53 protein-coding genes and 1 pseudogene (1 of these 54 running past the window's edge) are annotated in these 55,976 nt (G+C 71.4%); 29 read left to right on the top strand and 25 right to left on the bottom strand.

Annotated elements, in window-relative coordinates; genetic code table 11:
• The 3 genes from AB0C26_RS40020 to AB0C26_RS40010 form a co-directional block, all read right to left on the bottom strand.
• Window positions 1-890, bottom strand: partial view of an AAA family ATPase gene (locus tag AB0C26_RS40020; protein WP_360258715.1) — the 5' portion only. The gene continues 226 nt to the left of window position 1, outside the view; 890 of the gene's 1,116 nt are visible here — the first part of the coding sequence; it begins with the start codon at window positions 888-890; the stop codon falls past the left edge of the window.
• Entirely contained in the window at window positions 887-4,222 is a 3,336-nt protein-coding gene (locus AB0C26_RS40015) for a DUF4132 domain-containing protein (RefSeq protein ID WP_360258712.1), read from the bottom strand. Before AB0C26_RS40015 ends, AB0C26_RS40020 begins: the two co-directional genes overlap by 4 nt.
• 71 nt (window positions 4,223-4,293) lie before the next feature.
• On the bottom strand, window positions 4,294-4,701 hold the full coding sequence (locus tag AB0C26_RS40010; RefSeq protein WP_360258709.1) for a PLD nuclease N-terminal domain-containing protein: 408 nt from the start codon (window positions 4,699-4,701) through the stop codon (window positions 4,294-4,296).
• 135 nt (window positions 4,702-4,836) lie between these two features.
• Between AB0C26_RS40010 and AB0C26_RS40005 the strand changes: the two genes are divergently transcribed.
• The 3 genes from AB0C26_RS40005 to AB0C26_RS39995 all read left to right on the top strand — a co-directional run bounded on the left by AB0C26_RS40005 (window position 4,837) and on the right by AB0C26_RS39995 (window position 6,801).
• Window positions 4,837-5,184, top strand: coding sequence for a hypothetical protein (locus AB0C26_RS40005; RefSeq protein WP_360258706.1), 348 nt, complete (start codon window positions 4,837-4,839; stop codon window positions 5,182-5,184).
• A gap of 91 nt (window positions 5,185-5,275) precedes the next feature.
• A complete protein-coding gene (locus AB0C26_RS40000; RefSeq protein ID WP_360258703.1) occupies window positions 5,276-5,569 on the top strand; it encodes a glycosyltransferase in 294 nt (97 codons plus the stop codon).
• A 35-nt stretch (window positions 5,570-5,604) separates the two neighbouring features.
• Window positions 5,605-6,801, top strand: coding sequence for an esterase-like activity of phytase family protein (locus tag AB0C26_RS39995; protein WP_360258700.1), 1,197 nt, complete (start codon window positions 5,605-5,607; stop codon window positions 6,799-6,801).
• On the opposite strand, the gene AB0C26_RS39990 is transcribed toward AB0C26_RS39995, so the two are convergent.
• Both AB0C26_RS39990 and AB0C26_RS39985 read right to left on the bottom strand, forming a co-directional pair.
• The gene (locus AB0C26_RS39990) at window positions 6,794-7,198 is read right to left on the bottom strand and encodes a VOC family protein (protein ID WP_360258697.1); all 405 of its coding nucleotides are present in this window, start codon (window positions 7,196-7,198) and stop codon (window positions 6,794-6,796) included. The genes AB0C26_RS39995 and AB0C26_RS39990 overlap by 8 nt on opposite strands.
• A 5-nt stretch (window positions 7,199-7,203) precedes the next feature.
• Window positions 7,204-7,626 (bottom strand): helix-turn-helix transcriptional regulator, encoded by a 423-nt coding sequence (locus AB0C26_RS39985; RefSeq protein ID WP_360258694.1) that lies wholly within the window; start codon window positions 7,624-7,626, stop codon window positions 7,204-7,206.
• 86 nt (window positions 7,627-7,712) lie between these two features.
• Here AB0C26_RS39985 and AB0C26_RS39980 point away from each other — a divergent pair.
• From AB0C26_RS39980 to AB0C26_RS39930, 11 genes and pseudogenes are all read left to right on the top strand, one after another.
• A pseudogene (locus AB0C26_RS39980) lies at window positions 7,713-7,850 on the top strand (NUDIX domain-containing protein); the annotation flags it as partial.
• A 176-nt stretch (window positions 7,851-8,026) separates the two neighbouring features.
• Window positions 8,027-8,581: a hypothetical protein gene (locus AB0C26_RS39975; RefSeq protein ID WP_360258953.1), complete on the top strand. Its 555-nt coding sequence runs from the start codon at window positions 8,027-8,029 to the stop codon at window positions 8,579-8,581.
• Window position 8,582: 1 nt separating this feature from the next.
• On the top strand, window positions 8,583-9,932 hold the full coding sequence (locus tag AB0C26_RS39970; RefSeq protein ID WP_360258691.1) for an AMP-binding protein: 1,350 nt from the start codon (window positions 8,583-8,585) through the stop codon (window positions 9,930-9,932).
• A gap of 80 nt (window positions 9,933-10,012) precedes the next feature.
• Window positions 10,013-10,888 (top strand): xanthine dehydrogenase family protein subunit M, encoded by an 876-nt coding sequence (locus AB0C26_RS39965; RefSeq protein ID WP_360258688.1) that lies wholly within the window; start codon window positions 10,013-10,015, stop codon window positions 10,886-10,888.
• A 1-nt stretch (window position 10,889) separates the two neighbouring features.
• Window positions 10,890-11,375: a (2Fe-2S)-binding protein gene (locus AB0C26_RS39960; RefSeq protein ID WP_360258685.1), complete on the top strand. Its 486-nt coding sequence runs from the start codon at window positions 10,890-10,892 to the stop codon at window positions 11,373-11,375.
• Window positions 11,372-13,765 carry an aerobic carbon-monoxide dehydrogenase large subunit gene (locus tag AB0C26_RS39955; protein ID WP_360258682.1) on the top strand — a complete coding sequence of 798 codons (2,394 nt, stop codon included), beginning with the start codon at window positions 11,372-11,374 and terminating at the stop codon, window positions 13,763-13,765. The genes AB0C26_RS39960 and AB0C26_RS39955 overlap by 4 nt, the downstream gene beginning before the upstream one ends.
• 10 nt (window positions 13,766-13,775) lie before the next feature.
• Entirely contained in the window at window positions 13,776-14,630 is an 855-nt protein-coding gene (locus AB0C26_RS39950) for an XdhC family protein (RefSeq protein ID WP_360258679.1), read from the top strand.
• Window positions 14,627-15,193, top strand: coding sequence for a nucleotidyltransferase family protein (locus AB0C26_RS39945; protein ID WP_360258676.1), 567 nt, complete (start codon window positions 14,627-14,629; stop codon window positions 15,191-15,193). Before AB0C26_RS39950 ends, AB0C26_RS39945 begins: the two co-directional genes overlap by 4 nt.
• Window positions 15,190-16,050 (top strand): MoxR family ATPase, encoded by an 861-nt coding sequence (locus AB0C26_RS39940; protein ID WP_360258673.1) that lies wholly within the window; start codon window positions 15,190-15,192, stop codon window positions 16,048-16,050. The genes AB0C26_RS39945 and AB0C26_RS39940 overlap by 4 nt, the downstream gene beginning before the upstream one ends.
• Window positions 16,047-16,922: an SRPBCC family protein gene (locus AB0C26_RS39935; RefSeq protein ID WP_360258670.1), complete on the top strand. Its 876-nt coding sequence runs from the start codon at window positions 16,047-16,049 to the stop codon at window positions 16,920-16,922. Before AB0C26_RS39940 ends, AB0C26_RS39935 begins: the two co-directional genes overlap by 4 nt.
• Window positions 16,909-18,129 carry a VWA domain-containing protein gene (locus AB0C26_RS39930; protein WP_360258667.1) on the top strand — a complete coding sequence of 407 codons (1,221 nt, stop codon included), beginning with the start codon at window positions 16,909-16,911 and terminating at the stop codon, window positions 18,127-18,129. The genes AB0C26_RS39935 and AB0C26_RS39930 overlap by 14 nt, the downstream gene beginning before the upstream one ends.
• A gap of 302 nt (window positions 18,130-18,431) precedes the next feature.
• On the opposite strand, the gene AB0C26_RS39925 is transcribed toward AB0C26_RS39930, so the two are convergent.
• On the bottom strand, window positions 18,432-19,388 hold the full coding sequence (locus AB0C26_RS39925) for a LysR family transcriptional regulator (protein WP_360258664.1): 957 nt from the start codon (window positions 19,386-19,388) through the stop codon (window positions 18,432-18,434).
• A gap of 343 nt (window positions 19,389-19,731) precedes the next feature.
• Between AB0C26_RS39925 and AB0C26_RS39920 the strand changes: the two genes are divergently transcribed.
• Both AB0C26_RS39920 and AB0C26_RS39915 read left to right on the top strand, forming a co-directional pair.
• A complete protein-coding gene (locus tag AB0C26_RS39920) occupies window positions 19,732-21,450 on the top strand; it encodes a hypothetical protein (protein WP_360258661.1) in 1,719 nt (572 codons plus the stop codon).
• 282 nt (window positions 21,451-21,732) lie between these two features.
• Window positions 21,733-24,909, top strand: a complete 3,177-nt coding sequence (locus tag AB0C26_RS39915; RefSeq protein WP_360258658.1) for a penicillin acylase family protein — start codon at window positions 21,733-21,735, stop codon at window positions 24,907-24,909.
• Here AB0C26_RS39915 and AB0C26_RS39910 read toward each other — a convergent pair.
• On the bottom strand, window positions 24,882-26,171 hold the full coding sequence (locus tag AB0C26_RS39910) for a GH1 family beta-glucosidase (RefSeq protein WP_360258655.1): 1,290 nt from the start codon (window positions 26,169-26,171) through the stop codon (window positions 24,882-24,884). The two genes, AB0C26_RS39915 and AB0C26_RS39910, sit on opposite strands and share 28 nt — an antisense overlap.
• Before the next feature lie 24 nt (window positions 26,172-26,195).
• On the opposite strand from AB0C26_RS39910, the gene AB0C26_RS39905 reads away from it, so the two are divergent.
• Both AB0C26_RS39905 and AB0C26_RS39900 read left to right on the top strand, forming a co-directional pair.
• The gene (locus AB0C26_RS39905; protein WP_360258652.1) at window positions 26,196-26,489 is read left to right on the top strand and encodes a GNAT family protein; all 294 of its coding nucleotides are present in this window, start codon (window positions 26,196-26,198) and stop codon (window positions 26,487-26,489) included.
• 241 nt (window positions 26,490-26,730) lie between these two features.
• Entirely contained in the window at window positions 26,731-27,342 is a 612-nt protein-coding gene (locus AB0C26_RS39900) for a DUF998 domain-containing protein (protein ID WP_360258649.1), read from the top strand.
• Window positions 27,343-27,397: 55 nt separating this feature from the next.
• On the opposite strand, the gene AB0C26_RS39895 is transcribed toward AB0C26_RS39900, so the two are convergent.
• On the bottom strand, window positions 27,398-28,243 hold the full coding sequence (locus tag AB0C26_RS39895) for a hypothetical protein (protein ID WP_360258646.1): 846 nt from the start codon (window positions 28,241-28,243) through the stop codon (window positions 27,398-27,400).
• 215 nt (window positions 28,244-28,458) lie between these two features.
• Between AB0C26_RS39895 and AB0C26_RS39890 the strand changes: the two genes are divergently transcribed.
• Both AB0C26_RS39890 and AB0C26_RS39885 read left to right on the top strand, forming a co-directional pair.
• A complete protein-coding gene (locus AB0C26_RS39890) occupies window positions 28,459-28,992 on the top strand; it encodes a sigma-70 family RNA polymerase sigma factor (RefSeq protein ID WP_360258643.1) in 534 nt (177 codons plus the stop codon).
• Window positions 28,989-29,705, top strand: a complete 717-nt coding sequence (locus tag AB0C26_RS39885; RefSeq protein WP_360258640.1) for a zf-HC2 domain-containing protein — start codon at window positions 28,989-28,991, stop codon at window positions 29,703-29,705. Before AB0C26_RS39890 ends, AB0C26_RS39885 begins: the two co-directional genes overlap by 4 nt.
• Here AB0C26_RS39885 and AB0C26_RS39880 read toward each other — a convergent pair.
• The 8 genes from AB0C26_RS39880 to AB0C26_RS39845 all read right to left on the bottom strand — a co-directional run bounded on the left by AB0C26_RS39880 (window position 29,702) and on the right by AB0C26_RS39845 (window position 37,442).
• Window positions 29,702-30,319: an NAD(P)-binding domain-containing protein gene (locus AB0C26_RS39880; protein ID WP_360258637.1), complete on the bottom strand. Its 618-nt coding sequence runs from the start codon at window positions 30,317-30,319 to the stop codon at window positions 29,702-29,704. The two genes, AB0C26_RS39885 and AB0C26_RS39880, sit on opposite strands and share 4 nt — an antisense overlap.
• Before the next feature lie 50 nt (window positions 30,320-30,369).
• Window positions 30,370-31,698, bottom strand: a complete 1,329-nt coding sequence (locus tag AB0C26_RS39875; protein WP_360258634.1) for a polysaccharide lyase family 1 protein — start codon at window positions 31,696-31,698, stop codon at window positions 30,370-30,372.
• 101 nt (window positions 31,699-31,799) lie between these two features.
• On the bottom strand, window positions 31,800-32,918 hold the full coding sequence (locus tag AB0C26_RS39870) for a pectinesterase family protein (RefSeq protein WP_360258631.1): 1,119 nt from the start codon (window positions 32,916-32,918) through the stop codon (window positions 31,800-31,802).
• Window positions 32,919-33,202: 284 nt separating this feature from the next.
• Complete coding sequence (locus tag AB0C26_RS39865) at window positions 33,203-33,736, bottom strand: histidine phosphatase family protein (protein WP_360258628.1); 534 nt, start codon at window positions 33,734-33,736, stop codon at window positions 33,203-33,205.
• On the bottom strand, window positions 33,726-34,415 hold the full coding sequence (locus tag AB0C26_RS39860) for a DUF6807 family protein (RefSeq protein WP_360258625.1): 690 nt from the start codon (window positions 34,413-34,415) through the stop codon (window positions 33,726-33,728). The genes AB0C26_RS39865 and AB0C26_RS39860 overlap by 11 nt, the downstream gene beginning before the upstream one ends.
• On the bottom strand, window positions 34,412-35,209 hold the full coding sequence (locus AB0C26_RS39855; RefSeq protein WP_360258622.1) for a sugar phosphate isomerase/epimerase family protein: 798 nt from the start codon (window positions 35,207-35,209) through the stop codon (window positions 34,412-34,414). The genes AB0C26_RS39860 and AB0C26_RS39855 overlap by 4 nt, the downstream gene beginning before the upstream one ends.
• Window positions 35,206-36,294, bottom strand: coding sequence for a DUF993 family protein (locus tag AB0C26_RS39850; protein ID WP_360258619.1), 1,089 nt, complete (start codon window positions 36,292-36,294; stop codon window positions 35,206-35,208). The genes AB0C26_RS39855 and AB0C26_RS39850 overlap by 4 nt, the downstream gene beginning before the upstream one ends.
• A complete protein-coding gene (locus tag AB0C26_RS39845; RefSeq protein WP_360258616.1) occupies window positions 36,291-37,442 on the bottom strand; it encodes a Gfo/Idh/MocA family oxidoreductase in 1,152 nt (383 codons plus the stop codon). Before AB0C26_RS39845 ends, AB0C26_RS39850 begins: the two co-directional genes overlap by 4 nt.
• A gap of 149 nt (window positions 37,443-37,591) precedes the next feature.
• On the opposite strand from AB0C26_RS39845, the gene AB0C26_RS39840 reads away from it, so the two are divergent.
• On the top strand, window positions 37,592-38,599 hold the full coding sequence (locus tag AB0C26_RS39840) for a LacI family DNA-binding transcriptional regulator (RefSeq protein WP_360258613.1): 1,008 nt from the start codon (window positions 37,592-37,594) through the stop codon (window positions 38,597-38,599).
• On the opposite strand, the gene AB0C26_RS39835 is transcribed toward AB0C26_RS39840, so the two are convergent.
• Genes AB0C26_RS39835 through AB0C26_RS39825 form a run of 3 tightly spaced genes read right to left on the bottom strand, consistent with a single transcriptional unit; the run spans window position 38,588 to window position 40,555 of the window.
• Entirely contained in the window at window positions 38,588-39,088 is a 501-nt protein-coding gene (locus AB0C26_RS39835; protein ID WP_360258610.1) for a hypothetical protein, read from the bottom strand. The genes AB0C26_RS39840 and AB0C26_RS39835 overlap by 12 nt on opposite strands.
• A gap of 5 nt (window positions 39,089-39,093) precedes the next feature.
• The gene (locus AB0C26_RS39830; protein WP_360258607.1) at window positions 39,094-40,002 is read right to left on the bottom strand and encodes an endonuclease/exonuclease/phosphatase family protein; all 909 of its coding nucleotides are present in this window, start codon (window positions 40,000-40,002) and stop codon (window positions 39,094-39,096) included.
• Window positions 40,003-40,015: 13 nt separating this feature from the next.
• Window positions 40,016-40,555 carry a hypothetical protein gene (locus AB0C26_RS39825; protein ID WP_360258604.1) on the bottom strand — a complete coding sequence of 180 codons (540 nt, stop codon included), beginning with the start codon at window positions 40,553-40,555 and terminating at the stop codon, window positions 40,016-40,018.
• Between the two features lie 65 nt (window positions 40,556-40,620).
• Here AB0C26_RS39825 and AB0C26_RS39820 point away from each other — a divergent pair, with 65 nt between their 5' ends.
• Both AB0C26_RS39820 and AB0C26_RS39815 read left to right on the top strand, forming a co-directional pair.
• Window positions 40,621-42,501, top strand: coding sequence for a S41 family peptidase (locus tag AB0C26_RS39820; protein WP_360258601.1), 1,881 nt, complete (start codon window positions 40,621-40,623; stop codon window positions 42,499-42,501).
• Between the two features lie 9 nt (window positions 42,502-42,510).
• Window positions 42,511-42,771 (top strand): hypothetical protein, encoded by a 261-nt coding sequence (locus AB0C26_RS39815; protein ID WP_360258598.1) that lies wholly within the window; start codon window positions 42,511-42,513, stop codon window positions 42,769-42,771.
• Here the strand turns inward: AB0C26_RS39815 and AB0C26_RS39810 are convergent.
• The 5 genes from AB0C26_RS39810 to AB0C26_RS39790 are packed head-to-tail and all read right to left on the bottom strand — an operon-like array spanning window position 42,706 to window position 49,142.
• Entirely contained in the window at window positions 42,706-43,788 is a 1,083-nt protein-coding gene (locus AB0C26_RS39810; RefSeq protein WP_360258595.1) for a Gfo/Idh/MocA family oxidoreductase, read from the bottom strand. The genes AB0C26_RS39815 and AB0C26_RS39810 overlap by 66 nt on opposite strands.
• The gene (locus AB0C26_RS39805; RefSeq protein ID WP_360258592.1) at window positions 43,785-45,197 is read right to left on the bottom strand and encodes a mannitol dehydrogenase family protein; all 1,413 of its coding nucleotides are present in this window, start codon (window positions 45,195-45,197) and stop codon (window positions 43,785-43,787) included. The genes AB0C26_RS39810 and AB0C26_RS39805 overlap by 4 nt, the downstream gene beginning before the upstream one ends.
• The gene (locus tag AB0C26_RS39800) at window positions 45,188-46,453 is read right to left on the bottom strand and encodes an enolase C-terminal domain-like protein (RefSeq protein ID WP_360258589.1); all 1,266 of its coding nucleotides are present in this window, start codon (window positions 46,451-46,453) and stop codon (window positions 45,188-45,190) included. Before AB0C26_RS39800 ends, AB0C26_RS39805 begins: the two co-directional genes overlap by 10 nt.
• A complete protein-coding gene (gene uxaC, locus AB0C26_RS39795) occupies window positions 46,450-47,865 on the bottom strand; it encodes a glucuronate isomerase (RefSeq protein WP_360258586.1) in 1,416 nt (471 codons plus the stop codon). The genes AB0C26_RS39800 and uxaC overlap by 4 nt, the downstream gene beginning before the upstream one ends.
• On the bottom strand, window positions 47,862-49,142 hold the full coding sequence (locus AB0C26_RS39790; RefSeq protein ID WP_360258583.1) for a Gfo/Idh/MocA family oxidoreductase: 1,281 nt from the start codon (window positions 49,140-49,142) through the stop codon (window positions 47,862-47,864). The genes uxaC and AB0C26_RS39790 overlap by 4 nt, the downstream gene beginning before the upstream one ends.
• A 207-nt stretch (window positions 49,143-49,349) precedes the next feature.
• Here AB0C26_RS39790 and AB0C26_RS39785 point away from each other — a divergent pair, with 207 nt between their 5' ends.
• From AB0C26_RS39785 to AB0C26_RS39765, 5 genes are read left to right on the top strand one after another with little or no spacing between them, the layout of a single operon-like run.
• Window positions 49,350-50,384 (top strand): LacI family DNA-binding transcriptional regulator, encoded by a 1,035-nt coding sequence (locus AB0C26_RS39785; RefSeq protein WP_360258580.1) that lies wholly within the window; start codon window positions 49,350-49,352, stop codon window positions 50,382-50,384.
• 15 nt (window positions 50,385-50,399) lie between these two features.
• Window positions 50,400-51,722, top strand: coding sequence for an extracellular solute-binding protein (locus tag AB0C26_RS39780; protein WP_360258577.1), 1,323 nt, complete (start codon window positions 50,400-50,402; stop codon window positions 51,720-51,722).
• 46 nt (window positions 51,723-51,768) lie between these two features.
• Window positions 51,769-52,710, top strand: a complete 942-nt coding sequence (locus AB0C26_RS39775; protein WP_360258574.1) for a sugar ABC transporter permease — start codon at window positions 51,769-51,771, stop codon at window positions 52,708-52,710.
• Entirely contained in the window at window positions 52,710-53,540 is an 831-nt protein-coding gene (locus AB0C26_RS39770) for a carbohydrate ABC transporter permease (protein ID WP_360258571.1), read from the top strand. The genes AB0C26_RS39775 and AB0C26_RS39770 overlap by 1 nt, the downstream gene beginning before the upstream one ends.
• A 17-nt stretch (window positions 53,541-53,557) precedes the next feature.
• Complete coding sequence (locus tag AB0C26_RS39765; protein ID WP_360258568.1) at window positions 53,558-54,109, top strand: hypothetical protein; 552 nt, start codon at window positions 53,558-53,560, stop codon at window positions 54,107-54,109.
• Here AB0C26_RS39765 and AB0C26_RS39760 read toward each other — a convergent pair.
• Window positions 54,043-54,834: an alpha/beta hydrolase gene (locus AB0C26_RS39760; RefSeq protein ID WP_360258941.1), complete on the bottom strand. Its 792-nt coding sequence runs from the start codon at window positions 54,832-54,834 to the stop codon at window positions 54,043-54,045. The genes AB0C26_RS39765 and AB0C26_RS39760 overlap by 67 nt on opposite strands.
• Window positions 54,835-54,928: 94 nt before the next feature.
• Here AB0C26_RS39760 and AB0C26_RS39755 point away from each other — a divergent pair, with 94 nt between their 5' ends.
• Complete coding sequence (locus AB0C26_RS39755; RefSeq protein WP_360258565.1) at window positions 54,929-55,885, top strand: sigma-70 family RNA polymerase sigma factor; 957 nt, start codon at window positions 54,929-54,931, stop codon at window positions 55,883-55,885.
• The last annotated feature ends 91 nt before the right edge of the window (window positions 55,886-55,976 follow it).

Below are 55,976 nucleotides of genomic sequence, written 5' to 3'. Positions count from 1 at the left end.
GTGCTCATCACCGCCGACAGCCGGTCCATCGAGTCACCCCGGGCCGTCTCGCCCGTACGCAGCTCGCGGAACGTCGTCACCAGCACCTCGAGCACGTCCCGGCGGGGCTCCGCCGTCACTCCGGAGCGGGCCAGCAGCCGGGCCGCCTCGTCGGCCACCAGGGTCAGCTCGGTCGCGAAGTCGGCGATCGGGAAGACCGTCTCGAAGTTGAAGCGCCGCTTCAGGGCCGAGCTCATGTCGTTGACGCCCCGGTCGCGGGTGTTGGCGGTCGCGATGATGTTGAAGCCGTCGCGGGCGAACACCATCGATTCCGGCCCGGTCAGCTCGGGAATGGCCAGCACCCGGTCCGACAGCGGCGAGAGCAGGCAGTCCTGCACCTCCAGCGGGCAGCGGGTGATCTCCTCGAACCGGACCGTACGCCCCTCGGCCATGCCGCGCAGCAGCGGCGCCGGCACCAGCGAGCGGGTGGACGGCCCCTCGGCGACCAGCAGCGCGTAGTTCCACGAGTAGCGGATCTGGTCTTCCGTCGTGGCCGCGCCACCCTGGATGGTCAGCGTCGAGTCGCCGCTGACCGCCGCCGCGATCAGCTCGGACAGCAGCGACTTGGCCGTGCCCGGCTCGCCCACCAGCATCAGCCCGCGGCTGGTGGCCAGCGTGATCAGCGCCCGGTCGATCAGCGACGGGTCGCCGACGAACTTGCGGCTCACCTTCAGCGCCGGGTCGCCCACGACGAACCGGCGGGCCGCCTGCACGCTCAGCACCCAGCCCGGCGGCCGGGCCGCGCTGTCGGCCGCGCGCAGCCGGGCCAGCTCGGCGGCGAAGCGCACCTCGGCCGGCGGCCGCTGCACGCTGTCGGCGGGGTCGGTCACCTCGATCTCGGTGAGGCTCACGCGGTCACCTCCGTGAGGTCGCGGATGATCTCGGACGCGACCACCGGGTCGAGTTCGCCCAGGGCCAGCTGGCCGCGCGGGTCGCTGTGCCAGCGACTGCCGGTGCCGTTGTGCAGCATCACCATCGTGATCTTCTGATCGCCGAACTCGCCCACGTACCCGACCGCGATGCCGGGCTCGATCTCGACGGCCACCTCGACGCCGGCCGCGACGGCCAGCTCGAAGCGGCTCTGCATGCCCGCGTCCTGCGGCGTCTCCCGCCGCCAGCCGCGCCGTTCGAGCCCGAGCAGCTTGGTGGTGGGCACGGTGACCTGCTCGAAGCGGGTGAGCCGGCTGGTCTTGGCCTCCTCGCTGCTGAGCGCGAACGTCGAGCGGCTCAGCTGCGGGAACGGCTGCAGGATCTCGTAGTCGGCGAAGAGCTCCGACCATGCCGCCAGGTCGCCGCCGAGATGCAACGGGTGGGCCACGCCCACGGTGGCGTCCTCGGGCAGGGTCGTCTCCTCATCCGCCACGGTGGAGAACGTCCGGTCCTCGGCCACCCGGATCGCGCCGGCCGGCGTGCCGTCGGAATGCCACACCGCCCACACGAGCCGCCGCACGATGTGCCACAGCAGCGGATGGCCGACGAACAGCTGCTGGAACTCCCCGGCGCTCCACCGGCGGCCGGAAACCATCGCCTGCTCCAGGCGCCGGACCTGGTCGGTGGCGACGGTCCGCACGTCCTTTTTCAAAGCGGAGAATTGCTTGTACGCCTGTGGCGCCAGCTCCGCGTCGTCGCGCACCCCCGGCTTGGGCAGCGCCTTGAGCCGCTTGCCGGCCGCGTCGGCCACGTACGGCCGCAACTGCTCGTCGAAGCCGACCGTGAACTCCCGGCCGCCGTAGTCGAGCCGCAGGCTGCCCGCCGCGTCGAGCCCGAAGTCGGGCACCAGCCGGTCGGCGAGCTGCTCGGCGCTCAGCCCCAGCACGGCCGCGACCTCGGCCATCTTCTCGTTCGCGGTGTTCTTCAGCCCTTTGAACTTGGCCCGCTGGGCGATGCCGTGCAGCCGCATGAGTGCCACGTCGCTGCCGATCGCGGCCAGGATGTTCACCCCGGTGACCGCCTTGGCGTGCCCGCCGTCGCCCGGCCAGGCCAGGATCAGCGGGCTCAGCCGCCGGACCGTCTCGTCGTCGCCGATCAGCCCGAGCGCCGACAGCGCCCAGTTCTCCTTCGCGTTGGCGCCGGCCGCCTGCCAGCGCTGGAACAGCCCCCACCCGAACTCGGCCAGGCTCGACGGCTCGCAGGCCTCGAGGACCGGGGCCAGGCCGGCGTACGGGTCGTCGAGCCGCGAGATGGCGAGGATGCTCACCAGGTTCGTCACGGCGCCGGGCGGCAGCGCGCCCGAGCCGTCACGCAGCCGCACCGGCGGCAGCAGGCCCGGCACGGCCCACGACGGCACCGGCGGCATCTTGGCCGGCAGCACGCTCAGCGGGTCGGTGGCGAGGAGCGTGCCGATCGCGGCGGCGGCCTCCGTCCCGTACGACCCCGCGGCCGCCCGCACAGCGTCGCCGTGACCGTTGAGGTGCAGCGCGAGCAGAGCCTGCTCGGCCTCGCGCCGGGCCGGCCCGGGTTTCTGCAGGGCGGCCGGCACGAGGGCGCGCGCGGCGGCGGAAGGATGACGCAGGAGCCACTGCACCGCCTGCTGCCGGGTGGCCTTGAGCCGGGCCAGCCAGCCCGCCATCAGCACGGCGACCTCGGGCGAGGTGAAGGGCGCCAGCAGCGGCGCGTACTCACCGGGGGACTGCCGGGCCAGCGAGACGATCACCGGCAGCAGGGCGGCCTCGAACCGGTCGGCGGCCACCCGCAGCCACGAGCCGGCGTCGTACGCGTACGTGGGCCGCCAACGGTGCAGCACCCGGCGGGCTACCTCGTCGGGACCGTCGGTGAGAAGCCGGACCGGATCGTTCCACTGGGCCGTACCCGAGGCCATCCGGTGGGCGAGCTCCTCCCAGCCCTCCGCCGGCTTGTCGTAGTGGCGGATCGGGGTGGCCCGCCACGCGTCGCGCTCGCCCGGCAGCCACTCCGTCGCGGGCGTGTCGTCGCAGTTGAGCCCGGCGATGACTACGGGCTTGGCCGCCTTGACCCGGTGGTTCCACGGCGGATCGGCCAGAACCGGCGGCACCGCCTCGATCGGCGCCGTGACCAGCGACGCGGCCTCGGCCGTGATCGCCTCGACCCGGGCCGCGGCCGCCGCGCTCAGCTCCGGCCGCACCTCCGCGACCAGATCGGGGTGGTTGAGCAGGTGGGCCCGGAGCAGGTCGTCGTGCCGGCCCGACTCGGCGAGCAGGCGCAGCCCGCGGCGCGGGTAACGCCCGGCCGCCTCGAGCAGGTAGGGAGTCACGTGCTTGCGGCCGGCCCGCTCGATCAGGCCGCGCATCACGTCGTCGCCGGGCAACACGGCCAGCACACTCAAGATGCGGCGGATCGATTCGGCGTCACCGGCGTCCTGGTCGAACCACCCGAACAACGTCGGCGCGACGGCCGCGCCCACCCCGTCGGCGATGGTGGCCAGCATCGCGATCGAGCCCCAGAGCGTCCAGCCGCCGGCCAGCGGGGCCAGCTCGCCGAACTGCCGCCCGTCGCCGGCCGCGGCGGCCAGCAGATTCGCCAGATACATGTCCTGGGTGGCGACCGTGCCGGCGATGGCCTGATCGACCCACGCGGTCTCGGTGGGCACGAGCGTGGCGGCGGCGGCCCGGGCGTAAAGGTGGCCGTGCTGGTGGCCGGCCAGGGCGGCGACAGCTTCCTGGTACACCTCGTCGGTCGTCGTGGCCAGCGCCGACCGTACCCGCAAGAGGGTCTGCATCGGAATGTCGGCCCGCCAGCTGTGCCGCTGATTTCCCGGGAGCATGTGCCGCACACCGTAACGCTGGGCGACGCCGGGCAGGGCCGGTCCCGGACTGTGCATCGTCTCGAGCGACATGAACTCGACGGCCGCGAGGGCGGCGAAGACCGGCCCCCGCTCGGCCAGCCAGACGTCGGCGAACGCGGTCAGCTTGTCACCGGCCTGCCAGTTGCCGAGCACGACGGCCAGCGCCACCGCGGCGGCACCGGCCGGCGACACGTCGGGCTTGCCGTCGAGCCAGGCCAGCCCGTTCGCCCGCAGATCACCCGGCGTCGCCGGAGCCTCGAGGACCGGCAGCACCACCTCGGACCGCCGGGCGAGCTCCGCGTCGACGAACGCGCGCGCCTTCTTGTCGGGCGTGAACGTCGCCGGCCCGGAGCCGCCCCGGCGGGCGAAGCGGTGCCTGAGCCAACCGGCGGGGAAGTCGAAGGTGTCCTCGGAAGTCTGCATGCGCCAACCTTTTGTTCCGGCCCATCACGAACTTGGTGCCGGGAAGGCTAGCGGTGGGGTCCGACAAAAACTCAGGCGGCGCTCTTGGCCAGGGCGGACGCCTTCAAACGGTCGTACTCGTCGGCCGTGATCGCGCCCGAGTCGAGCAGCCCCTTGGCCGAGGAGATCTCGTCGGCCACGCTGCGCGCCCCGCCGTTGGAGCCGGCGACCGACCTGATGTACGCGTCCTGCTGCTGCCGCAGAGCCTGCTGGCTGGCGGCGGTCCGCTCGGCCATGCCGCCACCTCGGGCGATGAGGTAGACCAGCGTCCCGACCAGCGGAAGGATGATGATGAACAGGGTCCAGAGAGTCTTGGCCCATCCGCCCAGGTCCTTGCTGCGGAACAGGTCGCCGAAGATCCAGAACAGGCACATGAACCAGGCGATGAACAGAAAGAACTCGAATGTCGCCAGGAGGAAGGAACCGTTGTCGTCGAACATCGGGGCGCCCTTCGCCAGGGGTGAGGAGATGTGGCCCTCAGTGCACGCCCTCCACGGCCCCCGGTCCTCCTCCGCCAGGGATTAAATCCGCCCCGGGTGTGGCTGGTGGGGTGGGGTTTGGCAAGCTCATAGCCCGTGGAAGCACTTCGGCTCATCCTGCTGTTCATTCACCTGGTCGGGTTCGCGCTGCTGCTCGGTGGGGCGGTCGCGCAATTCGTGTCGGGGAAGTTCCGGATCAACCCGGCGATCCTGTGGGGGTCGATCATCCAGCTGGTCAGCGGGATCGGGCTGGCGGCGCCGCTGCGTGGGGGTGGTGACGACGAGCCGAGCCCGGTGAAGCTGGGTGTGAAGCTGGTCATCGCGATCCTGATCTTCATCATGGTCTTCATCCCGCGTAAGCGTGAGGCCGTCAACAAGGGGCACTTCATCGGCATCATCACGCTGACCCTGGCCAACGCCGCGGTGGCGGTTTTCTGGCGCTGACTTCACTCGCGAAACATTCGGCGCACGTTCGAAAGGGAACGTGCGCCGAATTCTCATGGGATTCATCGGATCGCGTTCTACGTTCGGCCTCATGACCGCGAGCATCGTCATCCCGACCCATACCGAACGGCGCTGGGATTCGCTCCGGCGTACGGTCGACTCCGCCCTGGCCCAGGCGATGCGGCCGGCCGAGGTCATCGTGGTGGTCGATCACCACGCGGCGCGCCGGACCCTGCCGCGCGCCGTCGCCCGTGATCTGGTCGCCGCCACCATCGGCCACGGCGGCTATCACGCGCTGCGCGCCGCCACCGTCGTCGCCGCGGTCGTCGCGGCCGGTTTCGGCGGGGGAGTGGAGACATTGGCGCAGACGCCATCAAGAGGTTGATCACGCTTAACCCCGGCTCCTTAGCGTCCAGCCTCATGAGAAAGACGGTCGCTAACGTTCTCGCCGCCTCGGGCGCGCTTGCTCTGACTTTCACCCTCGCCGGCACCGCCAACGCCGGCGGCCAGCACGTCGCCAAGCCCACCCTGACCGGTTTCGCCTCGCTGCCGGCCGCCACCTTCGTCCCCGGTAGCGAGCCGTCCGGCGCGCAGGCCTCCGGCAACACCAACGGCTTCACGCTGCCCTTCGCCGACCAGCCCGTCCAGGGTTTCTCCGGCATCGCCGACAACGGCGACGGCACCTTCGACGTGCTGTCCGACAACGGGTACGGCACCCAGGCGAGCTCGGCCGACTTCCTGCTCCGCGTCCAGCGCCTGGCCCCGGTCTTCAAGACCAACAAGGTCGACGTGCTCGGCGGGGTCACCCTGTCCGATCCCAGCGGGTTCGTCTCGTGGAAGCTGACCCGTGCGGACCGTGTCCTCACCGGCGCCGACTTCGACCCCGAGTCGATCGTGAAGGGCGCCGACGGCTCGTACTGGATCGGCGACGAGTTCGGCCCGTTCATGCTGAACTTCGACCGGGCCGGCCGCCTGCTGCGCGCCCCGATCCCGCTCGAGGGCGTCGTCGCCCCCGAGACCGCCGCCCGCACCGGGGTCACCGCGACCGCCCGCAGCAGCAAGGGCTTCGAGGGCATGGCCGCCTCCCCGGACGGCCGCTACCTCTACCCGCTGCTCGAGGGCACGGTCACCGGTGACGTGGCGGGCCGGCTGCGCCTCAACGAGTTCGACCGCCGCGCCGCCAAGTACACCGGCAAGCGCTTCATCTACCAGCTCGACAACCCGGACAACGCGATCGGTGACGCCATCGCCGTCGACAAGGACCGCTTCCTGGTCATCGAGCGCGACGGCGGCCAGGGCGCCACGGCCCTCTTCAAGAAGATCTTCATCGCCGACAAGCGGGACCGCAACCGCGACGGCGTGATGGACAAGACCCTGCTGGTCGACCTGATGAACGTCGCGAACCCGCGCCAGCTCGCCGGTTTCGGCCCCACGTTCACCTTCCCGTTCCAGACCATCGAGGACGTCGTCATCCTCGACGACAAGACCATCGCCGTGCTGAACGACAACAACTTCCCGTTCTCCAGCGGCCGTACGGCGGGTGTCGCCGACAACAACGAGTGGATCACCATCGCCCTGCCGAAGTCCCTGAACGTCGACAAGCGCGTACTCAGGTAGCGATCCGCAGCAGGTTTCCGGCCGGGTCGCGGAAGGCGCAGTCCCGCACTCCGTACGGCTGATCTATCGGCTCCTGGAGGACGTCGCCTCCCGCGGCCCGGACCCGCTCGAAGGCCGCGTCGATGTCGTCGGTGCTCAGGACGATCCCCTTGAGCAGCCCTTTGGCCAACAGCTCGGCCATGGCCCGCCGGTCCTCGCCCGACGCGTTGGGGTCGGCGACGAGCGGCTCGAGCACGATGCTCACGCCGGGCTGCGACGGCGATCCCAGACGGATCCAGCGCATTCCCTCGTACGTGACGTCGCTGCGCACTCGCAGCCCCAGCGCGTCCCGGTAGAACGTCAGCGCCGCGTCATGGTCGTCCACGGCGACGAAGCAGGTCGAAACCCAGATGTCCATGCCCGTCACGCTAGGCGGCCGCGCCCGGCCCGGGCTTCTCCGTTCCTGACCGGCCTGGTGTAGATCTTCGCGATGCACGCCGGGATACCCTGTTCCTGGTGGTCGCGGGCGCGGTAGGCGCTGGGGCTTTCCCCGACCAGCTCGGTGAAGCGCGAACTGAACGACCCCAACGACGTACAGCCGACCGCGAAGCACACCTCGGTCACCGACAGGTCCCCGCGGCGCAGCAGCGCTTTGGCCCGCTCGATCCGCCGGGTCATGAGATAGCTGTACGGCGTCTCGCCGAACGCACTGCGAAAGCTCCGCGAGAAGTGCCCCGGCGACATCAGAGCCACCCGAGCCAGAGCCGGCACATCAAGCGGTTCCGCGTAGTCCCGATCCATCACATCCCGGGCCCGCCGCAGCCGCCGCAGATCCTCCAGCTCCACCCCTTCACCCTCCCACACTGAGTCCACCAAAAGTACTAGCCTCCTAGGACGCGCAAGCCGGAGTGTGAGCGTTGGAGGCACCATCCATGACCATTCGCCACTTCACGGCCTCCGCCGTCGTTCTCGACGGCGACGATCGAGTGCTGCTCGTGCACCACAACAAGAGCGGCCTGTGGCTGTACCCCGGCGGCCACGTCGACCCGAACGAAACCACGGCCGAAGCCGCCGTCCGCGAAGTCCTGGAGGAGACCGGAGGTCGCCGACGCTCGGTGGATCCCGGTCGCCGATGTCACGGCGTTACGGACGCCGGCCGAGCTTCCGGAGTTGGTGGCCACCGCCGCGCGCTGGGCGAAGACACCGGGGCAGACCCCGCGAGGGCGAACAGGGATAGGGTGATCCGATGCCTTCCGTTGCTTGGATCGATCGGCAGTACGACCGGGAGAGCGGTGGGCGGTTCGCCGCGCATGTGGTGGCCGCGGGTAAGGAATTCGCGCACTGCTGGGGTGATGTCTCGCCCGTGGGGTTCGCGTGTGTGGCCTGGCGGCTGGCTACCGCTCCGCATCTTGATCCGGGGTATGTGCGGCTGCATCGGCGGGTGTTGTCGGCCGAGTGCGTGCGTAACGAGTGGGACGGGTCGCTGACCGTCCAGGCTCGACTTGTGGCGCCGTGGCCGGAGGCTCTGGCCGGGGATCGGGTCTGGCAGCAGGATCGTGGGTGGCGTGGGTGGCCCGAGACGTTCGGGCAGTTCCTTCAGCCGTCCCAGGAAGAGCTGAGCCGGGTTCCGCATGTGCGGTCGACGCTGAGCGTCGACGCGCCCGTTCCGCTCGGGGCGCTGCCGCCCGTGCCGGACGGGCCGGGGCCGGCCATGGTCGATCTCGCCGAGCGGGCCGTCACCGTGCTGGTTCGTGAGGTCAACGAGGTGCTCGGCCCGATGCTCACCCGACTGGAGGCCTGACGTGCCACGGCTGCTGGACGCTCTGCACGACTCCGCCGATTCCGCCGACCTCGTCCGCGACCCCCGGCAGGGTCTGTCGCGGCATGAACTTCTCGGGCGGGCGGCGGCGCTCGCCGCTGAACTGCGCGGTGCGGAAACCGTTGCTGTGCATGCCACTCCGGGTGTCGAGACCGTCGTGGCGATCACGGCGGCGTTGCTGGCGGGCGTGAAGGCCGTTCCCGTGCCGCCGGACGCGGGCGAGCTCGAGCGCGCGCACATCCTGCGGGACTCGGGAGCCGAACTCATGCTCTCCGACGATCCCCGTGCCGGCGGGACCATCCTCCCCGTCACGCTCGACCGGCCGCCCGGTGACGTGCCGGAGGAACCCGGGCCGGAGGCCGCCGCTCTCGTCCTCTACACCAGCGGGACCACCGGGCCCCCCAAGGGTGTCGTGCTCTCCCGGGCCGCCCTCGCCGCCGATCTCGACGCGCTGGCCGACGTGTGGCAGTGGACCGCCGGCGACACGCTCGTTCACGGGCTTCCGCTCTTCCACGTCCACGGGCTCGTTCTCGGCGTGCTCGGACCGCTTCGGATCGGCTCGCGGCTCGTACACACCGGGAAACCCACACCGCTGGCGTACGCCGCCACGCCCGGCACGATGTACTTCGGCGTGCCCACCGTGTGGTCGCGGATCTGTGCCTCGCCGGCGGAGGCGCGCGAGCTGAGAAGCGCCCGGCTGCTCGTCTCCGGCAGCGCCCCGCTTCCCGTGCCGGTCTTCGACGACCTCCGGGCGCTCACCGGCCAGGCCCCGGTCGAGCGCTACGGCATGACCGAAACCCTCATCACCGTCAGCACCCGCGCCGACGGTGAACGCCGGCCCGGCCACGTCGGCCTGCCCGTCCCTGGTGTCGAGACCCGCCTGATCGACGAGGCCGACGGCGTCGGGCACCTTCAGGTGCGCGGGGCGACCCTCTTCGACGGTTATCTCCACCAGCCGCCGCGCGTGGACGACTGGTACACCACCGGCGACGTCGCCTCGATCGGGCCGGACGGCTGGCACCGCATCGTCGGCCGGGCGTCCACCGACCTCATCAAGACCGGCGGCTACCGGGTGGGCGCCGGCGAGGTCGAGGACGCCCTGCTGCTGCATCCGGCCGTCCGCGAGGCCGCCGTCGTCGGCACCCCGCATCCCGACCTGGGGGAGCAGATCACCGCGTACGTCGTCGCCGACTCCGTCCAGGGCGAGGAGCTCACGGCCTTCGTGGCCGAGCGCCTGGCCGCGCACAAGCGTCCCCGCGTCGTTCACCTGGTCGCCGAGCTGCCCCGTAACGCCATGGGCAAGGTGCGGAAGGCGGCCCTCAAGGGCACCTGAGAGTTAAGAGATCGCTTAGGTAGCTGTTGACATTGGACAGGAGGCGAGGAAGTCTCACCCGCGATCGCGGGAGGTGCATCGTGCAGGTGCCGGCTCCGTTCGAATACGAACGCGCCACCACTGTGGACCATGCCATCGGGCTGTTGGAACGTTTGGGCAGCTCAGCGCGGCTCGTGGCGGGTGGGCACAGCCTCCTGCCGATGATGAAGCTGCGGTTGGCCAACTTCGAGTATCTGATCGACATCAATCCGCTCCACGCGGAGCTGGGCTACGTGACGACAACGCCCGATGAGGTACGCATCGGCGCGCTCACCAGGCATCGGGAGCTGCTCGAGTCGGACGAGCTGGCCGCCGCGTTCCCGATCTTCCGAGACGCCGAGCGGGTGATCGCCGATCCGATCGTGCGCAACCGGGGCACGCTCGGTGGTTCGCTCTGCCAGGCCGACCCGTCCGAGGACCTGTCGGCTGTGTGCACCACGCTCGACGCCAGCTGCGTCATCCGCGGCCCGGGCGGCGCCGAGCGGGTCGTGAGCATGGAGGACTTCCACGTCGGGCCGTACGAGACGGCGGTCGGCGACGACGAGATGCTGACCGAGATCCGGATCCCGCTGCGCCCGGGTGGTGGCAGCGCGTACGAGAAGGTCGAGCGCCGCGCCGGCGACTGGGCCGTGGTCTCGGCCGGCGCCGCGGTCTGGCTGGCCGCCGACGGCACCATCGCCGACGCCCGGGTGGGCCTGGCCGCGGTGGGGCCGAACACGACCGGCATCCCGGAGATCTCGGCCGCCCTGGCCGGTCACGCGCCCGCCGAGGAACTGTACGAGCGGGCCGGGGCGATCGCCGCGCGCAGCTGCGATCCGGCCACCGACCAGCGGGGCAGCGCCGAGTACAAGCGGCACCTCGCCAACGAGCTGACCAGGCGGACGCTGAGGCGGGCCGTCGAGCGGGCGAGGAGCTGACATGCAGGTCACGATGACCGTCAACGACGTCGAGGTCACCCGGGAGATCGAGGGGCGCCTGCTGCTCGTGCACTTCCTGCGCGACCACCTCGGCCTGACCGGCACCCACTGGGGCTGCGACACCAGCAATTGCGGTACGTGCGTGGTCTGGCTGGACGGCGAGCCCGTCAAGTCGTGCACCGTGCTCGCGGCGATGGCCGGGGGCCACGAGGTGCGTACCGTCGAAGGCCTGGCCAAGGGCGCCGAGCTCGACCCCGTCCAGGAGGGGTTCCGGCAGTGCCACGGCCTGCAGTGCGGCTTCTGCACGCCGGGCATGATGATGACCTGCCGGGCCCTGCTCGACCGGAATCCCGACCCGACCGACGCCGAGATCCGCGAGGCCATCTCCGGTCAGATCTGCCGGTGTACGGGGTATTCGACGATCATCCGCTCGGTCCGCTGGGCTTCCGTTCACGAGGCCGCCGCCAAGCAGGAGGTCGAGGCATGACGGCCGTACAGGAACCGAAGCTCACGACCTTCGACGACAACGACCAGAAGCCGGTCGGCTACGGCCGGATGCTGCGCAAGGAGGACCCGCGGCTGCTGCGCGGCCGGGGCCGCTTCACCGACGACGTGCAACTGCCGGGCATGCTGCACCTGGCGATCCTGCGCTCGCCGTTCGCGCACGCGAGGATCGTCACCATCGACACCAGCGCCGCCGAGGCCGCGCCGGGCGTGCGGGCCGTCGTCACCGGCGCCGCGCTGGCCGAGCAGGGCCTGGCCTGGATGCCGACCCTCTCCAACGACGTGCAGGCCGTGCTGGCCACCGACAAGGTGCGCTTCCAGGGCCAGGAGGTCGCGTTCGTCGTGGCCGACGACCGCTACCAGGCCCGGGACGCGCTCGAGCTCATCGACGTCGAGTACGACGTCCTCGACCCGGTCGTCGACGTCCGCCGGGCGCTCGCGCCGGGCGCGCCGCTGATCCGCGACGACCTCGAGGGCAAGGCGGACAACCACTGCTTCGACTGGGAGACCGGTGACGAGGACGCCACCGCGGCCGTCTTCGCCAAGGCCGACGTGGTGGTCGAGACCGACGTGGTCTACCCGCGCGTGCACCCGGCGCCGATGGAGACGTGCGGCGCGGTCGCCGACTTCGACCCCATCGAGGGCAAGCTGCGCCTGTGGTCGACCACGCAGGCCCCGCACGCCCATCGCACCCTCTACGCGATCGTGGCCGGCCTGCCCGAGCACAAGATCCAGGTGATCGCGCCGGACATCGGCGGCGGCTTCGGCAACAAGGTGCCGATCTACCCCGGCTACGTGTGCGCGATCGTCGCCTCCATCGTCACCGGCAAGCCGGTGAAGTGGATGGAGGACCGGTCGGAAAACCTCATCAGTACGGGGTTCGCGCGCGACTACATCATGCGCGGCGAGATCGCGGCGACCCGCGACGGCAAGATCCTCGCTATCCGTACGAACGTGCTGGCCGACCACGGCGCCTTCAACGGCACCGCGGCGCCGGTCAAGTACCCGGCCGGCTTCTTCGGCGTCTTCACCGGCAGCTACGACCTGGAGGCCGCGTACTGCAAGATGACAGCGGTCTACACGAACAAGGCGCCGGGCGGCGTCGCGTACGCCTGCAGCTTCCGCATCACCGAGGCGGTGTACCTGGTCGAGCGCATCGTCGACACCCTCGCCTACGAGCTGGGGATGGACCCGGCCGAGCTGCGGCTGAAGAACTTCATCCGGCCCGAGCAGTTCCCGTACGAGACCAAGACCGGCTGGGTGTACGACTCGGGCAACTACGAGCCGACGATGCGCCTGGCCATGGACATCGCGGGCTACGCCGACCTGCGCCGGGAACAGGAGGAGAAGCGGGCCCGCGGCGAGCTGATGGGCATCGGCATCTCCTTCTTCACCGAGGCGGTCGGCGCCGGCCCGCGCAAGAACATGGACATCCTCGGCCTCGGCATGGCCGACGGCTGCGAGCTGCGCGTGCACCCGACCGGCAAGGCCGTCGTGCGGCTGTCGGTCAAGACGCAGGGCCAGGGCCACGAGACCACGTTCGCGCAGATCGTGGCCGAGGAGATCGGCATCCCGCCGGCCGACATCGAGGTCGTGCACGGCGACACCGACCAGACCCCGTTCGGCCTCGGCACGTACGGCAGCCGCTCGACGCCGGTCTCCGGGGCCGCGGCGGCGCTGGTGGCCCGCAAGGTCCGCGACAAGGCTCAGATCATCGCGTCGGCGATGCTCGAGGTCACCGTGGCCGACCTGGAATGGGAGAAGGGGAAGTTCCAGGTCAAGGGCGACCCCGGCCAGTCGGTCACGATCCAGCAGATCGCCATGCGCGCCCACGGGGCCGGCGACCTGCCGGACGGCATCGAGGGCGGCCTGGAAGCGCAGATCTGCTACAACCCGTCGAACCTGACGTACCCGCACGGGGCGTACATCTGCGTGGTCGACATCGACCCGGGAACGGCGCAGGTGAAGGTGCGGCGCTTCATCGCCGTCGACGACTGCGGCACCCGGATCAACCCGATGATCATCGAGGGGCAGATCCACGGCGGGCTCACCGACGGCGTCGGCATGGCCCTGATGGAGATGATCGCGTTCGACGAGGACGGCAACTGCCTCGGCGCCTCGCTGATGGACTACCTCATCCCGACGTCGCTCGAGGTGCCCGACTGGGAGACCGGATACACGGTCACCCCGTCGCCGCACCACCCGATCGGCGCCAAGGGCGTGGGGGAGTCGGCCACCGTCGGCTCGCCGCCGGCCATCGTCAACGCGGTCGTGGACGCGCTCAAGCCGTTCGGCGTGCGCCACGCGGACATGCCGCTGACCCCCTCGCGCGTCTGGGACGCCATGCGGGGCCAGGCCACGCCTCCCATTTAAGGAAACCGCTGTGCTGATCGCGGAACGCGCGAAAGAACTGACGAACGAGCGCCGCCCGTTCGTGCACGCCACCGTCGTCCGCGCCCAGGAACCTACCTCGGCGCGGCCCGGCGACGACGCGGTCATCCTCGCCGACGGCTCCATCGAGGGGTTCGTCGGCGGGGTGTGCGCCGAGGGCTCGGTGCGGCAGGCCGCGCTCGACTCGCTGCGCGACGGCAACACGGTCCTGCTGCGGGTGCTGCCCGAGGAGTCGGCGCCGTTCCCGGAGACGCCGGGGGCGCTCGTGGTGGTCAACCCGTGCCACTCGGGCGGGGCGCTGGAGATCTTCCTGCGGCCGATGCTGCCCAAGCCGCTGGTCGGGATCTCCGGCAACACCCCCATCGGTACGGCGATCCGCGAGCTGGCCGCCTTCCTCGACTTCGAGGTGACGCCCTCGGGGTCGTACGCGGGCGCGTCGGCCGTGGTGGTCGCGGGTCTCGGCCGCGACGAGGAGCAGCAGATCCACGCGGCGCTGGAGGCCGGGGTCCCGTACATCGGCCTGGTCTCCAGCCACAAACGCGGCGCGGCCGTCCTCGACGCCATGCGGCTGACCCCGGCCGAGCGGGAAAGGGTCCACGCGCACGCCGGGATCGACATCGGCGCCCGTACCCCCAAGGAGATCGCCCTCTCGATCCTGGCCGAGATCGTCGGTGAGGTGCGGCGCGGAAGCGTCGCCCCCGCGGTGACCGGGGAAGCACCGCGCCAGGCCGTCGACCCGGTGTGCGGGATGACGGTCCTGATCGGTGAGAACACCCCACACGCCGTCGTCGACGGGCAGGACTTCTGGTTCTGCTGCACGGGATGCCGGGACAGGTACGCGGCTTGAGCACGACGGGCCTCGTGCTCGCGGCCGGTGGCTCGCTGCGGCTCGGAGAGGCCAAGCAGCTGCTGCCGTACCGCGGCCGGACCCTGCTCGACGCCACCCTGGACCTGGCCCGCGCCTGCGGCTTCGACGAACTGCTGGTCACCCTCGGCGGATCCGCCGCCGAGGTGCGCGAGCGCGTTGACCTCACCGGATGCACGGTGATCGACAACGCCGCGTTCTCGTCCGGCTGCGGCTCCTCCATCCGCTCCGGAGCCGCAGCCGCGACGACCGGCGCCCTCGTCCTCCTCCTGGGCGACCAGCCCGGTGTGCGACCGTCGTCGGTCGCCGCGCTGCTCGCCGCGCCGGCCCCGCTCGCGGTCTGCCGCTACGACGACGGCCTCGGGCACCCGTTCCTGTTCCGCCGTCCCGTATTCGCCGACCTGCTCGCCCTGCACGGCGACAAGGCGGTGTGGAAACTCCTGCACTCGGGCCGCCATCCCGTCGCCGAGATCCGGGTCGACGGGCCGGTCCCGATCGACGTGGACACCGCCGACGACTACCGACGCCTCCTGGAGCACCAGTGAACTCGCCCGAGGACGTGCGGCAGCGGCTCGACGCGGTCGACTACCTGGTCGACGACGGCCTGGCCATGGCCGTGTTCCTGGCCCTGCACCTGGGCAAGCCGCTGCTGCTCGAAGGTGAACCGGGCGTGGGCAAGACGGCGGCCGCCAAGGCACTCGCGGCCGCGCTGGCCACCGACTTCATCCGGTTGCAGTGCTACGAGGGGCTGACCGCCGGCGAAGCCCTCTACGAGTGGAACTATCAGCGCCAGCTCCTGGCCATCCGGCTCGCCGAGGCCCGCCAGGAGAAGATCGGCGACGCCGACCTGTTCACCGCCGAATTCCTGCAGGAAAGACCGATCCTGCGGGCCGTACGGCATGAGGGCAGCACCCCGCCGGTGCTGCTGATCGACGAGATCGACCGGGCCGACGACGAGTTCGAGGCGCTGCTCTTCGAATTCCTGGGCGAGGCCGCCATCACCGTTCCCGAATTGGGGACCTTCACCGCCGTACGGCCACCGATCGTCGTCCTCACCTCCAACCGCAGCCGCGATCTGCACGACGCGCTGCGCCGCCGCTGCCTCTACCACTGGATCGAGTTCCCGTCACCGTCCTTCGCGGCGGAGATCGTCCGGCGCTCGGTTCCCGGCGCGTCCGCCCCGCTGATCCGCGGCGCCACCGAGTTCATCGGCCGCGCCCGCGGCCTCGAGCTCGACAAAGCACCAGGCCTGGCCGAGACGATCGACTGGGTGTCGGCCCTGACCGCCCTGGGCGTCACCGATCTGGTCGCCGCCGACGTCGTCAGCACGATCGGCACGATCGCCAAGACGCCCGACGACCGGATCGCCGTGTCCCGCCTTGCCACTGAGGAGCCCTCATGAAAATCACCAACGAGTTCACGGTGCACACCCCGATCGACCGCGCCTGGCGGGTGCTGACCGACCTGGAGGGCATCGCCGGATGCATGCCCGGCGCCCAGCTGACCGGCGTCGAGGGCGACGTGTACCAGGGCAAGGTGAAGGTGAAAGTGGGCCCGGTCGTCTCCGAGTTCGCGGGCACGGCCCGGTTCACCGAGAAGGACGAGTCGGCGTACCGGGCCGTCATCGACGCCAAGGGCCGCGACGCCCGCTCCGCCGGCAACGCGGCCGCCCTGGTCACCGCGGTCCTCTCCCCGTCCGGCGACGACAGCACCCTGGTCAGCGTCGACACCGACCTGAAGATCAGCGGCAAACTGGCCCAGTTCGGCAGCGGCATGATCAAGGAAGTCTCGAGCAAACTCCTCACCCAGTTCGTCGCCAACCTCGAAGCCAAACTGGCCACCGACGCCACCACGCCGACCGCCGGTCCCGCTTCCTCTGCGCCGCCCGCCTCTGCGCCGCCCGCCTCTGCGCCGCCCGCCTCTGCGCCGCCCGCCTCTGCGGCTGCCGACTCGTCGGCCGAGGCCGCCGATCACACTGCCGCTACCACCGCCTCCGCCGCGGCGGTGGAAACGGCGGCGGAGACCAGTATTTCCCCGGCCGCCGTCGAACTCGCCGCGAGTCCGGCGGGGCACGCCCTCAACGGAAGGGCGCCGACCTCGGCCGCGGCCGCCGTCGCCACCCCGGCGGCCATCGACGCCGCCGCCACCGCCGAGACCGAGCCGCTCGACCTCCTCGATCTGGCCGGCGGCTCCCTCTACAAGCGCCTCATCCCGGTGGCGGTCGGTGTGGTCGTCGTCGGTGCCGTCATCGTGTGGGCCGTTGGCCGACGCTGAGCCGCGCTCCGTCAGCGACGAGCGGCGGGGCGGGATCGTGCTGTTGCGGGGGACGGACCGGGCCGGGTTCGCGGTGGCGTTCGCGGACCGGCTGCGCGGGGCGGGACTGGCGGCCGGGCTCAGCGAGACCGGGGACTTCGTGCACGCGCTCGAGGTCAGCCCGCCCGTGTCCGTGGACGTTCTCTATTGGACGGCGCGGATCGCTTTCGTACGGCGCCGTGGCGACCTTGATGCCTTCGACCGGGTTTTCCACGCGGTTTTCGACGAGGCGCCGCCGTTGCCGTTGACGCGGTCCGCCGTACCCCCCAGCAAGCGCGACGATGTGCACCTGGCCGTGCCCCACGGGGTTGACGAGCCGGCGGCCGGTGGTGGGCTGCCGTGGGCGACGCTGCCGCCGCCGGTCGCCGCCGCCGAGCCCGGCGATTCCCCGCTGCGCACGCCCGAACGGCGGCCCAGCGCCCTCGCGGCCCTGGCCGAGCTGCCCTTCGAGGAACTGGACCCTCGTGAGCTCGCGCTCCTGGGCGACGCGGTGCGCGACAGCCTGGCCCGCTGGCCGGCCCGGCGGACCCGCCGCCACGCCATCGACCCCGCCGGCCGCCGGATCGCGTTGCGGCCCACCATCGCCCGGGCCCGGAGGACGGCCTGGGAACCGGTGACGGTCGTGCGGCAACGCCCCGTACGGCGCCCGCGCCGCGCGGTGCTGATCTGCGACCTGAGCGAGTCGATGCGCGCCCAGGCCGCCGCCTACCTGCACATGATGCGGGCCTTCACCCTCGTGGCCGACGCCGAGGTCTTCGCCTTCGCCACCACGCTGACCCGGCTGACCCCGGCGCTGCGCCGCACGTCGGCGGAGGAGGCCATGGCCCGCGCGACCGAGGCGGTGGGCGACCGTTTCGGCGGAACCCGGATCGCCACCAACCTGACCGCGCTGCTCGACTCGCACCACGGCAACAGCTTGCGCGGCGCGCTGGTCCTCGTCGCCTCCGACGGCTGGGACAGCGACCCACCGGCCCGGATGAGCGCCGCGATGGCCCGCCTGCGCCGCCGCGCCCACCGAATCCTCTGGCTCAACCCGCGCGCGGGCGCGCCCGGCTACGCCCCCAAGGTGGCCGGAATGGCGGCCGCCCTCCCGTTCTGCGACCACCTCCTGCCGGCCGCGACGTTCGCCGACCTCGCAGCGGCCGTCCGGCTCCTGGCCCGCCCCTGACAGTGCCCTTCCGGCCTCTCCAGCGCGGGCCGGCCATTCTCACCCGTCCTCGACAGCGGCCTTTCCCGCGCGGGCCAGCCACTCCGACCCGCCCTCGACAGCGGCCTCTCCGGCGCGGGCCGGCCACTCCCACCCCCACCCTCGACAGCGGCCTTTCCCGCGCGGGCCAGCCATCCCACCCGCCCTCGACAGTGCGTTTCCTCAGCGCGGGGCCGGCCGATCCGGGCCGTCGGCTCACACCGGCGCCGGCCACCCCACAGCCGCGCGCGCCGTCGCCCTTCGGAGCCGTCGTGTGGGGGCGCTCAGCTCCACAGGGTCACGTGCACGGACGGGCGGAAGTGGCCGACGTTGACGCCGGTGCCGCGCATCATCGCCTGAATGGCGCGGGGCGTCGAGACGAAGCGGGCCAGTTCCCGGGCGGCCTGCGGGGCGTTGCGCTCATCGAGCATGACGGCGTGCCAGCCGGCTTCCAGTACGGCGTGGGGGCCGGCCACCCGTACCAGATGACCCTGGCGAACCTCCGGAGCGACAGCGAACGACAACGCCGGCGCCAGTCCTTTGCCGCGTTTGGCTTCCTCGACGGCGGCCGCGTTGCTCTGGTAGATCTGCTGCCGCTCCTCGGGGACGCCCAGCCGCCGCAGCAGGTCGGGTACGGCGCCGATGTCGGTGGCGGCCGACGGGCCCAGCAGCCACGTCTGGTCGCGCAGCTGGCCGGGGGAGGGCCGCACGACCGCGAGCGGATGGCCGGGGCCGACGACGACCTCGATGCGGTAGTTCATCACCGGCCGCGTGGTCAGCCCGGGAGGGAGCACGGCCGGCGGCGGCCCGATCGCGACGTCGATGGTGCGGCCGATCAGGGCCGTGGCGAACGACGCCGGATCGCGGACGCTCAACTCCACGTCCAGGTCGGCAGCGCGCCCGGCGAAGAGCTCGATCAGCCCCGGCGCGGCATGCTCGGCGAACAGGCTCGACGCGCCGACCCGCAGCAGCCGCCGCCCGCGTCCGGCGGCGCTCACCTCGAGCACGGTGATGTCCTGCAGCCCCAGCATCTCCTGGGCCCGGCTGGCCAGCCGGAGGCCGCCCGGGGTGAAGGCCAGACCCGATGAGGTACGGGAGAAGAGCTGATCACCGAGCTCACGGCGCAACTGCCCGATGTGCAGCGACACGGCGGACTCGGAGACCGACAGCTGGGCCGCCGCCAGCTTGACCGAGCCGAGCCGGACCACGGCGGAGTAGGCGCGCAGCTGCGTCGGCGTCATCCGTCCCCCCGGGTAGTGGTGCGCGTCTCACTCGCAATCTATCGCGCTACTGGCGCCCTGGTCAGGCCCGACATCACCAATGTGGATCATCCGGTCACTGCGGATCGACGTTGACAAATATCTTGCCCCTCGGCATCTGACCGTCCGTCACGTCAACCCGGGTCGCGCTGTACAAGGTGTCGTGATGCGTGATCCTTCGTTGAAGCTACGGGCCCGTGTCAGACATGCCGGATTTGCCGGAACGCGCGGATGGCGGATAACCGGTGCTCCGTCCGTACCTTCAAGAACGGCTTCTCGATGGTCAAGCCGGACACCGTCGTCGACCGGCTTTGCGAGGACCTTCATGCCGACCCCTTCCCGCCCACCGCGAACGCATCCTGCATTCTCCGGCGCGGCCGCCGCGGTGGCCGCGCTCGCCGTGGTCGCCGCCCCCATGGCGCCGGCGGCCGCGCGGGAGAGCCGGGACGCCTCCGGGAAGTGCGCCGGCCTCCGCCCCGCCGCCGAGAGCTCCACCGCCCGCAAAGCCGGCGACACCCCGGCCGGGGAAGTTCGTGCCGACACGCGCGGCGTGGCTGAAAAGGATCAGTCTGTCGATCGGGCGGGTACCCGCTTCACCGCCGTTGCGCAGGCCGACCTCGTCAAGGTGTCGGTGCTCGACGCCGGGGTGCTTCGGCCCGGTCTTCCGTCGCTGGCCGACGTTCGGCTCGGAAGCGCGCACGGCCGCGCCGACAGTGCTGCCCGCCGGGCCAAGACGAGTGCCGCCGGGCGGTACGCCGACGCCAAGCTGCTCGGCATGCAGCTTCCCGGGCTTCCGGCGCCGGGCACCGCCGCCCAGCGCCAGGCTCCGCCCAGCCGGCAGGCCGCCACCGCCGAACTCGCCGGCCTGCGGGCCGCCGGCCTGGCGACGGTCCAGCTCGGCCGCTCGACGGCCGAGGCGCGCTGGCTCGACACGTACAACTGCGGCGCGACCGGGCCGCTCACCCGCACCGCCACCATGCTCGCCGGCGTCCAGCTTCTCAGTGGTGGCGGCCGGACCCCGGCCCTGCAAGCGCTGCGCCGCCCGGGCGACACCGCGCGCAAGACCAGCCTGCTGCGGCTCGGCCCGACGGGCTCGACCCAGAGCGCCACCGATGTGGTACGCCTCGACGGCGGCCACCGCGGCGTCAGCGCCGCCGCCGGCGTGGCGCTGTCGGACCTGACCCTGTTCGGCGGCACCCCGCAGGAGGTGTCGATCAAGGTAGTGACCCAGCCGACGCTGACCGTCGTAGCCGCCGGTGACCGCGAACGTTCATCAGTCGCGTACCGCCCGGCCGTCCTCAAGGTGACCGCCGCCGGCAAGCCCGTCGCCACCCTCGACACGGCCGGCGCCAGCGTGGGCGTCGACCTGTTCGGCAGCCTCGCCCCCGAGCCCGCCGCCGCATCCGAACACAGCCCCGCAGCCAAGGGCGGTTCCGCGACCGAGGGCGGCGGCTCCCCGGACAAGGGCGGCTCCCCGACCGGGGGCGGCTCCACGGCCAAGGGTGGGTCCGCGACCGAGGGTAGGTCCGCGGCTGAGGGCGGGTCCGCGGCCGCGGTGGTGCCATCCCTGCTCTCGGCTCGCATCTCGCTGGGCGGACCACGCCAGGTGATCGGGGACCGTGACGTTCGGGCCGAGGCGGCCGCGCTCCGCGTCGAGGTCCTTCTCGGGAAGGCGCATCTTCTCGACGTCGCGCTCGGTTATCTCTACGCGCAGGCGTCCACCACTCCGGCGAAGGCGACGGCGAAGGCGAAGGCGAAGGCGGCCGGCACCCCGGCGGCCAACACGAGGCCCGGCAGGACCACCGGCGCGCTCGGCGGGGAACCCGGCGCGCAGCCTCATGAGTTGCCGCGGGTGGCGGGGAGTTCCTCGAAGCCCGTGGGCCGGTCCGGCACCGCTGAGGCGACCGAGGTTGCCGACTCGACCGAGGTCAGCGCCCTGGCCCGCACCGGGAACAACGTCTTCGCGGTGGTCACCGGCGGCGCCGTCCTGCTGATCCTGGGCATCGCGGCCGTGGCCCTGGCCCGCCGTCGCCGACAGGGCTGACCGAAGACCAAGCAGGTCGGGGCCGGCGAAGGCCAGCCGGCGCGCGACGCGGACGGGTAGAGAGGCGCGGGCGGGCTGCGGCGCAGGTAAAAAGGCGCGGGCGGGGAGCGGCGCAGGCGGCAAAAGGTGCGGCACGGGCTTACCCGAGGGGGAACCGCGGGCGGCAGGTGGGGAGTGGAGCCCCACCTGCCGCCCCTTTTCCTGGTCTAGCCGTGACAGACATCGACGTTTTAATATCTATGAAATCTTCTCGCGTTCGAGCGTTCCCCGAAGGGACACCTCATGCGCCGACGCCTTTCCGCCCTCGCGGCCTCCGTCCTGATGGCCACCCTCCTCGTGCAGACCGACAGCCCGGCGCAGGCCGCCCCTGTCGACAACACCGACTACTGCCTCGGCGAATGCTCCGACATCCTGCCGCCGGGCCAGAACGGCGACGCCGACCTGCTGCAGATCCTCGCCTCGCAGGCGTTCGGCACCAAACCGCCGCACTCCGACGACCAGCTCGGGCCCTACGACGGGCTCGTGCACAGCTACACCGGCCTCAGCGGCCAGCAGATCAACACCTTCTTCAACGACAGCTCGTACGGCGTCCTGGCCGCCGACGTCGCCACGACCACCAAACCGCGGGACGACGTCACCATCGTGCGTGACAAGAAGCTCGGCATCCCGCACATCACCGGCACGACGCGGGCGGGAACCATGTACGGCGCCGGTTACGCCGGCGCGCAGGACCGCCTCTTCCTCATGGACCTGCTCCGCCGTGTCGCCCGGGGCAAGCTCACCCCGTTCGCCGGTGGCGCCGCCGGAAACCGTGATCTTGAGCAGAGTGTGTGGCGCAATTCCCCGTACACCGAAGCCGATCTTCAGGCTCAGATCGAGACCCTTCGCACCTCGGGCGCGCGCGGCCAGCAGCTCTACACCGACGTCCAGTCGTACATCGCCGGCATCAACAAGTACATCGCCGACTGCATGGCCGCCCGCGACTGCCCGGGCGAGTACGTCCTCACCGGCCACCTCGACGCCATCACCAACGCCGGTGGCCCCGAACCGTTCGTCCTCACCGACCTGGTCGCCGTCGCCGGTGTCATCGGCGGCCTGTTCGGCGGCGGTGGCGGCACCGAGATGCGGTCCGCACTCGTCCGCATCGCCGCCCGCGCCAAATACGGCAACACCGTCGGCGACCAGGTGTGGCAGCAGTTCCGCTCGCAGAACGACCCCGAGGCGGTGCTGACCCTCCACAACGGGCAGAGCTTCCCGTACGGCGCCGGAAATCCGAACGCGGCCGGTGTCGCCATGCCCGACGCCGGCACGGCCACCCCCGAGCCCATCGTGTACGACCGGACCGGCTCCGCCGCCACCGGTGTGTCCGGACGGAGCACGATCGCCCTCGGCAGCCTCGCCGCCGCCCCGAACCAGCGCGGCATGTCCAACGCCGCCGTCGTCGGCGCCGCCAACTCCGCCACCGGCCACCCGATCGCCGTCTTCGGACCGCAGACCGGCTACTTCGCGCCGCAGTTGCTCATGCTCCAGGAGCTTCAGGGCCCGGGCATCTCCAGCCGCGGCATCGCCTTCGCCGGCCTCAACCTCTACACCCTGATCGGCCGCGGCCCCGACTACGCCTGGAGCGCCACCTCGAGCATCCAGGACATCACCGACACGTACGCCGTGACCCTCTGCAACCCGGGCGGCGGCACCCCGACCGTCGCCTCCACCGGCTACCTGTACCACGGCCAGTGCCTGGCCATGGAGGCCCTTTCCCAGTCGAACGCGTGGAAGCCGACGACCGCCGACTCCACCCCGGCCGGCTCGTACCGCCTGACCTCGTTGCGCACCAACTACGGCCTGGTCCAGTGGCGCGGCCTCGTCGGTGGTGTGCCCACCGCGTTCACCGCGCTGCGCTCGACCTACCGGCACGAGGCCGACTCCGCCGTCGGTTTCCAGATGTTCAACGAGCCGGCCCAGATGGGGTCCCCGGCCGCGTTCACCAACTCCGCGTCCCAGATCGTGTTCGCCTTCAACTGGTTCTACCTCAACAGCAAGGACATCGCGTACGTCACCTCGGGCGCCGAACCGGTCCGCCCGGCCGGCGCCGACCCGAACCTGCCGACCCGGGCGGAACCGGCCTACGAGTGGGCCGGATGGAATCCCGCCGCCAACACCGCCACCTACCGGCCGATCACGGTCCACCCGCAGGCCGTGAACCAGGACTACTTCGTCAGCTGGAACAACAAGCAGGCGGCCGGATACTCGGCGGCCGACGGCAACTTCAGCTTCAGCGCCGTGCACCGGGCCGACCTGCTCGACCGTCCGGTCAAGGCCGCCGTGGCCGCCGGGCAGAAGTACGACCGGGCCGGCCTGCTCAAGGTGGTCGAGTCGGCCGCCACCACCGACCTGCGCGGCGCCGAGGTCCTGGACGACGTGCTGCGCGTCATCGACACCGCGCCGGTGACCGACGCCGCCCAGGCGGCCGCGATCGCCAAGCTCCGCGCGTGGCGTGCCGCCGGTTCCCACCGGGAGGAGACGGCCGCCGACAGCAAGGTGTACCGGGACGCCGACGCCATCCGCGTCATGGACGCGTGGTGGCCGAAGCTGGTCGTGGCCCAGTTCTCCAGCGGGCTCGGCGACGGCCTGTTCGACTCGCTGGTCGACGCCCTGCAGATCAACGAGTCACCCTCGGGCGGGCAGACCGGCCCGGTCTCCGGCCTGCCGAGCTCGGCCAACGAGTCCCAGGCCCACAAGGGTTCCGCTTTCCAGTACGGCTGGTGGGGCTGGGTTTCCAAGGACCTGCGGGCCACCCTGGGCGACACCGTGCCGAACTGGTCGCGGAAGTACTGCGGCGGCGGCACACTCAGCGCCTGCCGCACGGCCCTGCTGAGCAGCCTGAGTGCCGCGCTGGCCGAGCCGGCCGCCACCACCTACCCGGGCGACGAATACTGCGACGCCGGGAACATCTGGTGTGCTGACGCGATTGTGCACAGTCCGCTCGGCGGTATCGAGCACGACCTCGTCTCGTGGCAGAACCGGCCCACCTATCAGCAGGTCGTCTCGTTCCCGGCCGCCCGGGGCGACGACATCACCAACCTGGCCGCCGGCCGCGCGGTCACCGCCTCCAGCGCCCAGTCCGGCTACCCGGCGGCCAACGCGGTCGACGGCAACCGGGCCACCCGCTGGGCCAGTTCCTGGTCGGACAACCAGTGGCTTCGGGTCGACCTGGGCGCGAGCCGCCCGGTCGCCCGCGCCCTCCTGCACTGGGAGAACGCGTACGCCTCGGCCTACCGGATCGAAACCTCGGCCGACGGCGGCGCCTGGACCACCGCGGCCACCGTGACCGGCGGCAACGGCGGCACCGACGTGGTCGCGTTCCCGGCCACGAACGCCCGCTACCTGCGGGTGGTGGGGCAGACCCGCGCGACCTCCTACGGCATCTCCCTCTACGAGCTGGAGGTCTTCGCGCACTGATCCCGGAACCAGCGGTAGGAGTCGCGCGGCGTGCGCTCCTGGGTGTCGAAGTCGACGTGGACGAGGCCGAACCGCTGCGCATAGCCCTCGGCCCACTCGAAGTTGTCCAGCAGCGACCACACGAAGTACCCGCGCACGTCCACCCCGGCCTCGGCCGCCGCCCGTACCGCACCCAGATGTGCCTGGAGATAGTCGACCCGGAAGGTGTCGGCGACGCCCTCCTCCGCCGAACAGCCGTTCTCGGTGATGTAGATCGGAGGCAGGGCGTCGCCGTACGTCTCCTGCAGCCCCGTCAGCAGCTCGGTGAGCCCGTCCGGCACCACCGGCCAGCCGAACGCGGTCGTCGGATAGCCCTCGACCGGCCGGATCTCGAACGGCAGGTCGCCGCCGTCGCTCGCCGTACCGACCAGAGTCGGGTTGTAGTAGTTCACGCCGAGCGCGTCGATCGGCGTACGGATGATGTCGAGGTCGCCGTCCCGCAGGTGCGGTTCCAGCCCCGGCAGCAGGAATTCCGGGTACGACCCGAGCAGCACCGGATCGTTGAAGAGCCGGTTGTGGAACCCGTCGTACACGGCTGCCGCGGCCCGATCCTCGTCGGCCGACCACACCGGCGTGCAGTTGTTGGTGAGCCAGACCTCGCGCGCGCCCGCCGCCTTGAGCGCTTGAACGGCGAGCCCATGCCCGAGCAGCTGGTGGTGGGCGACCGGAAGCGCGCCCAGGCCGAGCGCCCGCCCCGGCGCGTGCGTACCCCAGGCGTAGCCCTGCGCCATGTGCACGACCGGCTCGTTCAGCGTGATGAACCGGTGGACCCGGTCACCCAGCCGGCCCGCCACATGTCCGGCGTACTCGGCGAACCGGTACGCCGTCTCCCGGTCGAGCCAGCCGCCCTCATCCTCCAGGGCTTGCGGCAGATCCCAGTGGAACAGCGTCGGCACCGGCTCGATTCCGCGCTCCAGCAGCCCGTCCACGAGCCGGTCGTAGAAGCCGAGCCCCTTGTCGTTGACGGCTCCCGAGCCGGCCGGCACCACCCGCGGCCACGCGACGGAGAACCGGTAGGCCCCCACACCCAGGCCGGCCAGCAGCGCCACATCCTCGGCCCACCGGTGGTAGTGGTCGCACGCCACGTCCCCGGTGTCGCCGTTCCTGACCCGCCCCGGCGTATGCGCGAACGTGTCCCAGATGGACGGTCCGCGCCCGTCCTCGTGCACCGCGCCCTCGATCTGGTAGGACGCCGTCGAAGCTCCGTACAGGAAACCCGCCATCGCCTGAGGCTATAGCCTGCGGGGGTGATCGAGGAACGGATGGTGGCCCTGCGCCCTCTCATCGCCGCCGACTTCCCGGCGGTCCACAGCTGGGCCCAGTTGCCGGAGGTCTGCACCCGCCTGCTGAACCTGGCCTTCCACACGTTCGGCCGCCACCGCGTCCACGCCACGTGCGACCCCCGAAACCTCGCGTCGGCCCGGGTCCTCACCAAGCTCGGCATGACCCACGAGGGCCGCCTCCGCGAAACCCTCCTCCTGCGGGACGGCTGGCGCGACTCCGACCTCTACGCCATCCTCACCCACGAGTGGCCCAGCTGACCCACACGCCGGCGCGGCCGCGGGTCTGGCGGTCCGGATCTTGCAGGAGGGCTCGCAGGGCGTCGACGGCTTCGGAAGGAACACGCGCTCCGCAGCCAGACGGCTGATTGTCAGCGGCGGCGAAGCGCTGGAGGGCCGCGCGCTCCGGCGGGGCCGGGGAACGGTCGTCGAGGGTCGGCCCGACCACACTCCGACCGGCCGCCCGCCCACCGGCAAGCCCTGAGTGATCATGATGGTGGGGATGATCCGTACGCGTTTTCTCGCCGTCGCCTCCGCACTCGCCGTCACCGGAGGCGCTGTCACCATGCTGGTCGCGCTTGTTGCCGCGCCCGGCTCGTGGCTGGCCGGCTATGTCAGTGAGGCCGGCACCGCCGGTGTGCCCTACGCCGTCCCGTACCGCGCCGGTCTGGTCGTTCTCGCCGTCGGGGTCGCCCTGCTCGGCGCCGCCGTGCGGATCCCGCTCGCCTCGCCGGCCCTGTTCGCTGCGGCCGGTCTGGCCGCCGTCTCGGGGGTCGTGCCCTGCACGAACCAGTGCCCACTCCCGCCGTACGAGCCGACCACGCCGGCCGACGTCGTCCACGCGTCCGCCACGATCCTCGGAATGCTGATGCTGGCCGCGGCCATGGCTGCCATGTGGTGGTACGCCGGGGACCGCACCCGCAAAGGGCTGGCCGCCGGCGGCGTCGCGCTGACCGTCCCGCTCGGGGCCGCCCTCGGCCTGACCATGCTCCTCGCCGGTCGTGGCACCCTCGGTGCGACCCTGGAACGCCTCCTGCTGGCCGAAGCGGTCGTCTGGCTGGTCGGCACCGCTGTCACCACTGCTCTCACCACCGGCGGGAAGCGACGCACATGACACGCCCGGTGATGGCGGGTGCCATCACCGGGCGTACCCCCGATGGGTGAAAAGCTCAGTTGGTGGTGGTGCTGCTCGGCTTGGCCGGAGTGTTGGAGGTCTTGCCGCCGTCGGGCTTGATGGCGAACCACTTGCCGTTCAGGCCCTGGCCGTTGATGTCGCCGGGCTTGGCGTCGGCCACGAAGTAGTAGACCGGCCAGCCGTTGATCGTCACCTGGCAGTGGCCGTCGGCACGCTCCACGTAGCCGACGATCTGCGGGTCGACGCCGTCCGGGAAGATCTTGCCGGGCGACTTGATGAGCAGCGGCGGCCAGGCGGTCGCGCAGTCGCCGTTGCAGTTGGACTTCGGCGGCTTGTTGGTGTCGTTGTCGAAGCGGTAGAGCGTGCGGCCGGCGCCGTCGGTCACGTGCGGGCCGATCCCGCCGTCCTCGGTCACGTTCAGCTCGACCACCTTGCTGCCGGCCGTACGCGACTTCGGCGGGGTGATGTCCTGCTGGGACGGGCCACTGAAGATCTTGACCCACTTCTGCGTCTTCGCCACCGTGGGGGAGGGCGCGGGGGTGGGCTCCTCGGCGGCACCGGAGTCGGCGCCGGAGCCGGCGGCATCGGACTCGGCGGCATCGGCCGCTCCCGCGCCGGCTTCCTCCGAAGGGGGAGCGGATGCGGTGGGCGGGGCGTCCGAGGGCTGCTCGTCGGCCTGCTCGAGACCGGCCCCGGCCAGGTCGTCCTGCTGGGGGTCCGGTCCCTGCGGGTTGAGCGGCGCCTGGGAACCCGTCACCGCCACCGGTACCGCGTCCGCCGCCGGGGCCGCGGAGTTGCCGGCCTGGTTGCCGCAGGCCGCCACGCTCGCCAGCCCGGCGATCATGGCGGCGACGTAGATCGTCCTGCTCCGCTTCATCATGGCTGTCTCCCGTGTCGAGAACCGTCGATTGCCCTCCACACGTCACCCCCTCGCCGAACGGTTCACCGGGTTGTGCCACTTTCCGGAAAATCTTGATCCGGGGAGCCACCCGCCGCGTACTCCCGGTAGCCGCGGCACAGTACTTTCATCGATGTCGTCTTCGACTTCAGACCCGTACGAAGCGGCGCGAGACAGTGCCGCGGGGAGAGAGACGGATGCCGTCCAGCAGAACCAGACCGCACCGGGAGGTGGCCGATGAAGCACTGGTCAGATCCTTGTTCCAAGAACACGGCCGGGCCATGCTCGCGTACGCCACGCAGCTGACCAGAGACCGCGCCGCCGCCGAGGACGTGGTCCAGGAGGCGCTCGTGCGCGCCTGGCGGCACCCGGACAGCCTGAACAACGGGAAGGGCTCCGTGCGCGGCTGGCTGCTCACGGTCGTACGCAATATCGTGCTGGACCAGATCCGGGCCCGGAACCGGCGTCCCCCCGAGGTGGGCGAAAGCCCGCCGGACGCCGCCGTCGAGGGTGACCACGCCGACCAGGTCGTGACGTCGATGGTCGTGGTGGACGCGCTGAGCAAGCTGTCCACCGAGCACCGTGAAGTGCTCGAGCAGGTCTATCTCCGCGGCAACACGGTGGCCGAGGCCGCCGAAGTGCTCGGCATCCCGCCCGGCACTGTCAAGTCTCGCTCCTTCTACGCGTTGCGGGCCCTGCGCGAGGCCGGCACGGAACGGTTGGCATCATGACGGCGCCGGAGAGCGCGAACCCCCCGACCAACGACCACGTCGACCTGGCCGGATATCTGATGGAGATGCTGACGCCGGAGCAGAAGGCGGCGGCCGACGAGCACCTGGCCGCGTGCGCCGAGTGCCGCGCGGAGATCGAGTCGCTGCGCGAGTGGTCGGCCCAGCTCGGCGAGGTGCCCGAGGCGATGCTGCTCGACGGCCCGCCCGACGACGCCGACCTGCTGCTGCAGAGGACGCTTCGGCAGGTACGGACGGAGAGCGCCGGCCGGCGCAAGCGGCGGTGGGCGTCGGTGACGGGCATCGCCGCGGTCGCCGTGGCCGTCGCGGTGGCCGGCGGGCTGGTGGTGGGCCGGCAGACGGCGCCCACGACGGAACCGATCGCGCAGGCGACGACGTCGGCCGCGGCCGGCGCGCGAACGGGCTCGGCCACCGACGCCACGACCGGGGCGACGATGCGGACGACGGTGATCCCGGCCGCCGGCTGGGTGCGGGTCAGCGCGACGGTGGGCGGCATCCCGGCCGGCGAGAAATGCGTGCTCGAAGTGGTCGGCCAGGACGGCACGCCCGCGGTGGCGGGCAGCTGGCTGGTCTCGCCCGCCGGCGAGGCCGACGGGACGACGCTGAGCGGGAGCGCTCTGATCGACCCGGCCGACGTCGCCTCGGTACGGGTGGTGAACACCACCGGGAAGCAGTTCGTGACCGTCCCCGTCTAACGCAGGACGGTCATCGCTTCGGCGAGGACGTCGGTCGCGTCGAAGATGTCGACCGCGTTGTGCTGCAGCGGCCCGCCCGGCTCGGTGAGCCGGGCGGTGCTGGCGCCGCCCGCGTAGAACGGGGCGAAGCCCATGTCCCGGATGAGCAGCGTGGTGGCCTTGCGGGCGTCCGTGTGGTCGGTGCAGACGAACTCGGCCAGCAGCGGATCGTGCCCGCGCCGGTGGCTGAGCACCGAGGCCGGCAGCGTGTTGAGCGCCTTGGCCCAGTGCGCCTCCGGCGCCCACGAGATGAGCTGCTCGAAGCCGCTCGGCGCCCCGTCGAGAATGGGGCCGACCGGGTTCGTCGCGTCGATGACGATCTTGCCGATGAGCCCGTCGCCGGCCAGTTCGATCGCCTCGTGCGCGGTCTCCCACGGAGGGGCGAACAGGACCACGTCGGCGAATGACACCGCCTCCGCGACTCCCATGGCGGCGCCGTGGCCGCCGAGATGGTCGACCACGTCGCCCAGCCGTTCCGGATGCCGTGACGTGACCGCTACGTCGTGGCCGCTCTCCGCGCACCACTCGGCGAGCGTTGCGCCGAGCTGACCTGCTCCGATGACGCCGATGTGCATGGAAACAGGGTGCCTCGCCGAATCGACGCAGGAGGGGGGAACCGGCAATTTCAGCGGTACAGCCGCCGGATGCCGGCTCCCGCCCCCACCAGCACCGGGACGGCCCAGGCCGGGTCGAGACGGGGACGCAGTGTAGGGGTCCAGCCGGCGTCCGGGTCGAGGTCCGGGTCGTAGGCGGCGTTGTAGGCGCCGACGAGGTCGACCGGCTTGGGCGTACGCCCGGAGACCTGCACCAGATTCCCCAGCGTGGTGATGCGGGTGCCCTTCCAGTACGCGATGACGTCGGCCGGTGCGATGTCGGCGCTGAGCCGGAAGTAGTTGTTCTCGGCGTAGATGCTCGACTCGACGCCCACCCCGAGGGAGTAGATGTACTCCTCGTCGGTCGCCACGTAGAGGTTGTCGTAGACGTCGACCTGACCGAACCGTACGCGCGGGGCCCGCTGGACGACGTTGCCGAACCGGTTGTGGTGCACGGTGACGCGCAGCTTGCCGACGTCGGCGCCCGGGTTGTCGGTGGAGCCGATCAGCATGGTCTTGTCGTGGTCGTAGTAGTCGTTCCACGAGACGGTGACCAGGTCGGACCCGCGGATGACGTCGGTGGCCCCGTCGTGTACCTGGTAGGGCCGCCCGAAGTACAGGGGCTGGGCGGCGTCGTGGTTGTTGCCGTCGCTGAACGTGTTGTGGTCGAGCCAGACGTTGGTGGCGCCGCTGAGCGACACCAGGTCGTAGAGCGAGTTCCAGTTCCCGGCCGAGGAGTCGGTGGGGTCCCAGGCCGGGAAGCAGTCGGCGGCGTCGGTGACCTCCAGGTTCCGTACGATCACGTTGCCGACGTTGGTGAGCACCAGGCTGCCGTGGTCGAGCCGGGCCCCGTTGAGGCCGATGATCGTGGTGTTGCTCCCGACGTTGATCTTGATTTGCTCCCCCTGTACGCGGGCCGACCGCACCCGGGCGTCCTCCAGCGGCCCGGACGGCTTGGCGGTCCGCCCCCAGACAGCCGGGTCGTAGGCGGCGAGGAACGCGTCGAGGTCGTACGCCGGATCGGCGAAGTCGTCGCAGCTCTTGCCCTCCCGCAGATCGATCCGCCCACTGACGAAAACGATCTTCGGCGTGGCGTTCTGCCCGTTCGTGGCCGCGTCCCCGCCCAGCGCCGTGATCAGCTCGGCCCGGTTGCGGACGACCGAGACGTGCGCGTCGTCGGCCGCCGCCCCACCGCTGGTCCCGGTTCCGGCGGCCGCCCAGCCGTCGTCGGCGGCCAGCGTCTGGCGCGCCAGTTCGAGCGCGGCCCTCGGCACCGGACCATGGCCGTGCGCGACGGCCGGCGGCGCGGCGCCGAGGGTCAGGAGGAGGGCTAGGCCGGCGACGGCGGTGGGTCTGTGCATGGCATCTCCTGGCGGCGGTCGGCGCGTTGAGGTGCAGGAAAGCGCTTGCCTGCGACGCTCCCACGAGCGGTGATGGTCGTCAATGGATTCAGTGACGCAGGTTATTTGCAGAGATCGGGGGCCCAGCCGTCCGCGCCGCGCAGGAAGGCGGCCGGCGTGTTCGCGGCGGCCTCGTCCCGGGTGAGCTGAGGACGGTCGGGGCCGGCGATCGCGCCCGGCCCGTAGTTGCGGAATTCGCCGAAACGGGCGTCGCGCCAGGGCCAGATGCCGAAGTCGCTCCAGGCGGCGGCGCCGATGTGGGCGCCGAGGTACGACTCGCGGATGACGGTCTGGCCGATCGCCGCCGGGTCGTTGCTCGGATGCCACGGCCGCCCGAGGAAGACCGAACCGGCGGGCGCGTCCGAGGTGAACCGGGAACGGGTGAAGAGCAGCCCGTGCGGGTTCGTGAGCGAGGTGCTGGGCGCGGTCACGTAGCCGGCCGGGGTCGAGGCGCGGTCGAGAGAGTGGATCCGGCAGCGCTCGAAGACCGCGGTGGCCCGCCCGAAGATGAAGTCGACGTCGCCCTCCACGGAGCAGTCCCGGAAGTAGGCCCGGGCGATAGTCGCCGCGCCGGCGCTGTTCACGTAGAGCGTGTCCTGGTTGCCGAGGAACCGCACCTCCCGGAACTCCACCCGATCGGCCCGGGTCAGCACCGCGACCGCCTGCCGGTTGGTGATCTCCGGGTGGGCCGCCTCGTCGAACAGGTTGGCGAACGTCAGATTCCGCGCCCGGAACCCGTCCCCGTCGACCGTCACCGAGGCGCTGCCGGTCGTCCCCCAGGTGCCCCCGTCCGGCCGCGGCGTCCCGTTGGCCCGATCGTCGGCGATCACCACGTCCTGCGGCCGCCGCCCCAGCCCGTACAGCCGAATCCCCGGCTTGCCGGCCGGAATCACCACCTGCCCGTGATAGATACCGGGCCGCACCCCGATGACGACCTCACCGCCGGGCGCCGCGTCCACGGCCGCCTGAACCGAGGCGAAGTCCCCGGACCCGTCGGCCGCCACGATGATGCGGCCCGCGGCCGCACCGCCCGACCCGGCCGCGACCGCGCCGCTCGACCCGGCCGCGACCGCGCCGGTCGACCCGGCCGCGACCGCACTGGTGGCTCCGGCCGCGACCGCGCCGGCCGAGCTGACCGTGATCGCGCCGGCCGAGAGCCGAAGAAACGTCCGTCTGCGCATGCCGCACCTTCCACATCGCCTGAGGTAAGGGCTTTCCTGACGGCACGCTAGGCAAGTCGATAGGCGAACGTCAATGAGTATCGCCATTCCTGCAAACGATCCGGCCAGCACCTCTGGATAGCCCCAGATGAGGGCCATGATCTGCAACAAGCGGCTCCGTGAGGCTCCGGGCGGCTCAGCTCCGGGTGATCCCGCCGAAACGCCGCCAGCCGATCGGGATCTCGGACGATCCGTCGGCCCGCCGCGATGACAGCCCCGAACGTGTGCTCGTCCGCGCGCGGAACCTAGCCGCTCAGGCGGTACTCCCAGCCTTCGCGCCAGGCGAAGTCGGTGGCGGCCAGCTCTTCCAGCGGGATGCCGTTGATCAGGTGGTCGAGGGACCAGCGGGTGGCGACGTGGCCGATGACGAGGATGCGGGTGTCGTTCCAGCGGGTCGGGACGTCGGACAGGAAACGGCCGTTGCGGTGGACCGCCTGACGCCAGCTCTCGCCGCCGGGGAACGGGACGTCCAGGTGGTCCCCTTTGTGGAGGGTGGCGGCTGGTGTGCCGTTCAGGGTGCCGTAGTCGCACTCTCGCAGGCGCCAGTCGTACAGGACGGGGATGGGGGAGTCGCCGAAGGCGATCTCGGCTGTCTCGGTGGCTCGGCGCAGGTCGGAAGTGAAGACGGCGGCTATGCCGTCGTCGCGGCGGCGGGCGCCCAACTCGGCCGCGAAGGTGCGGCCCTGTGCGGACAGGCGGCCGGGGAGCCAGCCCGTGGCGTAGCCCCGGTCGTTGTCCTCGCTCCAGGAGTGGGTCTCGAAGACGATCTCAGTGGACATCCTCTATGCGTACCCGAATGTCGCGGTGAATGGTCTCCCCGGCCGGGATGACGAGCGGGTCGGTGTAGGCCAGGGCCGCGCAGACGCCGATGTAGTCGTCGGTGCGCAGGAACCAGCGGTCGGCGTCGCGCAGGCCGGTGAACGTGAGGCGGTAGGAGTCGGTGGTCAGCGTCAGCGCCGGGTCGGCGCTGCCGTTCTCGGCCGACGCGACCGCCTGGCCGGGCGGGCAGCGCCAGAAGAACCCGCCGTATCCGGCGCCCCCGGTGCGGCCGTTCGTGGCCGGACTGCCCAGGGTGACCTCGTGGGGGGCCGTCAAGGCGTACGAGAAGGAAAGCTCCCAGCCGTCAGCCGAAGCGGTCGCGGCGATCCGCCGGCGCTCGGTCAGCAGCGTGCGGCCCTCGCCGTCCTCCCAGACCAGGTCCTCCGGGGTGAGGTGGCGGATGCGGCCGTGGTCCTCGCGCCAGACGTAGCCCTCGCCGTCGACGAAGGTGCGGCCGCCCCACAGGTTCCAGCCGTTCACGTCGGCCATGGTGAGGGAGGCGCCCAGGTGCCACGGGTGGTCGAACGGCAGCGCGTCGGTGACGACCGTTCCGGCCAGGGTGCGGACCGGGTGCAGGTACGGCCGGGGGCCGAGCCGGATGTCGAGGTCCGGCTCGGTGACGTAGTCGTACAGGTTCACGAGACGGCCGCCCGGTATCCCTCGTACGCCTCGGCCAGCACCTCGGCCCCCGGCCGTGACCACACGTCCTCGTGGAAGACCTCGACCTCGACCCAGCCGTCGTACCCGGCCTCGGACACCGCGCGGTGGAAGCGGCGCATGTCCACCGATCCGGTGCCGGGCAGGCCGCGGCCGAGCAGCACGCCCTCGGGCAGCGGGGTGATCCAGTCGGCGAGCTGGAAGGCGGCGATCCGCGGGCCGGCGTCGGCGATTCCCTGCCACACCTTGTCGTCCCACCACAGGTGGTACGTGTCGATGACGACGCCGACCGCCTCGACCGGATAGGGCGCGGCCAGTTGCAGCGCCTGGTCCAAAGTGGAGACCACGCAGCGGTCGGAACAGAACATCGGGTGCAGCGGCTCGATGGCCAGCCGCACACCGGCGTCGCGGGCGTCCGGCACGAGCGCGCCGATCGCGTCGCCGACGTGCCGCCGGGCGCCGTCGAGGTCGCGGCTGGTGCCGGGCAGGCCGCCGCTGACGAGCACGAGCGTGTCGGTGCCGAGCGCGGCCGCCTCGTCGATGGCGCGCCGGTTCTCGTCGTACCAGCCGGCCTCGTGGAGGAAGCCGCCGCGGCACAGCGACGACACGGTCAAACCGGCGTCCCGCACGAGCTCGGCGGTCTTTTCCAGGCCGTACGCGGCCACGTCCTCGCGCCAGAGCCCGACCGCGGCCACGCCGGCGGCCACACAACCGGCGACCAGATCCTCCAGGGGCCACCGCTTGGTGGTGGCCTGATTCAGCGAGAACCCTTTCATCGGCTCATCCCCACGGTCGTCAGCCAGGCGCCGGCGCGGTGCGTGGCGAGGTCGGCGTCGGGCAGGATGCCGGCCTCGTCGGCCAGCCGCATCAGCGCGAGCAGGTGCCGCGGTGAGCGCCCGGACTGCGCGCCGCCGACCATCGTGAAGTGGTCCTGGTGGCCGGCCAGCCAGTTGAGGAAGACGATGCCGGTCTTGTAGTGGTAGGTCGGCGCCGCGAACAGGTGCCGGGCCAACGGCAGGGTCGGAGAGAGGATTTGCTCGTACGCCGTGACGTCCCCCTCGTCGAGCGCCCGGAACGCCGCCGCCGCGGGTGGGGCGATCACGGCCAGGACGCCCAGCAGGGCCTCGGAGTGGCCCTGGTCGTCGCCGAGGATGAGGGACGGGTAGTTGAAGTCGTCGCCGGTGTACATGCGGACACCCTCGGGAAGCCGGCGGCGGAGCTCGACCTCGTAATCCGCGTCCAGCAACGAGATTTTGATGCCCTCGATCCTCGCCGCGTGCTCCTGGATGATGTCGAGAACGGTGTCGTCGCCACCCCAGTAGCCGGCCAGCAGCGGGTCGAAAGCCTCGCCCAGCCAATGAAGCAGGACCGGTCCGTCCGATTGGGACAGCAGCTCGCCGTAGACGCGGCGGTAGTCGTCGGCGTCCCGAGCGGCCGCGGCGAGGTGCCGGGAGCACATGATGACCGGGGTGGCGCCGGCCTGGCGGACGTCGCTCAGCTGTTCCAGGTACGCCTTCGTGATGTCGTCGATGGTGGCCGGCCCGGCCGGGAGCTGGTCGGTGCCCACGCCGGCGACGATGGGGCCGGTGGCCTCGGCGGCGCTCCGCCTGATCAGCTCGCGGGTGGCCGCGTAATCGAGACCGGCTCCTCGCTGCGCGGTGTCCATGGCTTCGGCCACGCCGAAACCGTGATCCCACAAGTGATGCCGGAACCGAAGCGTGGTGTCCCAGTCAAGGTGGGCCGGCGCGCCCGGGATGTTCTCAGCGGTGGGATCCGCGGTCACCGGCGCGGCCGCATAGGCGATCCGAGATCGGAAACCTCGTTTCTGCCGGAATTCCGCGCCGCGCCCGCTGAAGATCATCGGTCGAGCTCCGGGATCTCGAGGCGCCGGCCCTCACGCGAGGACCGAAGGCCCAGCTCGGCCACCTGCACACCGCGCGCGCCCGCCCACAGGTCGCCGGTGTAGGGGGCGTCCTCGGCGACGTACAACAGGAACTGCTCCCATTGAGCGCGGAACCCGTTGGCGAAAACCTCGTTGTCGGGCACCTGCTGCCACTGGTCGCGGAAGCGTTGCGCCGTCGGCACATCGGGGTCCCAGACCGGCTTCGGGGTGGCCGCGCGCGGCTGGACGCGGCAGTGGTGCAGGCCGGCCACCGCGCTGCCGTGCGTGCCGTCGACCTGGAACTCCACCAGCTCGTCGCGGTTGACCCGGACCGCCCAGGAGCTGTTGATCTGAGCCACGACACCGCCGTCGAGCTCGAACAGCCCGTACACCGCGTCGTCGGCTGTCGCGTCGTACGCCGCGCCGTTCTCGTCCCACCGGCGGTCGATGTGGGTCACCGAGCGGGCGGTCACCGCCCGTACCGGCCCGAAGATCTGCTCGAGCACGTAGTGCCAATGCGGGAACATGTCGAGCGTGATGCCGCCGCCGTCGGCCGACCGGTAGTTCCAGGACGGCCGCTGTGCGGACTGCCAGTCGCCCTCGAAGACCCAATAACCGAATTCCCCGCGTACGGAGAGGACGCGCCCGAAGAAACCCCCCTGCACCAGCCGCGCGAGCTTGCGCAGGCCCGGCAGGAAGAGCTTGTCCTGCACCACGCCGTGCTTGACCCCGGCCGCGTCGGCGAACCGGGCCAGCTCGACCGCCTCCTCGAGGCTTTCCGCCACCGGCTTCTCGGTGTAGACGTGCTTGCCGGCCTCGATGGCCTGCCGCAGCGCCTTCACCCGGGCGCTGGTGACCTGGGCGTCGAAGTAGACGTGGACGTCGGGCCGGGCGAGCGCGCCCGGCACGTCGGTCGTCCACTGTGTGAGACCGTGCCGGTCGGCCAGCGCGCGGAGCTTGGCCTCGCTGCGCCCGGCGAGGATCGGCTCGGGCCAGAGCACGGTGCCGTCGCGCAGCGGCAGACCCCCGTCCTCGCGGATCGCGAGGATCGAGCGGATCAGGTGCTGCCGCAGGCCCATCCGGCCGGTGACGCCGTTCATGACGATGCCGATGGTGGTTCGATCCATGCTGGTTGCCTCCGGGGCCTTGAAAAGTCCTGAGGTAAGCGCTTTCCTGAGACCGTACTCGGCGTGCTGCCGACCGGGCAAGAGCGCGGGCGGTATCCTCCGGGCAACTGTCGGTGCCGTCGTGGTCTGTCGTCGTCCTGAGGAGGCTTATGGCAACCCTGGCCGATGTCGCGCGCCACGCCGGAGTGTCGACCGCGACGGCGTCCCGCATCATCAACGGCAGCCCGAAACCGGTCACCGAACAGCTGCGGGCCCGGGTGCTGGCCGCGGTGGCCGAGCTGCGCTACGTGCCCAACGCGCACGCCCAGATGCTGGCCCGCTCGAACCGCAACGCCGTCGGCGTCATCGTCCACGACGTCTCCGACCCCTACTTCGCCGAGATCACCCGCGGTCTGCAACGGGTGGCGACGGCGAACGGCCGCCTGGTCATCATCTGCAACAGCTTCCGCGACCCCGGCCGCGAGATGGAGTACATCGACCTGCTCCACGCCCACCAGGTCGCGGCCATCGTCATCGCCGGCTCGGGCTACCTGGACAGCGCGGCCGCCTCCGAGCTGGACGACCGCATGCGCGCCTTCGAGGCCACCGGCGGCCGGATAGCCGTGATCGGCCGCCACCAGCACCCCGGCGACGCGGTCCTGCCCGCCAACGAGGAGGGTGGCTACCTGGCCGGCAAGCACCTGTGCGAACTGGGCCACACCACGATCGCCGCCATCGCCGGCCCGCCGTCCCTGACCACGACGGTCGACCGCCTGGCCGGCCTGCACCGGGCCGCCACCGAACACGGCGCCACCATCCACGTGACCCACTCCGACTTCACCCGCGACGGCGGCGAGGCCATCACCGGAAAGCTGCTGGCCGACGACCCGTCCCTGACGGCGATCGCCGCCCTGAACGACTCGATGGCCGTCGGCGCCCTGGCCGCCATGCGCACGGCCGGCCGCCACATCAGCGTCGTCGGCTTCGACGACATGCCCATCGCCCGCGACGTGACCCCGGCCCTGACCTCGGTCCGCCTGCCGTTGACCGAGCTGGGCGAGCGGGCGATGACGCTGGCCCTCGACCCGGCCGCCGGCGACGCCCCCCGCGTCGAACACGTCCCGGCCGAGCTGATCCTGCGCGACAGCACCTGGCCCCGCGACCAGCTACCCCGATGATCCGGCGCACGGGCCGGCGAAGAAGGAGACGGTCGCTCGGACCGGCGGCTCGCCCCGCTCCTCGACGGTGACGGGAACGCACGTGCGCTCGGGGGCGTGGAAGCCGCCGAAGTACACGGTGTCGAAGTCGTCGCAGGCCTGGAACGTGATCGACGACGCTGGGCTGTACCCGGCGCGCTGACCGTAGGTGAGGCGGGCCGGGCCGGCGATCGACACTGTGACGGTGGTGGCCGCCTTGACCACGATGCCGACTTTGTAGTGGCCGGGTTGACCGCCGGCGAAGTCGTCCGGGTCGGCGGCCGCCCAGCTCCTCAGCCCCGGCCAGGTGACCGGGCCGACGGTCAGGTCGTTCTGGGCCGGGGCGGCGGTGGCCCGGCCGTGGGCCTCCTCGTCGACGCAGGTGATCAGGCGCGGCTGCTCCTCGGGCCGGCCGGGCGAGCAGGCGGCCAGGCCGAGGAGAAGCGGGGCGGCCCACCGGATCGAGCGCATGGGCGCTATCCCCGTATCCGGGCGAGGATCGGCAAGTGGTCGCTTCCGGTCTTCGGCAGCGTGCGAAGGCCGGTCACCCTCAGGTCGCGGGCCAGGATCTGGTCGATGCGGGCGATCGGGAAGCGGGCGGGAAAGCTGAAGGCGAAGTCGCGGGACGTCGTCACGTGGTCCAGGACAGGGGCGAGGCCGCGGTCCTGGACCGTGCTGTTGAGGTCGCCCAGGACGATGACGCGCGGCAGCGGTTCGGATTCCAGCAAGGAGCCCAGTCTCGTGGCGCTCTCGTCCCGTGGGGCGGAGTCCAGGCCGGAGACGTCCATGCGGACCGACGGCAGGTGAGCCACGTAGACGGCGATCGGGCCCTGCGGGGTCTGGGCCACCGCCCGGAGGCCGCGGTTCCAGTCGGGGCCGAAGCCGGCCGGGCGGATGTCGACCGGGGCGGCCTCGGTCAGCGGGTACCGGGACCACAGGCCCACCGTGCCCTGGACGCTGTGGTGGGGATAGGCGGGCGCCAGCGTCGTCTCGTACTCGGTGACCGCCGGGAACGTCACCTCCTCCAGGGCGATGAGGTCCGGTTCGGCGGCCATCAGGGCGCGGGCGGTGCCGGCCGGGTCGCTGTTCTCGTCGCTGGCGTTGTGCTGGACGGCGATCAGGCCGGCCGAGTCGTCGCGGGTGGGCACCAGATAGGCGCCGAACACCGCGAACCAGGCGATCAGGGGCAGCAGGACGGCCGGCAGCGCGATCCGCGGGCGCCGCCACCACGCCAGGGCGGCCAGCACGGGGACGGCCAGGCCCAGCCACGGGAGGAAGGTCTCCAGCAGGCTGCCCAGTCGCAGGCCGAAGCCGGGCACCCAGCGGTGCCGGGCCAGTACGGCGGCCAGCAGCACGGACATCGCGATGATCAAGTAACCCCGCACCGCACGAATGCTCTCAGGGCCGCGCAAGCGGGATGACGCGGTCGGCCGGGGCCGCCGGGCGCGGCCGGAGGTGCAGAGCGCCGTCGGCCCACTCGGCGCGCGGGTCGGTCCAGTGCTCGTCCGGGGCGGGGTCGAAGACGTGTTCGATCGCGCGGTCCGCGTCGTAGACGACCAGCGAGTTGATCGTGGTGACCAGGTAACCCATCGTGTAGTCCTGGGCCGGGTGGTCGTCCGGCCCGTCGGCCTGCGCGACGTAGAAACGGTTGCCGAGCCACCACCCGCACGGATCCATGGTGTGGTCCTCGCCGACCGGCGTCCCGTCGACCCAGAGGCGCCCATCGGAGAAGACGGACCGGTGGCGGTTGTCGGCGGTGAAGCGGATCCACCGGCCGCGGCCGTCGGTGAAGGTGTCGCAGCCGCCCGGCACCGGGCCCTCCCGGCCGCCCTCGCCGGCCGGATCCCGCAGGCAGATCTCGGGGGCGCGGCAGGAACGGTCGAGGCGGCGGGTGCACCCCAGGCCGGCGGCGACGCACGCGTGGCGATCGGACAGCACGTCAGCCCCCCAGGGTCGTTGATCGGACAGGATCCTAGCGGCCGTAACGGCCCTACGCTGGGGCGATGACGCAGGCGGACAGCGCTCTCCCCGCGACCGTGTCGCTTCCGGACTTCCTCGCGGGCAACGAGATCGGGAAACTCACGCTCGACGAGCGGCGGCTCATCGTGCGGCAGGCCCTGCTGATCCTCGAGAGCAACTACGCGCTGCTGGGGTTCAAGGTGGCCCGCTACGGCATCAACCCGTTGCAGCGGCTCCGGCTCCTCGACCAGCGCCTGGCCCGGCAGGAGGACGACCCGGGCCGCGAGTGGCGGCTGCACGAGGAGCTCGTCGCCATCTTCAACTCGCTGCGTGACCTGCACACCCGGTACACGCTGCCGGAGCCGTTCAACGGCGCCGGCGCGTACCTGCCCTTCCTGCTCAAGGAGTTCGTCGAGGACGGCCGCCACCGGTACCTGGTCGGGCGGTCGACGGCGGAGCTCGGCGACGGGCCGTTCGGTTTCGGGGCCGAGGTGACCCATTGGAACGGCGTGCCGATCCACCGCGCCGTCGAACGGTTCGCCGAGTGTCTGCCGGGCGCCAACCCGGAGGCCCGGCACGCCCGCGCGGTCAGCATGTTCACCGTGCGCTCGCTCGCTTTCGGGCCCCCGCCCGACGAGGACTGGGTCATCATCCGGTACGTCGACCGGGACGGGCAGGAGCGGGAGACCCGTCAGGTGTGGAGCGTGGTGCCGATCGCCACCACCGCCGAGGGGCCGGCCGCCGAGGTCGGCACCCCGCTCGGCGTCGACGCCGAGGGCGCCCAGCTGGCCTGGCTGCGCGCCGCCCTGTTCGCGCCGGAGGCGCTGGCCGGCGACTCGGCCGGCCCGGGCATCCCCTCCGAGGCGCCGACCGTCTTCGAGGCGCGCCGGGTGCCGGTGGGCGACCGCGTCGTCGGGCACCTGCGGATCCGCACGTTCCTGCCGACCGGCAGCGGCGTGCTCGGCTTCGTCCGTGAGTTCATCCGCCTGCTCGGCCTGCTGCCCCCCGACGGCCTGGTGCTCGACATCCGCGGCAACGGCGGCGGCGCCGTGCTCGCCTCCGAGATGTGCCTGCAGGCGCTGGTCGCCCGCCCGGTCGAGCCGGAGCCGGCTCAGTTCGCGGCCACCCCGCTCAATCTGCGGATCGCCCGGCGGAACGACCAGTTGGAGCCCTGGCGCAAGTCGCTCGATCAGGCGATCGACTCGGGCGCCCTCTACTCGGCCGGCATCCCGCTCACCGGGCGCGACATGCTGGAGGTCGTCCCGCAGTCCTACTTCGGGCCGATCGTCCTGCTCACCGACGCCCGCTGCTACTCGGCGGCCGACATCTTCGCGGCCGGCTTCCAGGACAACGGCATCGGCCTGGTCCTGGGCGTCGACAACAACACCGGCGCCGGCGGCGGCAACATCTGGCAGCTGGGTGACCTGCTGGCCCGGCTGCCCGACGGAGATTCGCCGTACAAGCCGCTCCCGCACGGCGCCGGCCTGTCGCTGGTGATCCGCCGAGTGCTGCGGGTCGGACCGAACGCCGGCACCCCGCTCGAGGACTACGGCGTCGTGCCCCGCACGCTGCACCGTCCGACCCGGCGCGACGTGCTCGAGGACGACGCCGACCTGTTCGCCGAGGCGCTCAAGCTGCTCGACGAGCTGCCCCGGCGCCACTTCGACGTCGAGCTGGCCGAGGTGGACGGCCGGCTGACCGCCTCGTTCGCGACCGCCGGGGTCGACCGGGCCGACGTCGTCGTGGACGGCCGCCCGCGCTGCACCACCGACCTGGGCGGCGGCGAGGGCCCCCTGGAGATCCCCGGAGCCACCGGCGGCCGGGAGGTCCGGATCCTCGGCTTCGACCGGGGTGAGCTGGTCGCCCTGCGCACCTTCGTCCGCAAGGCCCCGGGCCTGCGATTGCGGCGGACCCTGGGTGATTAACCTGGTGCCGTGACCGACCTTGACGAAAGCACCGTGCAGCCCGACCTCATCGCCACCCACTACCTGACCGGCATCGACGACGTCACCGAGCATCTGCGCGCCGCGAACCAGCTGGGCCTGGGCGTCCGCGTGCGCAGCTACCTGGAGGCCGACGAGGAGGGCGAGGGCCTGGTCGAGCACTGGGAGGTCGAGCTGCTCACCGCCTCACCGGTGATCGAGGAGGAGCCGGCGCCGGTAGGGGCGGACGGCCCAGGGCAGTCCGAGCTCTGACGGCAGAGACAGGGTGGCGGCGGCCTTCACCAGCACCTCGTTGATGCCGAGGATGGTGCGGTGCGGGCCGTCGACGGCCACCGTGTCGCCGGCGAGCAGCCGGGGGAGCGGGGCGCCGGCCAGAGTTTCCAGCACCGCGGTGAAATCGGCGGTGACGGCCAACGGAACCAGCAGCGGGGTGCCGTCGGCGCGGTGGTCGAGCAGGTTGGTGAGCAGATCGGCCCGGCCGGGGACCTCGGCCAGGGTGGCCGCGCCGGGTCGGGCCAGGCGGTCGGTCGGATACTCCAGGAGGGCCCGGCCGCCGGCGCCCCGGGCCTCGATCTCGCCCGCGATGAAGTCCTCGCCGGCGAGTGTCACGGCCACCAGGAGCTGGAGGCCGCTGTCGAAGGTGACCCGGGCGAAAGCGGTGTCGTCCACCTCGATGTCCCGGGTGCGGTAGCGCTCGACGGCCAGCTGGCGGGGCCGCCCGGCGCCGGCCGCGGTGCCCGTGGCCAGGGCCTGCATGACGGCGTGGGCCAAGGGGTTGACCAGCGCGCCGTCGACGCCCCGGCGGCCCGCCCACGAGGCGCGGGCGTAGTAGGCGTCGTCGCGCTGCCACGACGCCACCGCCCCGATCCCCGTCAGCGGGGTGGGCAGAGCGTCGCGAAAACGGGACCACGCGGCCGAGCCCAGAGCCTGGAATCCGACCTGACAGACGCGGCCGGACGCCGTCAGAGCCGACGTGAGCGTCGCGTGGTCGGCCCGGGACAGCACCGGTGGTTTCTCCAGGAGCAGGTCGCAGCCGTACGAGAGGGCGTCCAGGGCGATCGGCAGGTGCGTCGGTGGCGGCGTGCAGATCACCACCACGTCGGGCCGGGTCGCCGACAGGAGCGTGCGGTGGTCGGTGAAGACCGGCGCCTCGGGCTCGGCGACGGGCTGGGGGTCGGCCATGCCCACGAACTGCACATGCGATGTGCCGGAGATGTTCCGGCGATGCCACGCCCCATGGCCGTTGGCGCCGATCAGAGCGACCTTCACCGCACACCGGCCAGGGTGTCCGCGACGCCGTGCTTCGTCAGTGCCGTGAGCCACGAGACGATCTCGGCGCGCAGGCCGGCGTCGTCGGCCAGGTCGGCGGCGAAGACGGTGTCCAGGCCGAGCAGCGCGTCCACCACACCCTCGGCAGAGGCGGGAGCGGCCGCGAGCCGGGCCCGGATCCGGTCGGCCAGCGGATCGTCCAGCGGCAGCGCGCGGCCGTCGTCGGCGGTGCCCTGCACGAAGCGCATCCAGGCCGCGACCACGAGCGCGCCCCAGCGCGGCATCGAACCGGCCTTGCGGCAGTCCTGGATGGTGTGCAGGACCCGCTGCGGGAGCTTCTGCGAGCCGTCGCCCGCCACCTGCAGGGTGCGATAGGCGATGGCCGGATTCTCGAAGCGGGTCAACACCTCTTCCCCGTACGCCGAGGGGTCGACCCCGGGCGGCGGCGACAGGCACGGGGTGATGTCGTCGGCGATGAAGTGCCGCATCGCGGGGAGCATGCCGGGCATCTGGAGGGCGGCCGCGATGGTCTCGCGGCCGGCCAGCGCGCCCAGGTAGGCGATCGCCGAGTGCACCCCGTTGAGGGTACGGATCTTCAGGCGCTCCCACGGCTGCGCGTCGTCGGTGAGGACGGCCCCGGCGAGATCCCAGGCGGGACGCCCGGCCGGGAAGTCGTCCTCGATGACCCACTGGCGATACGGCTCGCCGCTGACCGCCGCGTCGTCCCGGACGCCCAGGGCGCGCTCCGCGATCGCGTAGGTCTCGGCCGTGCTGGCCGGGACGATCCGGTCGACCATGGTCCCCGGGAAGGTCACGCTGGACGCCACCCACTCGGCGGTCCCGGTCGCCGCGGCCAGGTGGTGCACGAGCCCGCGCAACCGGTGGCCGTTGGACGGCAGGTTGTCGCAGCTGACCAGCGCGATCGGCCCGGCGTCGGCCCGCCGCCGGGCGGCCAGGCCGCGGATGAGCAGGCCGGGCACGGTCCGCGGCGCGCGGTCGGTCTCGAGGTCGGCCCGCAGGTCGTCGTCGAGCAGCAGCCGCCCGGTGGCCGGGTCGAGCTTGTAGCCCTTCTCGGTGACGGTCAGCGTGACGACCCGGATCGCCGGGTCGGCCAGTAGCGCCACCACGGCGGCCGGGTCGGCGCGGGCCGGCAGCGCGCCGGCCAGCGCGCTGATCACCCGGGTGCTGGTGCCGGACGGGCCGAGCGTGGTGACGCTGTAGCGGAAGTCCTGGGCGCGCAGCGCGTCGACGACGGCGCGCGAGCGCGGGGCGATCCCGACGATGCCCCAGTCGCCGCCGGCCGCGGCCATCGCGTCCTCGGTGTAGACCGCCTGGTGGGCCCGGAAGAAGGCGCCGAGTCCGAGGTGCACGACGCCCGGCGCGGGCAGCGACGTTCGGGTCAGTTCCATGCCGGCCCCTCGGGGAAGGAGAACTCGGCGATCGACTCGGGCTTCAGGTCGGAGCTGTAGCCGGGTTTCTCCGGTACGAGATAACGGCCGTTCCGGGTCCGTACGGGGTCGGTGAAGTGCTCGTGGAGATGGTCCACGTACTCGACCATGCGGCCGTCGAGGGACGTGCCCACCCGCAGGTAGTCGAAGATCGCCAGGTGCTGGACGAGCTCGCACAGGCCGACCCCGCCGGCGTGCGGGCAGACCGGAACCCCGAACTTGGCGGCGAGCAGCAGTTCGGCCAGCACCTCGGGGATGCCGGCGACCCGGCACGCGTCGATCTGCATGACGCCGATCGCCTCGGCCTGCAGCAGTTGCTTGAAGATGACCCGGTTGGCCGCCACCTCGCCGGTGGCGACCCGGACCGGCGTCACGGCGCGCTGGATGCGGGCGTGGCCGAGCACGTCGTCCGGGTGGGTCGGCTCCTCGATCCAGTACGGGTCGAACTCGGCCAGCCGGGCCATGTTGGCGATCGCCTCGTCGACGCCCCAGATCTGGTTGGCGTCCATCATGAGCAGCGCGTCCGGCCCGATCTCGGCGCGGATGATCCGGGCCCGGCGTACGTCGTCCTCGATCGGCCCGCCGACCTTCATCTTCATGGCCCGCCAGCCCTCGGCGTACGCGGTACGGGTCAGCTGCCGCACCTTGTCGTCCGGGTAGCCGAGCCAGCCGACGCTGGTGGTGTACGAGGGGAAGCCCTCCGAGCGCAGAAGGGCGAGCCGGTCGGCCAGGCCGTCGCGGCCCTTGTCGAGGATCGCGGCCGCCTCGCCCGGCGTGAGGGCGTCGTCGATGTGCCGGAAGTCGACGCAGGCGACCAGATCGGCCGTGGGCATCTCGGCGAGCAGCTGCCACATCGGCTTGCCCTCGGTCTTGGCCCGCAGGTCCCAGACCGCGTTGACCAGGGCGCCGGTCGCCATGTGCAGGGCGCCCTTCTCGGGCCCGATCCACCGCAGTTGCACGTCGGCGGTGAGCGACCGCAGGAACTCGAGCGGATCGTTGCCCATGGCGAGGACGGCCGGGGCCAGAGCCCGTACACAAGCCGCGGTTATCTCGTTGCCCCGGCCGTTGGTGAAGGTGAATCCGGTGCCCGTGAAAGGTCCGTCGGTCACCAGCTCGACGTAGGTGGCGGAGTAGTCGCCCTTGTTGATCGAGTCGGAGCCGTCGCCGGCGGCCGCGGTGGGGAAGCGGACGTCGTGAACCCGTACGTCAGTGATCATGCGGTCCTGCCGATCTTGAAGATGCGCTTGGGGAGGTGGTACGCGAGGTCGGCCATCGTCGCGGCGGCCTCGTCGAGCGGCAGCCGGTCCTGCACGACCAGCGAGGCGAGGTAGGCGGCGTCGACCCGGCGCGCGATGTCGTGCCGGACCGGGATCGAGCAGAAGGCGCGCGTGTCGTCGACGAAACCGGCCGTGTTGTAGAAGCCGGCCGAGTCGGTCACCGCCTCGCGGAAGCGCAGCATGGCGCCCGGCGTGTCGAGGAACCACCAGGGCGCGCCCAGGAACAGCGCCGGATAGCCGCCGGCCAGCGGGGCGAGTTCCCGGCTGAACGCCTGCTCGTCGAGCGTGTACAGGACCACCGTCAACTGCGGTTCCATGCCGTACGCGTCCAGGAGGGGCCGAAGTGCCTCCACATAGGACGTGGCCTGCGGGATGTCCCCGCCCACATCGGCCCCGTGGGCAGCGAACAGCCGCCGGTTGTGGTTGCGCACGGCGCCCGGGTGCAGCTGCAGGACCAGGCCGTCGTCGAGCGACATCCGCGCGAACTCCAGCAGCATGTGCCCGCGGAACGCCTCGGCGTCGGCCGCAGTCGCCTCGCCGTGCAGCGCCCGGTCGTACAGGGCGCCCGCCTCGGCGGGGGAGAGGGCGACCGTCCGCGCCGTCGGGTGCCCGTGGTCGGACGACGTCGCGCCGGCCCCGATGAACGCCTCCCGGCGCCGGCGCAGGGCCTGAAGATATCCGGCGTACGTGCCGGTGTCCTGGCCGGCCAGCTCGCCCATCCGGGCCACCGCCTCGGCCCAGTCGTCGCGCTCCAGGTCGACCACGTTGTCCGGCCGGAACGTGCTGATCACCCGGCCGCCCGGCCCGCCCCAGCCGTCGGCGGCCAGCTTGGCGTGCCGGCTCAGGTCGTCGGTGGGGAACTCGGTGGTGGCCAGCACCTCGATGCCGAACCGCTCGAACAGGGCCCGCGGCCGGAACGCCGGCTCGGCCAGGCGGGCGGCGATCTCGTCGTACACGTCGTCGGCCGTCTCCGGGCCGAGTCGTTTCTCCACGCCGAACACGGTGCTGAACGTCCGCTCCAGCCACAGCCGCGACGGCGTACCCCGGAAGAGATGCCAGTTCTCCGCCAGCAGCCGCCAGATGACCCGCCCGTCCGTCTCGACCGGCCCGCCGTCGCGGCGCGGCACGCCCAGCCGGTCCGGCGCGATGCCCTGGCTCAGCAGCATCCGCGTGACGTAGTGGTCGGGCACGATCAGCAGGCGCGCCGGGTCGGAAAAGGGCTCGTCGTCGGCCAGCAGGCCCGGGTCGACGTGCCCGTGCGGGCTGAGCAGCGGCAGGTCGCGCGCGGCCGCGTGCAGCTCGCGGGCGATGCCGGCCTGCGCCGGGTCGAGGGCGAATACGGGGTCGGTCACGCGGTAACTTCCTCTCCGAGCAGGCCGGCCACCGCGACCGGGGCCGACTCGTGCAGGCTGCGGTTGGCGGCCAGGCCGGTCAGCAGCGCCAGCGCGCCGTCCCGGGCGGTCGCCGAGCGGTTCATCGGGTCGGCGCGGCCGCCCAGCAGCACGCCGGTCATCCGGGCGTCGGCCCCGCCGTGCCCCTCGCGACTGCGCGGCTGGAGCTCCACCGCGTACGGCGGCGCCCAGAACGGCCGGATGGTCAGCGTCACCGAGCCCGCCTCGGGGGAGGCGCCCTGCTTGACCTCGCCGGCCGCGGCCGGGCTGACGTGGTCGCTCTCGATCACCTCGAGCTCGAGCCGGCCCCGGCTGCCGTTGACCATCAGGCGGTATCCCTCCCAGGGCGCGTACGCCGTGAGGTGGTAGGTCATGGTGGCGCCGGTGTCGTAGCGGACCAGCACGGCCAGGTCGTCCTCGATGGTGACGCCGGGGGCGAAGACGTTGCGGTCGCGCAGGTAGCCGTCGTCGCCCTCGGCGTCCAGGTAGAGGGCCTTGAGCTTGTCGTTGCCGGCCAGGTCGAGCGCGAACGGGTCGCCGGCCGCGCCGGGGCTGCCGGTCGACCGCTCGTACTCGCGGGCGTAGCCGTGGCGGCGGCCGTCCTCGCCGTAGAAGAAGAGCCGGCCCTGCGCGTAGACCTCCCGGGGCGTGGCGCCGAGCCACCAGTTGACCAGGTCGAAGTGATGGCCCGACTTGTGCACGAGCAGGCCGCCGGAGTTGGCCTTGTCGCGGTGCCAGCGGCGGAAGTAGTCGGCGCCGTGCCGCACGTCGAGCAGCCACTCGAAGTGCACCGAGCCGATCTCGCCGATCTCGCCGCGGGCGAGCAGCGTGCGGACCATCTCGTGCACCGGGTTGAACCGGTAGTTGAAGGCGACCTGGACCTTTCGTCCCGTCCTTCTCACCGCGTCGAGGATCGTGGCGCAGCTCTCGGCGTCGACGGTCATCGGCTTCTCGGTGATGACGTCGCAGCCGGCCTCGAGGGCGGTCACGATGTGCCCGGCGTGGGTGCTGTCGACGCTGGTCACGATCAGCTCGTCGACGCGTTCCTTGGCGAGCATCGCGGCCAGGTCGGCGGCCTGATAGGTCGGTACGGGGTCATCGAGCCAGCCGTTGTGCGCGTCCATCCGCGACTGGTTGACGTCGGCCAGCGCGACGAGCTCGGCGTGGGGTTCCGCGGTGATCGCTCTGATGAACATCTCGGCGCGCGAGCCGGCGCCGACGACGGCGAAGCGTCTCATTCGGGAGTCCTCCCGGGCAGCAAAGGTTTGCAGGGAAGTTAGACAGATCGATCCCCGTGAGTCAACGATCCGCTGGCTTTTGTCCGCTTAAGAGCGCCTTCTCAGTATCCGTTCGTCACCTGCCTGCAACAGAACGGCATTGACATGTGTGCAACCGCTTGCATTAATGGGCGTCAACCCGTGACCGGGGACACATTGGAGGTGGGCATGTCAGTAACGATCCGCGATGTCGCGAAGGCGTCCGGCGTGCACATCTCGACGGTGTCCCGGACCTTCTCGGCGCCGCATCTGGTCAACCCGAACACGCGCAGCCGGGTGCTGGCCTGTGCCGAGCAGCTCGGCTACCGGCCCAACCGGGCGGCCCGGGCGCTGATCACCGGCCGGACCTACAACATCGGCCTGATCGTGGCCGACATCGCCAACCCGTTCTTCCCGCCGCTGATCAAGGCGGCCGAGAGCCAGGCCCGCAAGCACGACCACCACATCTTCGTGGCCGACACCAACGAGGACCCGGCGCTCGAGGAAGAGGTCGTGCGCGCGCTGGCCAAGCAGGTCGACGGCGTGCTGCTGTGCAGCCCCCGGATGAGCAACACGCTGATCGAGCAGCTCAGCCGCGAGGTGCCGCTGGTCGTCGTCAACCGGCAGATCGCCGGCATCCCGGCCGTCGCGATGGACGTGGCCGGCGGCGCCCGCCGAGCCGTCGACCATCTCGCCGGGCTCGGCCACCGCCACCTCGCCCTGGTCAGCGGCCCGCGCGGCTCGTGGACCAGCCGCGAGATCCGCCGCTCGGCGACCGCCACCGCGCGCGCCGCGAACGCCGAGCTCACCATCATCGGACCGAACCCGCCGACCGAGGTCGGCGGCCTGACCGTGGCCGAGGACGTGCTGCGGGCCGGCGCCACAGCGGTGCTGGCCTACAACGACCTCATGGCCATCGGTCTCATCGAGGGTCTGCTGGCCGCCGGTGCCCACGTGCCCGGCGACGTCAGCGTCGTCGGCATCGACGACATCATGCTCAGCCGGCTCACCCGCCCGAAGCTGACCACGGTGGCGACTCCCACCGCCGCCGCCGGTCGGGCTGCCGTCGACATGCTGCTCGCGCATGGCGACGACCGCCGCACCACCGCTCACGTCCATCTGCAGACCGAACTGGTCATCCGCGACTCGACGGGGCCGGGCCCGGGTCCGCACAGCCCTGCGGACCCGGGCGACGTGATCGCCCCCGGAGGTGTCGCCTCCTAAAAAGGAGTACGCGCCATGGAGCCCATCACGAGGGGTCTCACGCCCGCTCAACGTACCCGACGCCGGCTGCTCGCCGCCGTTCTCACCCTGCCTCTGCTCCTTCCGGCGGCGGCGTGCGGTGGTGACGACGACGGTGGTGGCTCGGGCAGTGACAAGGTCGAACTGTCGTTCTTCTGGTGGGGTGCGGAGAAACGCGCCGAACTCACCGAGAAGGCGCTCGACCTCTACACCGCCAAGCACCCCAACGTGACGTTCAAGAAGACCTGGCAGGCCAACCAGGGTTACTTCGACAAGCTGGCCACGCTCACCGCGGGCGGCAACGCCCCGGACATCTTCCAGATCGACGACAACTACATCTCCGAGTACGCCGAACGCAACGTCACCCTCGACCTCAAGCCCTACACCGAGAGCGGCAAGCTCGACATCACCAAGATCTCCAAGGGCCTGATCGACTACGGGACTGTCGACGGCAAGCTGGCCGGGCTGTCCATGGGCGAGAACACCCAGGGATTGGTGTACGACAAGACGCTGCTCACCACGAACAAGCTGCCCGAGCCCAAGACCGGCATGAGCTGGGAGGACTTCATCTCCTGGGCGGCCACCGTCTCCAAGACGGCCAAGGTGCCCGGCACCCAGGACCCGAGCGCGGTCTACCAGGCGCTCTGGGTCTACCTGCGGCAGAACGGCAAGGACCTGTACAAGGACAAGACGCTCGCCTTCGACGAGGCCGACATCACCAAGTGGTTCCAGCTGTGGAAGGGCGCCCGCGAGCAGGGGGCGACGCCGACCCCGGACGTGATCCACGAGGGCAACGCCACCGACATCAGCAAGCAGCTGGTGGTCACCGGCAAGGCCGGCACGTCGTGGGTCTGGGTCAACCAGATGCCGGAGCTGAAGAAGAACACCAAGAGCGAGCTGGGCGTCATCGCGTACCCGGGTGACCCGAGCGCGCAGTGGGCCCGCGCCTCCATGTACTTCTCGGCCTTCCGCGGCACCAAGCACAAGGACGCCGCCGTCGACGTGCTGAACTTCCTGGCCAACGACCCCGAGGCGGGCAAGATCCTGGGCACCGACCGGGGCCTGCCGCCCAACCTCGACGTCCGCAAGACGGTCGCCGAGACCGCCACCGACCCGGCCATGAAGCAGACCATCGCCGTGCAGGACGAGCTGAGCAAGAAGTTCGGCCCGACCTCGCCCAGCGTCCCGCCGGCCGGCCACAGCAAGGTCAAGACCGAGCTGGTCCGCATCGCCGAGGAGGTCCAGTACGGCCGTCAGACGCCGGAGCAGGGGGCCGCGGCCTTCGTCACCGCCGCCAAGGCGGCCATCGGACAGGGTTAAGACAACTGTGACAACGGCTCAGATACCGGTCCGTCCGACCGGCCCCGTGCCCCCGCCCCCCGCCGCCCCGCGGCGGGGCGGCCGGGCGCGCCGGCGCCGCGAGGACCTGGCCGGATACGTTTTCCTCTCACCGTGGCTGCTCGGGCTGCTGGGCATCACGGCGATCCCGATGCTGCTCTCGCTGTACCTGAGCTTCACCGACTACAGCCCGCTCATCGACGTCGGTGAGGCGCAGTGGGTCGGGTTCGACAACTACCGCGAGATGTTCACGGCCGATCCGTCGTACTGGCACGCGGTGCGCGTCACCGTCACCTTCGCGCTGGTCGCCGTGCCGCTCAAGCTGGCCGCCGCGCTCGGGGTGGCGCTGCTGCTCAACAAGGCGTTCAAGGGCATCGCGGTGTTCCGCGGCCTGTTCTACCTGCCGTCGCTGCTCGGCGGCAGCGTGGCCGTGGCGATCGTCTGGCGCAGCATGTTCAACCGGGAGGGCGCCTTCAACTCGTTCCTGGCCCTGTTCGGGATCGAGGGCGCGCCCTGGGTGAACGATCCGCAGTGGGCGCTCGAGACGCTGATGCTGCTGGCCATCTGGCAGTTCGGCGCCCCGATGGTGATCTTCCTGGCCGGTCTCAAGCAGGTGCCGGCCGAGCTGTACGAGGCGGCCTCGGTCGACGGGGCCGGCGCCTGGCGCCAGTTCACCCACATCACGCTGCCGATGCTGTCGCCGGTCATCTTCTTCAACCTGGTCCTCGAGACCATCCACGGCTTCCAGGGCTTCACGTCGGCCTTCGTGCTCAGCGGCGGCACCGGCGGCCCGGTCGACTCGACGCTGATGTACACGCTGCACCTGTACAACAAGGGCTTCGTCGAGCTGAACATGGGCTACGCCTCGGCCATGGCCTGGGTCTTCCTGCTCGTGGTCGGCCTGATCACCGTGGTGCTCTTCAACACCGGCAAGTTCTGGGTCCACTACTCCGACAACGAGGAGCGGTGATGTCTTCGAAGATCAGACTTGCCGCGCTGATCGTCATTCTCGCGATCGTGCTCTATCCGCTGGTGTGGATGGTCGGCACGTCGTTCAAGTCGCCCGAGGAGATCGTCAACAACATCGGGCTGATCCCGCGGGAGTTCACCCCGTCGAACTTCAGCGAGGGCTGGAACAAGTTCGACGAGGCCTTCGGCCGGTTCTTCCTCAACAGCGCCATGGTGGCCGTGCTGACGGTGGTCGGCAACACGCTGAGCTGCCTGCTGGCCGCGTACGCCTTCGGCCGTCTGAGGTTCCGGATGCGCGGCTTCTGGTTCGCCATCATGATCGGTACGCTGCTCCTGCCGGGCCACGTGCTGATCATCCCGCAGTACATCCTGTTCCGGACGCTGGGCTGGGTCGGCGGCGACTGGCCGTACCTGCCCCTGCTGGTGCCGCACTTCCTGGCCACCGAGGCGTTCTTCGTCTTCCTGATGGTGCAGTTCATGCGCGGCATCCCGCGCGAGCTGGACGAGGCCGCGGTGATCGACGGCGCGTCCCCGTACAGCATCTTCCGTCATGTGATCCTGCCGCTCTCGCGGCCGGCGCTGGTCACGACGGCGATCTTCTCGTTCATCTGGACCTGGAACGACTTCTTCCGGCAGCTGGTCTACCTGTCCGAGCTCAAGGACTACACGGCGCCGGTCGCGCTGACGCTGTTCATCGACTCCACCAGCGAGAGCTCGGTCGGCCCGATGTTCGCGATGTCGCTGCTGTCGCTGGTCCCGGTCTTCCTGTTCTTCGTGGCCTTCCAGCGGCTGCTGGTCGAGGGCATCAACACGAGCGGGCTCAAGGGATGAAACACGACTCGTGGCGGGTGGCCGCCGACCTGGCCCTGCTCGGCATCGTGGTGACCCTCTTGTCCCTTCCGGTGGTCACGCTGGGAGCGGCCTTCCTGGTCGGGGCCGCCTCTATTCAGAACCACATCGTGTATGGACGGTGGCTCACCTTCGCGGAATCATGGGCGCTGTTCCGTGCCCGTTTTGTCCGCGGCCTCCTGGCCGGTCCGCTGTTGCTCGCGGCGGTCTGGCTGATCGCGGTCGACGTGGCAGCGCTGTCCCGTGGCGCTGTCCCGGGCGGGCGACTCGTGATCACCGTCGTCTTGATCATCGGAGTCGGACTTATCGGATTTGCGGCTTTGGTGGCTGGTGTCGGGTCGCTCCGCCTGGCACGGGCCACCGTGGTGGCCCGCCCGGCGTTGCTTGCCCCCGTCGGCGGGATCGTGGTGATCGTCGCCGTGCTGGGGATGCTCGTACACCCCGTACTCGTGCCTGTCCTTGTGGGTTTCGCGCTTTTCGCCGTTCAGTCCTTCCTGTCGACGAAGTCGAGGGCGACCGCCGCGAACAGGGGGGAGTCGACGACGTTGTAGTGGGTCAGGCCCGGCAGGATGGCGAGCGCGTGCCCGCCCTTCGGCCGGCCCTCACCCGTCCAGCCGCCGTCCCGGTGACCGCCGTCGAGCAGCCCGAACACCTCGACGAAATGGCTCGGCGGGCACATGTCGGCGTCGGCGGCCACGATCTGGGTCGGCACGCTGATCCTCTTGACCTCCTCGGTGTAGTCGAAGTCCTGGGCCATCGCCTGGCCGATCTTGTCGAGCAGGCGCGGGAAGTCCTCCGGCCGCGGCGCCACCCGCTGGTACAGCTCGTACATCGGGGTGTCCTTCATGAACTCGGCGGCGGCCGCCCCGACCTGGCCCTGCTGGTCGAGGATCTCCTGGTAGGTGGCGCCACGCCGGATTCCGGCCGAGCCGGACACCACGCGGCCGACCTTGTCCGGGTGGCGGATGGCGAGCAGCAGGGCGACGCCGCCACCGAGCGAGAAACCCACCACGTCCGGCTTCTCGAGTCCCAGGTGGTCGATGAGCGCGGCGATGTCGTCGGCCATCGCCTCGATGCTCAACGGCCGGTCGATGTCGGCCGTACGGCCGTGACCCTGAAGGTCGGGCAGGATCACCCGGTGGTGGTCGGCGAACGCGGGCAGGATGGCCGCGAACATCTCGCCCGAGCCGAGGCCACCGTGGAGCAGGATCAGCGGCGTACCCTCGCCGTGCGTCTCGTAGTAGAGGTTGAGTCCGTTGACCTCGGCGTACATGATGTCTCCTCATCGAATGCGTCTGTGCCCGGTCAGACTCGCCCACCCGGGGAAACTCATCGCGGCGGACACAACTTTTTCCGATAGATTCGTCGGGGTGAGCGACGTCACCGCCCCGATCGAGACGCAGCTGGAGGCTTTCCGGCCCGAGCTGACCGGCTACTGCTACCGCATGCTCGGCTCCGGCTTCGAGGCGGAGGACGCGGTGCAGGACACGATGGTGCGCGCCTGGAAGAGCTACGACAGTTTCGAAGGGCGGGCGGCGCTGCGCTCCTGGCTCTACCGCATCGCCACGAACGTCTGCCTGACCATGCTCGGCAGCGCCCAGCGCCGGGTCCGCCCGATGGACCTCGGCCCGGCCGGTTCCGGCCACGCGACCGACCCCGGCGAGCCCCGCCCCGACCAGATCTGGGTCGGCCCGATCCCCGACGACAAGGTGGTCGACCCGGCTCATGTGATCGCCGAGCGCGAGTCGATCCGGCTGGCCTTCGTGGCCGCCCTGCAACACCTGCCGGCCAAGCAGCGCGCGGTGCTGATCCTGCGCGAGGTGCTGGCGTGGTCGGCCCAGGAGGTGGCCGACCTGCTGGACACGTCGGTGGCCGGGGTGAACAGCGCTTTGCAGCGGGCCCGGGCGACGCTGTCTTCGGTTGACACCGCCGAGGTCTACAAGCCCCTCGACAAGGACCAGAAATCGCTGCTGGCGCGATACGTGAGCGCCTTCGAGTCGTACGACCTGAAGGCTTTGACCTCGCTCCTGCACGAGGACGCCACCCTGAACATGCCGCCGCTCCCGCTGTGGCTGCGAGGCCCCGACGACATCACGGCCTGGATGAGCGGAACCGGCTCGGGCTGCCGAGGCTCCCGCCTGCTGCCGGTGGCGGCGAGCGGCCTGCCGGCCTTCGGCCAGTACCGCCCCTCCTTGTCCGGCGCCGGCCACGACCCGTGGGCGCTGATCGTCCTGGAGATCTCCGAGGGCCGGATCGCCCGGGTCACCAACTTCCTCGACACCCCGCGGCTGTTCCCCCTGTTCGGCCTCCCGGCCCACCTCGGCTAGCTTGAGTTTTAACCTGTTCGGCGTGGCCGTGGAGTGGTTGAGGGCTTCTTTCTGGGTGTGCTTTTCGGGCGATCGTTCCTGGTGACGATGT

Origin of the sequence: Actinoplanes sp. NPDC048796, assembly GCF_040650035.1 — a bacterium.
Classification (GTDB): domain Bacteria; phylum Actinomycetota; class Actinomycetes; order Mycobacteriales; family Micromonosporaceae; genus Actinoplanes.
The sequence above is the reverse complement of the archived record's forward strand: the minus strand, read 5'-3'. Positions and strand labels throughout refer to the sequence as shown.

Excerpts from the sequence above, each read along its gene's own strand:
- AB0C26_RS39770 (WP_360258571.1), top strand. The coding sequence starts at position 52,710 with ATGTCTTCGAAGATCAGACTTGCCGCGCTGATCGTCATTCTCGCGATC.
- AB0C26_RS39870 (WP_360258631.1), bottom strand. The coding sequence starts at position 32,918 with ATGCGCAGACGGACGTTTCTTCGGCTCTCGGCCGGCGCGATCACGGTC.
- AB0C26_RS39990 (WP_360258697.1), bottom strand. The coding sequence starts at position 7,198 with ATGGACATCTGGGTTTCGACCTGCTTCGTCGCCGTGGACGACCATGAC.
- AB0C26_RS40010 (WP_360258709.1), bottom strand. The coding sequence starts at position 4,701 with ATGTTCGACGACAACGGTTCCTTCCTCCTGGCGACATTCGAGTTCTTT.
- AB0C26_RS40015 (WP_360258712.1), bottom strand. The coding sequence starts at position 4,222 with ATGCAGACTTCCGAGGACACCTTCGACTTCCCCGCCGGTTGGCTCAGG.
- AB0C26_RS39780 (WP_360258577.1), top strand. The coding sequence starts at position 50,400 with ATGGAGCCCATCACGAGGGGTCTCACGCCCGCTCAACGTACCCGACGC.
- AB0C26_RS39895 (WP_360258646.1), bottom strand. The coding sequence starts at position 28,243 with ATGATGAAGCGGAGCAGGACGATCTACGTCGCCGCCATGATCGCCGGG.
- AB0C26_RS39935 (WP_360258670.1), top strand. The coding sequence starts at position 16,047 with ATGAAAATCACCAACGAGTTCACGGTGCACACCCCGATCGACCGCGCC.
- AB0C26_RS39875 (WP_360258634.1), bottom strand. The coding sequence starts at position 31,698 with ATGCACAGACCCACCGCCGTCGCCGGCCTAGCCCTCCTCCTGACCCTC.
- AB0C26_RS39995 (WP_360258700.1), top strand. The coding sequence starts at position 5,605 with ATGAGAAAGACGGTCGCTAACGTTCTCGCCGCCTCGGGCGCGCTTGCT.
- AB0C26_RS39975 (WP_360258953.1), top strand. The coding sequence starts at position 8,027 with ATGCCTTCCGTTGCTTGGATCGATCGGCAGTACGACCGGGAGAGCGGT.
- AB0C26_RS39805 (WP_360258592.1), bottom strand. The coding sequence starts at position 45,197 with ATGGAACTGACCCGAACGTCGCTGCCCGCGCCGGGCGTCGTGCACCTC.
- AB0C26_RS39900 (WP_360258649.1), top strand. The coding sequence starts at position 26,731 with ATGATCCGTACGCGTTTTCTCGCCGTCGCCTCCGCACTCGCCGTCACC.
- AB0C26_RS39910 (WP_360258655.1), bottom strand. The coding sequence starts at position 26,171 with ATGGCGGGTTTCCTGTACGGAGCTTCGACGGCGTCCTACCAGATCGAG.
- AB0C26_RS39855 (WP_360258622.1), bottom strand. The coding sequence starts at position 35,209 with ATGAAAGGGTTCTCGCTGAATCAGGCCACCACCAAGCGGTGGCCCCTG.
- AB0C26_RS39960 (WP_360258685.1), top strand. The coding sequence starts at position 10,890 with ATGCAGGTCACGATGACCGTCAACGACGTCGAGGTCACCCGGGAGATC.
- AB0C26_RS39880 (WP_360258637.1), bottom strand. The coding sequence starts at position 30,319 with ATGCACATCGGCGTCATCGGAGCAGGTCAGCTCGGCGCAACGCTCGCC.
- AB0C26_RS39840 (WP_360258613.1), top strand. The coding sequence starts at position 37,592 with ATGGCAACCCTGGCCGATGTCGCGCGCCACGCCGGAGTGTCGACCGCG.
- AB0C26_RS39955 (WP_360258682.1), top strand. The coding sequence starts at position 11,372 with ATGACGGCCGTACAGGAACCGAAGCTCACGACCTTCGACGACAACGAC.
- AB0C26_RS39915 (WP_360258658.1), top strand. The coding sequence starts at position 21,733 with ATGCGCCGACGCCTTTCCGCCCTCGCGGCCTCCGTCCTGATGGCCACC.
- AB0C26_RS39800 (WP_360258589.1), bottom strand. The coding sequence starts at position 46,453 with ATGATCACTGACGTACGGGTTCACGACGTCCGCTTCCCCACCGCGGCC.
- AB0C26_RS40000 (WP_360258703.1), top strand. The coding sequence starts at position 5,276 with ATGACCGCGAGCATCGTCATCCCGACCCATACCGAACGGCGCTGGGAT.
- AB0C26_RS39925 (WP_360258664.1), bottom strand. The coding sequence starts at position 19,388 with ATGACGCCGACGCAGCTGCGCGCCTACTCCGCCGTGGTCCGGCTCGGC.
- AB0C26_RS39845 (WP_360258616.1), bottom strand. The coding sequence starts at position 37,442 with ATGGATCGAACCACCATCGGCATCGTCATGAACGGCGTCACCGGCCGG.
- AB0C26_RS39920 (WP_360258661.1), top strand. The coding sequence starts at position 19,732 with ATGCCGACCCCTTCCCGCCCACCGCGAACGCATCCTGCATTCTCCGGC.
- AB0C26_RS39885 (WP_360258640.1), top strand. The coding sequence starts at position 28,989 with ATGACGGCGCCGGAGAGCGCGAACCCCCCGACCAACGACCACGTCGAC.
- AB0C26_RS39835 (WP_360258610.1), bottom strand. The coding sequence starts at position 39,088 with ATGCGCTCGATCCGGTGGGCCGCCCCGCTTCTCCTCGGCCTGGCCGCC.
- AB0C26_RS39890 (WP_360258643.1), top strand. The coding sequence starts at position 28,459 with ATGCCGTCCAGCAGAACCAGACCGCACCGGGAGGTGGCCGATGAAGCA.
- AB0C26_RS39790 (WP_360258583.1), bottom strand. The coding sequence starts at position 49,142 with ATGAGACGCTTCGCCGTCGTCGGCGCCGGCTCGCGCGCCGAGATGTTC.
- AB0C26_RS39785 (WP_360258580.1), top strand. The coding sequence starts at position 49,350 with ATGTCAGTAACGATCCGCGATGTCGCGAAGGCGTCCGGCGTGCACATC.
- AB0C26_RS39850 (WP_360258619.1), bottom strand. The coding sequence starts at position 36,294 with ATGATCTTCAGCGGGCGCGGCGCGGAATTCCGGCAGAAACGAGGTTTC.
- AB0C26_RS39865 (WP_360258628.1), bottom strand. The coding sequence starts at position 33,736 with ATGTCCACTGAGATCGTCTTCGAGACCCACTCCTGGAGCGAGGACAAC.
- AB0C26_RS39820 (WP_360258601.1), top strand. The coding sequence starts at position 40,621 with ATGACGCAGGCGGACAGCGCTCTCCCCGCGACCGTGTCGCTTCCGGAC.